Consider the following 57,671-nt stretch of genomic DNA (forward strand, 5'->3'; position numbering starts at 1 on the left):
GTACAGCACAGCAAGTTTGACGAACTTAGAATACAGGTCGTAGAAGAAGCACTTGAGCGGGGGAATATGGCTTTAACAGCCCGAAAGCACGGGATATCCCCTTACTCGTTATACAAATGGATGAAACAATATCGAGACGAGGTGGAGCCTGCAATGAATAAAAAGAAAAAGCTAGAAAACCTAAGCAATCCTCAGACGACAGAAGATTGGAAAGATAAATATGAACAGGCGACGAAGCTCATAGGTGAGAAGGAACTGGAGATCGCTGTCCTTCGTGACTTGGTTAAAAAAAAACATCCAAACCTCCAATGGAAGTGGCCAGAGAATGGATCTTAAAAGGCTACAAAGTTCGAACCATTCTCAGGATATGCTGCCTGCCTCGTTCTACGTATTACTATCAAGAGAAAACACCTAAGTCTCAGAAGGGCAACCATAAGCGCGGACGTCCTGTGCCCAAGTATTCGCTTACTTTTGAGGGCAAAAAAGTAAAGGATCATCAGATTAAGCGCTATATAGAGAAACTCCTGGAAGGTGAAGAATCGGCGTATGRTTACCGTAAAATCACCACTTGTTTACGTCGGAAGTACAAACTTCGCATCAATAAGAAAAAGGTGTACCGCCTTTGCAAAGAGATGCAGATTTTAGGCAAACGAGTGAAGCCAGCAGCCGCTCATCCTCGCCGCCTAGCGAATAATATGGTGATTACAGGGCCTAACCAGCTCTGGCAGCTGGACATCAAGTATGGGTACGTAGCTGGCTTACAGCGGCACTTTTATACCGCGAATATTATAGATGTCTATGATCGTCATCTCGTAGGTTGCCATCGAGGCAAGGCATGTGACACGAAAGATATTCTTCACACCTTACAAAAAGCATTGTTTAAGCGAGACATCCTGGGGCAGGAGCAACCCCTGACTATTCGGACCGATAATGGCCCACAATTCGTTAGCCATGCGTTTGGCGACTTCTGTGAGTCTAATGGAATTGTTCACGAACGTACGCCGAATAAAACACCAAATAAGAACGCCTACGTGGAATCCTACCACAGCATATTGGAGCGTGAGTGCTTCCGACGAAATATCTTTATGAGCTTTGAAGAAGCATTCGCTGAAGTCGATCGTTTTGTTTCGTTTTACAACGAGCGTCGCATTCATTCGAGCTTGTATGACTACTCACCCGTTGAATTTCTGGAGAAGTTAGCGAAAAACGAAGTAACTCCTTTCAAACTGGCGGTTTAATAAGAGAACACACACTTTAGTCGCCCAGTGTCCAATATTAGGGGGTTGGACCGGTAGGGAGGTACGTAGTATTCTKACAGCCGTGCTCTGAGGAGTGCGAAATTGGCAAAGGCAGGACAAAGGCAGCATCATACGCAGGAAAATCCCCCCATAGCCGGAGCCGTCAATCACCGCCGTTTCTTCAATTTCTTTGGGAAAGGTGTTCATATACGCGACTCACACGGATATCGCAATGGAAAGCTCGAGAGCCGTATAGAAAAAAATTAAAGTCGTATAGGTACGAGTTGCTGATTCTGCACATGCCTTCTTCACCCTCTCTTGATGTCTCATCGCTCCAAAAGTTCACAAACACCATCAAACTTTTTTTTAGGACAACAGATTTTTTGTTTGATTTTTCAAACGAGCCATAGTACCATGTGTGCAATAAGACTGTAAGGAAAAGTGGAGAGTGATCCCAAGGTGGAATCGATATCGCAAGAAATGCAATTTTTCACAGAGATGGCCAAAGGCATAACCGCCCAGTTCGGCGACAACTGCGAGGTTGTCGTGCATGACTGGTCGAAGCCCGTTGACAGCACGATCGTCGCGATCGAGAACGGACATGTCACAAGGCGCAAGGTTGGGGATCCCGGTACGAATCTCGGTCTGGAAATCATGCGTGGAACGTCGGAAGGCGACAACCGCAATAATTACGTAACGCAAACGAAGGACGGGCGGATTCTCCGCTCCACCTCCATGTATGTAAAAAACAATGCCGGCACGATCATCGGCGCGCTGTGCATCAATTTCGACATCACCGATCTGATGGTGGCCGAGAAAACGCTGCAATCTCTTACGGCAAGCGGCCTCCAGCCGATACGCGAATCGTTCGTAAGCAATGTGAACGATCTACTCGATACGCTCATCCAGGAAGCGCAGGAGACGGTCGGCAAACCTCCGGCAGCGATGGCCAAAGATGACAAAATCAAAATCATCCAGCTGCTCGACCAAAAAGGAGCTTTCCTCATCAAGAAGTCCGGCGAGAAGATTTGCAGCTATTTAAGCATTTCCAAGTTTACGTTGTATAGCTATTTGGAGGAATCCAAAGTCGCTGAAAACGAAGAGGGAGCGTTCGAATGAGCAAGCTGCTGGATATCCCTTTGTTCAATGGGCGCGAGGTGGAAACACCTTGCGTCATCATCAACCGTGCAATTGTTGATGCCAACGTTGCAAGAATGGCGGAGGCTGTAGCGAACCGCGGCGTAAAGCTGCGGCCGCATGCCAAAACCCATAAGTTGCCGGAAATGGCCGCGCGGCAGCTATCCGCAGGTGCCGTAGGCGTTACCGTTGCCAAAATTTCCGAGGCTGAGGTTATGGCGAGCGCCGGAATCCGTGATATATTCGTCGCTTACCCGCTAATTGCCCTCTCCAAGCTGGAGCGTGCGGCTGCGCTAAGCAAGTCCGGCGTACGCCTCGTTATCGGAGTAGACAGCCTTGAAGGTGCGCGGCGTATTTCCGAGACTGCCGTGCGGGAAGGCACTGAGCTCGAGGTAAGACTTGAGCTGGATACTGGCTTGCAGCGGACGGGAGTCGCCATAGGGAAAGCCGTGACTGCGGCCAAGCAGATTTCGGAGCTTCCAGGCGTAAAGCTAAGCGGAATCTTCACTTATCGAGGAGCTTTGCTAAACGGCTCTTCAACGCTCGATGTCCAAGGAGCCGGACACGAGGAAGGCCGATTGATGGCGGCGGCTGCCTCTGCCATTCGGACGGCCGGCATCCCTATCCAAGATGTGAGCGTCGGCTCCTCGCCGACAGCCGTATTTGCAGCAGAGATCGAAGGCGTAACGGAGGTTCGGCCCGGCACCTATATCTATCAAGACCGAATGCAGGCCGCATTCGGCGTTAGTACGCTGGAGCAATGCGCAGCAACTGTACTTGCCACTGTTGTGAGCCGTCCCGCGGACGACCTGATCGTCATCGACGGCGGTAGCAAAACCTTCGCCACTGATGTGCAGCCAGGCAATGCCCCATTGTATCTGAAGGGCTTCGGGCACATTGTCGGCGATTCGAGCGCCGTGCTGGAGCGGATGAACGAAGAGCATGGCATGATACGGATATCGCCAGAGTCCGGCTATCAGGTTGGCGACGTCATTCGAATCATTCCAAACCATATCTGCAGCACGGTTAATTTGCACAGCTTTGTTTACATCGAGGAAGCATCCGGACAGCTGCACAAAGCAACCGTAGCGGCACGCGGCATGCTCGAATAACACAAAGGAGGCGGATATGGCATGCTCGATCATTTTCTAAATGCTTTATTCTAAATGCTTTATTCTAAATGCTTTATTCTAAATGCTTTATTCTAAATGCTCTCGGCAGCACGAGCTGGGTGCGGACTTGGGAAACGTTGGCTAATATATGGAATTGGTCTGGTGATCAAATCCGTCCGAGCACATCGCCACCTATGTCGTGCACGGCATGCTGCGTATCGCGGTAACGGGCTTCGAGAATCGCCCTGCTTCGCAGTATGAATGTGAGTGCATGACGGCAAGCTATCAACCCCTGTCCGCGGTGAAGTCAACCATCTACATTTAAACTATTCAAACTATAAGGAGCTGTTTTCATTATGTCTATTATCGAGAAACGTCTAACCGAGCTTGGCATCGTCCTGCCAGAAACGACTAAACCTAAATTTTCTTATATCCCAGTTAACCAGACTGGCAATCTCATCTATACCTCGGGCTTTGATTGCCGGATTGACGGCGTGCTTATGTACGAGGGTAAAATTGGTTCCGATCTCACCATTGAACAAGGCCAGGAAGCGGCACGTCAGGTTGTCATCAACTTGCTTGCAGCAATGAAAACCCATCTTGGCGACCTCGACCGCGTCGTCAAGATCGTTAAAATTCTCGGCTTCATCAACAGCGCTCCCGGCTTCGGCGATCAGCCTTATGTACTGAACGGCGCCTCCGATCTGCTCATTGAAGTATTCGGTGAAAATGGCTGCCACGCCCGCTCTGCAATCGGAACTAGCGATCTTCCGTTCCATACGCCGGTTGAGATCGAGCTTATCGCTGAGGTTCGCTAAATAGCTGCCAGCAAGCAAAACCCCCAAGGCTCAGGCACTTGGGGGCATTTATGCTATTTCAATTAGTGGAAACACCATCATGCCGATTTACAAGTAAGCTTTTATTCCTAGCACCAAGCGCGGGAAATAATGACAAGCAGAATGAAGAGGACCAGAATAACTCCCAGACTTGAGAATGCTCCGCCAACTGCAGGACCGCAATTTGCGCCTGCAACCGGGTAAACGGGGCCACAATGTCCTGGACCTACGTTTGCACCTGCTACTCCATAGCTCATTTGTTCATCTCCTTTTTGTTAAGGTACAGTATCCTATGATTTTCGGAGGAAAACGTATAGGCGATTGAACAAAATGTGCTCTTGCTCATTTTCCATTCCCGCCCACACCCTTTCGGGATCAATTAACGCTGCCTGACGAATTCGGTTGGTCGAGGTCGATGAGGCAACACTATAACCGCCCCAAGCACTCATGCGCTTGGGGCGGTTATTTATGCTTTCAGATCGTGGAATAACGTTTTTTAGAGGATTATTGTTGCAATGAAGGTGTGTTGATTACAACCAAGAACGAGAAATTATGACAAGTAGGATAAACAGAACGAGGATAAATCCAATGTTCGAGAACCCACCGCCGCAGTTGTTGCCTACGCCTGCAACCGGGTAAGGTGCGCAGTGTCCTGGACCTACATTTGCTCCTGCTACTCCATAGCTCATTTGGCCATCTCCTTTTTGTTAACTTACACAGTATCCTATGTTTTCAGGACAAAAGCGTATGGGCTTTTGGAGGAAATGAGCAGATGCCTAATGAGCATCATTTTCGCGATAGGAGGATCGTATTCAACCATGCAAGCTCCGAAAGCGTTAGCTCGCCTTGTTCTGCTTTCTCCTTCCACTTTACGTCTTGAATCAGCTTTTGATTCGTGAAACGAGTCAACGTATCAACCAGAACTCTGTGCTCGCTGCTTGAGAGTACCAGATCCGTTTTACTGTCACTATTGCCATTTTGCATTTGTATACGCTCCGAAATCTTATTTTTAAAAGCAAACCATCCTGTCCACTTGCCGCTATCGTACATCAATCGCGGGCAAGTCTTCCCGCTCCAATCATAATGGCGGAAAAGTCGCTCCGTGCCCCAGCCGTACTGTTTAAGCAGCTTCGCGACGAGTTCAACCGCATTGCTTAACGTTTTCTCGTAATTGCCACTCTCACACAGCTCGATGCCGATTGACGTACGGTTACCGCTTGTCATCCCGCTCCCGTCACCGGCATGCCAAGCATGTTCATTAAGCGGGAGACATTCAATAGCCTCGTGCTCGTCCACAACGATATGATAGGATGCAGTCCGGGTATTGGAAAGATTGGTGAGCCACGCCCTTTCATTTTTTGCTGTGCTAGCCGGGTTTCCTGTGTTGTGGATGGTAATCGATTGGGGAAGCATGAATAAGCCTGGGCGGCGGTTAAACGAAGTGCTTTTCGGTATATGATCCATCTGGTAGTTACCGATTTCCATTCCCCCCTTCATCATCCGCTCCCCGCTGAATTGCACGTTCAACCTTAGCCTTTAATTCGCTTTCTATATGCTTGATGACCATATCTGGAATCCATTTCTCCCAGCCGGCCCGGTAGGCATTGGCCGTAAGCGACTGCCAGATATGATAAACCAAACCTAGTGTAATCGCATAAAACAAAAGCCCGGGCGTTCCTAGCATCATATCCAACAAGTTTGCTAGAAATGGAAACGCGAGTAAAAATACGGTTCGCAGAATGCCGTGACGCCCATACTCGGAGCTGTAGGTTTCGTCTCTTAACGACGCTGCGATGCCGGTGATCCAGTCCATTAAGATTGCAGCTAAAAGCAAGGTAATCGGTATAAGTCTCCCCTCCCCATAGATCAGATCAATCCATGGAGCAGCAGCAGCTCCTAATCCCGCGGCTAAAGTCTTTCCTGGCGATATTTCAAATTCAAAAATCTGCTTAAACAAAGGTAAACCTCCTTTTTTATAGATGAAAATATAAAAACCCTGCCGAGTGACAGGGTCTTTAAATAAAAGCTAATCGCTAGCTAACAATTCATCTAAGAAATGCCAAAAAACTGCTGTTTTGCATGCGCCTAATCTTTGCCGTCCTTTGTAAGAAGAGCTATCACATCTATCTTTATATTTGCTGGCACATCGTTAATAGTCTTAAGTCCTTTTCGAATAAGGTTAGCGTAAACCGTAGCCATCTAATTACCACCTCCCTGTAATGTCTCAATCGCATCAATGCGGTTTATTAGATTTGAAATTAACTCCTGTTGTTCTAAAATAAGTTCATAGGCTTCTGCAAGTCCTAGCATTGTGTAGACAACCTCCTGCTCACGTATTGCATTTTGCTGCGTTGCCTCATCATAAACTTCTGCTATCGCGATCGTACTTGATGTGCTCTCAGACTCTAGCTGCTCAATTCTTAGCTGTAAACTTGTTTTTGGAAGTAAAGCAATTCTAGCTTCCTCATCCGTGTGACCAAAGCGATCGTATACTTTTTCATCTAGGATACGTATTTGCAATGAATTGATAGCAGTTTGAATATTATTTTTATTAAGAGGGTTACCCATCTCATCGGTATCCTGTTCTATAACAGTATTACCGATTGTAAGTATATATGACATGGGGCTATCCACCACTTCATAGCTAATATTAATACTTGCAATGTACTCATCAATTACACTTTGTTCAACATCTACATAGTACCCACTATATTTTCGAATCATATACATGTCCCCCCCTCTTAGAATTGAGCGTTTACCAAACCTTGAATATAAAGATTTTTAATGGAAGCTTGATAGTCTGAACCATTCCCAACTCCAACACGAATACTACCAAATTCAGCAACTTCGACATTCATATCATGTGTGATACGAGAATACACAAAGTTATTTCCGCCACCGACAATATTTCCGATAGTCACCCACTGACTATCGATATAAGCATACACCAACAATCGACCAAGTGAGCCACCATTACCATGTAGCGCAACATCTGCCGAAATTCTATAACGTCCCTTTATTGGAGCTCTAAAAGAAATTTCATTGCCGGAAAATCGCGGTGTTCCATCACCTGAATAATAAATAGTATCTGATGCAGGATACACATAAGGTGTATGTAGAGGTGACCATACTGTCCATGTTCCTGAAACTTGCCTACGAGTCCATACTCTGTTGTTTTCTGTAGCATAAGCATTTTGCACTGTGTAGGCTTGAGTTGGGAATCTTGAAACCTGTAAGAAGAAATACCCTCCTGCTATTGGCCCATTCGTTGTAGATCCTACATGAAACCAACCGTCTTTAATAATATTATTAAAATCTATACCTTCTCCCAAATTAACCATTTCGCTGCTTATTTGCAGCCAAGGCTGCCATACGTTGTTAACCCGCGCCCTTGACCAAGTAGAACTTGTGGCTACATCTTTATATGTTTGGTTCAAATAGGAACTGTCATTAGGATGCTGCGTTACTTTTAAATATCCAGAAGAGTTAGCTATTGGGCCAGCTTGAACGTCGAATCCATAAAATTCTCCACTATTTACAACATTATTTAAATTAGGCTGGTTACCAAGACTGATTGTTTCATTACTTATTTGAGACCAGGAAGTCCATGTACCGTTATAGTTACGACGTGTATATACCCTGTTATTAATAAGGTTATATGCCTGTTGCGAAGCAAATCCAGCATCAATTGATTGAAAATGATCAATATAATATATATCAACTGATGGAATATTAGTAGCAGATGCATAGGCGTAATAGCGCCCCGTAACTGATAAGGTATTCATATTAAATCCGGCGGCAAGAACCTTGATAAACACACTCCCTGCAATCTCTTGCAGCGCCGTCTCTACATTTGTTCCCGCAATCAAATTTCCTGTATCAGCGATTGTAATCATAGATGCAGCATGCGACGAAGGATGTATATAGTTATTAGCTCCCGTCGCAATCCCATCCAGCTTGGTTTTATCCGCAGCGGATTGCAGCCCTGCTGTTGAAGTTGTGGCTGCTGCCGTATTTGCTTTGGCACTCCAAGCCGCTTTCTCCGAATCCGTAACAAAGCGGTTACTCGCGTCTTGCACAATGATGCTTGCCGGATGTGAAGATGGGTGCACATAAGCATTAGCACCCGCAGCCACCCCGGCAAGCTTTGTTTTCTCTGCCGTAGTAAAATCATTCGTTGATAACTGCTTCCCAGCTTCCTTATCCACCTTACCGGCAACTGCATTATCTAAAATATCTGCGTTAGCGTTAAAATCCATAATATCGACAACATCTGTGCCTTCCGGCTTTTTCAATCCTAAATTCCCAGTCGTTAGCATATGGTCACACTCCCTCGTAAACTCTTAGTTCGCTCCACGTCTTGCTTTTGGCTAGATTCCACGATAATTCTTTTATCTGGTTCCATACCGAATAGGTGTATTTCAAGCTATAAGCCAAATGAGCCGGTTTAATATCCTCCAGCATTTGAATAAACCCTGACATGTTTGGGGGAATACCCTTTGTTCCTACAAATACAACCTCAAACCGGCTTTCCGCAGGATATTCCACAACGTTCACTTCACCGCCTGAAAAAGCCATAGCAGTTTGAATAACTTTGACTTTCGTAGTCGTTCCAGCGCCACGTAATTTGGCGATCACGCTCTCGCGTCGACGGGCATACGGCAAAGAAGAGTCACTGGACAAGCCGATCGTTTTTTCCCATCGTGCTAATCCCCATGTTGCCGATTGAACAAAATATTGATTCAAAACATCCTCTTGCCGTTCTGAATGCTTTCCAATCTCCTCACCCAAGCATTTTTGAATTAAGAGCATCTCCAGAAACTGCTGATAATAGGAGGGCAAATAGCTCATTAAATCGATTTCGGCAGGTGCAGTGTCCTCTCCACCGACATTTTCCTCACCGTATGTTTGAACGCTATATAACATTAATCCATATGACAAAACCTACACCCCCTTCAATTGGTTCCAAGTCACGCCTGGACTCAATTTCCCGTTTGCCAAATCATAAACAAGCTTCACTGCATTCGCCGTTGCTGCTTGAACCGCACTAGTGCTGTTTATGGCATTGTTCAACTGAACAACACCTACTCCACTGGTCGAAGCCGTAGGAAGCCGGGCTATTGCTATCGTCCCCGATGTCAACTCGGAGGCAGCATGTACATGCGCTGATGGAACAAAGCTTGTCGGCTTACCGCTTACTCCCGCCCACGGCACCGAGTCGGCCGCTTCCGCTGAGTCTACTTTCCCATTATTGCTCGTGTCATAAATACTTTTGAGCATATCGCCTGTCGCCTGCTGAGCGGCGGCAAGCAGAATATTTCCGCCCGCTGTCCCGATGTACAGTTTTTGGGAGTCTGTGCAATAACCGAGCTCGCCGGTCTCTAACATACCAATGCTTGCTTCGGCACCCCGACGCAATTGAATGAGCACTTTTCTTGGCATTTATACACCTCCCTAAAACGTACCGCCATCAATAACGGCAACCCTCAAGCTATTTCCTGCAGCCGAATCATATACAATGCTCACGCTATCTACGTTAGCCTCAATGCCAGTCGCATTGACCAAAATGCCTTTGCCTGCCATTGCATTCACCGCTCCCGCAGCGACAGTTATACCGTTCCCCGCTCCAACGCTGAGAGTAACCGTATCTGCCTGTCCTCCACCTACTAGCCCACTGCCGGCAGAAATTGTCTGAAGCGCCCCGCCTGTTCTGACCCATGCCGTTCCATTCCAGCTATATACTTTTTGCTCATCGTCCACATAACAGGTCCAGCCGACCTGCGGGGTATAAAAATCCCAAGCTGTTCCGTTCCATTCCGTGATTTTATTCAAATGGGAAGCCCAAGCGCCTGCTGCGCCTGCCGAAATAATATAACGGTCATACGGTAAAGGTGCAGCTGGAGGAACAACTAAATCCTTATCCTTTACCGATGCCTGAGGCTCAATATTGTGCTTGGCGAGTTCGATTTCATTTCGAATCTTTTGCGCTGACCACAAGTCCGTTGCCGAAATACTATTATCGTTAATCAGGCGGTGCTTGGTCACATCATCCAGATGCGTTTTAATTTCAGCCGCAGTCTTCACATTTACGCCGTCGGATACTTTGTTTATGTGACCTGACGAAATATCAGCTTTGACTACCTTTGCATATAAAGCTCCATCAGTGATATCATCAAATGTCCCTGATAAATCAGTTAATTTCTGAGCATTGACTCTTTTCCAATTTGCTCCATCATCGAAATACAAGTAGCCAACATTAGTGCCGCTACTGACGTAATAAAGTCTTCCTTGCATTGCGGCAGCTGGTCTAGCCACCTCTGTGCCAGATAATGCCCGCCCTACAAAGCTATTCGCTGTTCCATCACCGATATAAACTTCCTTTGTATCCGTACAAAATCCCATTTCTCCTGGCAATAACACACCGTACGCAGCTAATTGTGCCTTTGTGCCGCGCTTCATCTGAATCGTCTGTGCCATACGGACCTCCCTTAAAATGTGCCACCATCAATGCTGCCAATCGATTTGTATCTCTCTATCTCTACCTGAATAGCCATGATGCTTTTCTGCAAATCGTTAATATCCCCTGCTTCCACCCTGTCGCCTGGCGTCTCATAAGTTACGAACACAACGTCCGCTTGCGAGAAAAGCTTCACCTGAAGCTTCCAAGGCGTTTCAATCGGAGAGGATAGAAAATAATTGGATACCTTTTCACCGTTTAAGCCTGCTTTTGTATAGATTTGAATGCTGTCTACTCGGATATCGTCATGGGCAAGCTCGCCCTCGAACACCCCGTTTATTACAGCGATTTCTTCTTCAATCACATACAGTTGTTCGTCAGCCTTCTTGTTCAGCTTCTCCTTAAAAATATCCAGCTCTGCAGGATATGGCACAACCTACACCTCCAGTTCCACTAGCCCCGCAACAGGCACCTCATCAATATCCAGACCAACATTGGCACCTCCGCCATTTAGCAGAAGCCCGTCATAATCAATAACGCCAGGAATATCAAGAAGTAGAGTTCCAAGCTTCGCGATGCTAACGTAGTTGATTTGGAAGGCCGTTTCTTCTAAATAAGCGCGCACCGCACTCGTGAATGCCTCGTTGATCTGTTGGATTGTATATCCTGTGGCAATTGTTACCTGCGCTTTAATATGAATAGGTACGCTAGAAGCAGAAATGACCGAAACCTCCGCGCCAATTGGCCTTTGTTCGTTTAAATAGGCAAGCACTGCTTGCTGAAGCACTTCGCTCGCAGGCTGCTTGTCTGCATTTACGATAACGACCTTTACCGTACCAGGTCCGTCCCAAAGCGGCATTACACGTGCTCCGCCAACGCCTGCAACCGACGTGGTCCACTTCATATAGTCGGACACATTGCCGCTTGTTCCCGGCTTTTGCACCTCCGCCAAAAATCTGGATCGCAGCTGTTCATCCAATTCTTCATCTTCGCCGGGTACCAGCACTTCTGAAAGCACCGCACGAGCAAGTGAACTGATATAATCGATCGGGAGCATATCACCGAATTGTTGATTCCCCACTGCTCCTTCAAGCTCGCTTTCGAGCACGAATGAACCGGCGCTTACTCTTTCTCTTACAATAAAATTGACCATATTCAGCGAATAGCGGCTGCCGATAGGCACGTCGATAGCCGCTCCGCCCGCTCCATAAAATTTCCCCAGCCGCTTCGCACGCGTAGCCGATTGTCTGACGATGCCGAAATCAGCGGTTCTCCTGCTCAGAAACTCTCCGCTCGAGGTATCTGCAAATGCAAGATTCATGCTTACATCGAGCTGGGCGTAAAGCTCCGACAATGCTGCTGCTGCAGGAGCAAGCGCATCATAAATAATGCTCCCCTCCCGCTTGTCTACATCCCCTGTCACCCGATCTAGCATTTGTTGCAGCAAGTGACTAAAAGTCATCTGTTCATACACGCTCTGTGACCTCCTCTCCAAAACTTCCGAATTCTGAGATAACAGTAAAACGAATGCTTGCGAAGTCCTCAATGACTTCGAACTGAAAATCAGTCACGCCGCTCACGCGTTCATCCTGCATGACAGCCTCCCGAATTCTCCGCTCCATCTCGGAGCGGACAAAAGACGGAGCCTCGCCAATCAGCCCCTGAAGCTCAGCTCCGTAATCCGAGCTATAAATAAAAAAATCATAGCGTTCCGTTTGCAAAATTTTAAACACCGCTTGTTTTACCGCATCTAGGCTGTCGGTCATGCCAACAATCCGATTGTTCATCCAATCCAACTTATAAGTCACGCTTGTCTCGACGCGCTCATTCTCCATAGCATCCGTCAGTCTTGCCCCTTGGGGAATCATGGCTTAACCACCTTGTCCAGCACCACAAATTGCTGCCCGCCTTGCACCCGGAGCATGAGCACGGTATCACCAGCTTCAAGACCGTTCCTTATCACCAGCCTCTCCGAAGAAGACAACGTCGCTTCAAACCTCGTAAGGCTTTCCGGTACAATTAAAAAATCCTCCGACAAGGTAAAACGTTGATCCACGTTTACCTCCAGAGGATTTGTTTTCGTTACTTTTCCGACCATCACAGCCATCGGATTGCCGGCGGCATGAGCCGCTGCACCTGCCTTTTTAATTGTATCCAGCAATGCCATTAAATCACCCTCAATTCCAGTTTCATCGTGTGTATATCCGCGTCGAATTTATGCGTACACTCATCTACGAGAAAATACTGATTGATATCCAGCTCTTCAATAATGATTGGTACATAGCTTCCCGCCCTCACCCGCAGATCACCAATCGCATCAATGCTGATGCTGCGGCTCTCACGGTTTTTCAAAGTCATGAGCTGGCTAAGCTGCTCTCTAATCTGTGCTTCATTCATTTTCTCATCTGCCTGCTTATATAATTGCAAACGTCCCCACTTCGCGATATTCGCACTGTCTTGTATGATGTGAATATCTCGCTTCCCTGTTACCTTATTGTCCTGATACATCTTAATTTTGTTATACGTTTCTCCGTCAATCGAACGCTTTAGCCCATAATCATATAGAAGACTATAATTACCGATGACAAAATCCACCTTCATGTCCTGGATATTCCGAACGGAAAGCTTGCCGAAATCATCTATTAGCATAAAATTTCCGCCTTTATGGATTAACGTCAAATCAAGGGCTTTGCAAATGATATCCAGCAGCTTCTGATTATCCTCAATCATCGACGGAATTTTATAAACTGTATCGGCAAGCAGCCCCGTCTTCAATTCATAATCATCTGCAATTTGCTTCACGATTTGCGAAGCGGTCACATCCTTCAAGACATAAGTATCATTCGTAAGCAAATACCGAAGCTGATCATAGGCTTTGATGGACACACTCTCGTCCCTGCCAGAATTAATCTCGAAGATGTAGCCATAAAAAACAGCCAATCCATCCTTGCGAAGCGTGATGATATCACCGTTGTTCACTTCAAACAAAGCGCTTTGGAACAAGCTGCCTTTAATAAACGCCAAATCCAGGCTCGATGCCGTCCCGATCCGTTTCGTCTTGTATGTGAGGGACGGTACTAAGCTGGTGATATTCCAAACCTTTCCATTTCGGTTATCAATCAATATTTCCAGCATCTTATCCCCCCGGCAGCTTGAGCAGCATACCAATCGGCAGCTGCCTCAGCTGCGAATCCTTGATGCCGTTCAACTTCTGAATTTCTTTCCATCGTCCCTCATTTCCTAGCTTTAGCCTAGCTACTTTAATAAGGGAATCGCCAGCGACCAATTTGTAAGTCTTCGGTGTCGTTTTGTCCGAAGGCCTGGGCTGTGCCTTGACGCTTGCTTTGTCATTTTTGACAATGACGGGCCTAGCACCATAGAAAGCATACTCCTTTAGTAAGATGCTATACTCGATATCACCAGAACCAGCGACTTCCTTCCATTCGAATTTCTCTATGCTCATAGGCAAGTTAATATCGAAGGTTTCACCCGTATAAATAAAGCGAATCGGCTGCTTTCGATCCAACCAATCCTTAATAACGGTAATATAAAAGACGGGATCCACCCACGTTTTGCTAACAATGAACGGATACGACTCTGCAGGAAAAAAACTATCAAACGAAATGCTAGTTAGCTTATGACCTTGGATTACATTGATTTCGCCTAGTCCGGATACTTCGTACGCTTTGCCGCCCGCGGCATCGCCTATCTTGATTTCCGGCGGATTGACGGGAAGCTGTACATTTTGCTGCTGATTGCCATAGCTCAGCCAGATGCTATGATCGTGATTTCGACTCGTAATCATACACTGTACGTCCTTTCCGCAGACGAGGCGATCTCTTCATTGAGGGAGCGCTCAATCCGTCCAATGATGGTATCGATATCGTAGCCGTTGTTGATATCGCCGGTTTGTACGCTGACCGTAGGCTGCAGGGATACAAAATTCTGAATACTTTTCGTCTCGGCCAGCTCCCGCATCGTCTTCAAATCCTCGCTGGAAATATCAACGGTTTCGTTGATCGATCCGACTTCCTCTACTCGGTTAATGTTTGGGGCTGCCCCGCCAAAACCGCTACCTGCTGGCTCGTCGGCATTAACAAAACCAGATTCTTTGTTTAGATCAAAGTTCATGCTATCTTTAAAACTTCCAACTCTGTCCATAAGCCCTGTTCCAAAATCACTCCCTTTGCTGAAAGCATCGCCTAAATTAGTCTGTGCCATTTTATATTTTGAGAAATCCACAACATTCTTCTCACTCTTTGGTGCAAACTGATCGATTTGGCTCGTATCAAACTTTCCAATCACGTCAAATTCGGTACCCGTTATTTTATTTACTTTTTCGAGTACCCAATTCAGACCGTCTATAAAAGTGTCAATCATATTCCCAAAGTAGCCAACAGCATTTTTAACAAGGTCATAAAATAACTTTTGAATGGCATAAACCGGATCAATAAAAATGTTAACCAGAAATTCCGCAACGGACAAAATAATGTTCCATAGTAAAGCGAAGCTATTTTGCAGTGCTGCGAAGAGTCCGGCAAACAATCCTGAAACAAAACCTACAACCTGTTCCACGGTTCCTCCGAAATATAGAAACAACCCAACTAAAGATCCAATAATTGCAATAACGAGCAAGATTGGCCATAAGAGCAGCAGCCATGCGCCAACTTGGGTTAAGACAGGCGCGACCATTGCCCATAATGCAGTGATTATCGTTGGAAGAAATACAGCGCCTGCCATCATTAGAATAGAAGCAATAAGCGGCCAATTATTTAAAAACTGGCTGAACACCCAAAGAGCTCCCTCTCCTACTTCAGCAAGCATACTAGCTACGAATGTCAGACCTTCTCCAAATAACGTGAAAAAGGCTTGGAATTTCTCACCTGCAACGAGCTCATTTAACTTCTCAAGCAGTGGCGACATCGCTGCAACCGCACCCATTCCTGCATCCGCAAAGCCAGATTTAATCATATTTTGCAAATTTGCGATCTGATTAGCTGGGCTGGCGCCGACCGTTTCTAGCGCTTCTGCCCCTAAATTCGCTTTTTCCCTCATCGCATCCAACGCATTGAGAAAGCCGTCCATATCCATTGCTTCTTCAAAGCCAACACCTTTGAACGCATCTTCGTTAATTTGGAAAGAATCCATTAAACCAGAGTAGTCGCCTTCCATGGCCGATTTTATCGCATCTGCCGCATCCTCAGAGCTTCCTCCGCTAGGACTTAAGGAAGAGAGTTCCATGGCCATATTCGTCATACGATTAAGTTGATCTGTATTCTGTACAGCAGGCATGAGGGACAAAGCCGTTTTTATCCCTTCGTTCACGTCCACGCCGTTTCTTACCGCGTTTCCTCTAATATTCTGATAGAGAGGCTCACCAACCTCAGCCCCTCCGGCTCGCGCAAAGAGTAACGCTTTAGATTGATGTTCCTCCAATGCCCCTGTTATGGCCAACGTTATCATTTGCTTAATCTTCTCGCCAGCGCCTAAAATAGCAGAATGCCACATGTCTGCTCCTTGCTGAGCCGCATTAACGAGCGCTTCGGGTACAGGTGACGCTTCTTCTGGAGCTAGCGGAGCTGCATTGTTATCTTGCAACAGCGTTCTAAGGGCAATAATTAGCTCGACCCCGTTCGCAGCGGCGCCCAAGCCATCTTCAAGATTACCCAGAAAACCTTGTCTTCCCCTTCTTCCACCCGTGTCTTCAGAATCATTTGATTCTGGGTCAGCAGGATCTGCTGGCGCGGGAGGAGCAGGAGGAGGTGTTGCAGCTTCACTAAATTTTTTAACCGATTCTGTAAAAGCATTCATCGATGTTGTTGCTTTCGTTAGCTCAACATCCAAATGGTTAGCTTCTACACTCATTTTTTCAAAAGCCTCTACCAGCTTTTTGCCTTGCTTGGTCGCTTCAATAAAGCTGTTATTTAATAAGATCATAAACCGATAAAAGGCTTCAGCAGAACCGCTCGTTCTAGCACCTTCACCATCAATAACGGCTGGGGAATTACTTGCCATCCTTCCACCCCCTACACACGGGCAAGAGCGCTCCCTTAAGAGAGCGCTGCCCGTCCTTATTTTCGTTTTGCCTTGGCACGCTGCTTCTTCTCGTTCTCGATGCGAACATCGATCATCGCATAGATTGCCGCTTTTTCACGCCGGGTCATGCCCATCAGCACATGCGGCAGAATACGAAGTTCATGGAGGGCGTAGTAAGCATAGTTCGCTTCCCCATCGCCCTCTTTAATTAGTTTTTTACTTCATCGGCCAAATCGTTCAGGCTTTGATTGAAGCCGTTAATTTCCTGGACGCGCTGAACGAGCGAGGCATATTCGCCTGGCAGCAGCATTTTGCGCAAAAGGTTCTCGGCACCTAGCACGCCATACGATTTCTGCAAATCCGCATCCTTTAGATTGGGAAACTGAATGCTGCTCACGACGAGCTTAGCGAGGTATTCATCCGTGTTCGTCTCGGGAACAAAAGCACCGTTTTTCCCCTTTACCTTGCGTGTAGAGGACTTCCGGCACTCCTCGTTCTCGGCTTCCGTCATGCTGCGCAGCTCCCAGGCTACGGCTTGTCCTTCGGCATCCTTGAACCGATCGGATACGATAAACGGCTGTGTCGATTCGACTGCCGCATTTTGCGCGAAAAATACACTTAAATCACTCATTGCTTATTGCCTCCATTTCGAATCTATAGTAAATTAACCCAGTTTAAGTGCCGTAAAGTGGTCTTGAATATCCACGCCTTCAAAGGTAAACTCGATTTCTTCCTCAAGCGCTTCGCTCTCGGTATCCAGCTTGCCGATAATGACCTTGTTCAAGTTGACCTTGTTCAGCACAACGGTTTGTTTCCCTGTAGCGGATGCTGAATCCTCATTCATGATAACAATGTCAAAATAAGCATCGACGCCTGTTTTCACATAATCAAGCATCATTTGGCGGAATTTCGAGGTTACATAATAGATGGTCATCGTGCCCGTTCCCGACCAGCCCGTTGCTTTGTGCTGCATGCCCCTGTGACCGAGCGTTTTGATTTCTGCCTTCTGCTTCTCGATGCTTGCCTCCAGCGTCTTCACGTAAAACATTTCTTCCTGCGAGTTGTTAATGACCGTGAAAGCCCGTCCTTCGCGGCCTGAAATCGTATCTCCTGCGTTCAAAAATGCCATATTACTTCACCGTCACTTTCATATATACTTTTTCTACGCTATCTACTGGTTGAATATGAACGTCAATCACAATGCTGTCGGAATCCGTACCGGCAAGCACCGACAAGTCTACCTGGGAGTCGAAATTTTGAATCGCGCCGAGCTCCTGTAAGCTGTTCAAATATTTCGTGCACTCGTTGCGGAAAAGACTGCGGCCATCCGCATTATTGTCTACTTTTCCGATATAGAAGCCCTCGAAAATCTGCTTAAAGTCATTTGCGATGCCGTCCAGCACGCGAATCACGCGGTTTTTCGAGAAGGCTTTTCCTTTTTCCAGTGTATAACCGGTAAACGTATTGATATCCTGCTCGACTATGACACGTCCGCCACTCACCGTGAACAATAGCTCGCCCGCCTGAAGCGCCGCAGCTGTTTGCGAATTCGTATAGCGAATATCCGCATCGATTGCCTCCTCATAGGCTTGATACGTCAACGATTCATTAATCGCTGCGCCAGCTGTTGCCGCCGCAACCCAGACCGTCGCTTTTTGGGCATCGATAACGGTGCCGTCAGCCAGCTTCACGCCGTTCTTGACGCTGATGACGCCTTCATGGTCGGCAGTCGTATAATTCGCCAGCACAACCTGAATTTTACGACCTTCCTCCTCGCGCAAACGGCGGGCAAAGGATGCATAGACCGCCTTTAATGCGGCATCACCAGAAACAAGCGCAATCGTATTAAAATCCTGCAGCTCAATCTGGGTCAAATAATCGGAATAGTCCTGATTCGTAACCGTGCCGTTGTCTCCGCCTGCTAGTGGAACGCCTGCAGCCAGAGTCAATGCCCCCGTACCACCGAAGTCAACAAATGCATTGCCGCTTAGTGCTGCAATGTTCACCACCGTTTGCCTATCCATCTCCGTATCGGCAGCATAAGTAATCACATCGAACAGCTCTTCGTCATCGACGTTCTGCTGCACGGCCACCTTGATATCATTGCCTCGAACGCCGCCAAATTTAGCTATAAGCGTCAGGCTGCCAGCAGCCGCTGCTGCCTTTGTTCCTTCATTCAAACGATAAAGGAGCAGCGTTTTCGCCTTTTTGAGCGCTTCACGCACCAGCAAAAGCTCAGGAGCGCTCACATCGTAGCCGAGCAAGGCGCTAAGGTCATCGCCTGCTTGGATCTCAATCACCGATTTTGATTTTCCCCAATTCAGTGTCAACGCCGCTGCCACCGTTCCGCGCTCGCCAATGCTGCCCACCTTTTGTTTCTCGCCTACCAGATTAATATAAACGCCGGGGCGCACCTTATTTTGAGATGTATAAGTTCCTCCTGCCATGTTCTACATGACCTCCTTTTTCAAATAGGCTGTTATCCGAGATAACGCTTGTTCATGGGTACAGCTGTCTTGATCGTTTAATACCGCTGTGAGCACGTCCTTCTGAGATGGCGTATACCGCCTTGCAGCCAGCAATTGCCGCTTGTTGAAGCTCGCATTCTTCCCTGCTTCCTGCCATTCCTTTTCCTTCATTCCATTCAGCCTCCGGCTTCCTTCATCAATTAAAGCGGCGAATTCATCCTATGATGCGCCTTGCCGCCTGCAGCAACTCGCTTATGCACTTACATATGAACCACCTCCTTTGCTTGGGCAAAACAAAAGGGACGATCGGAATGTTCCTCCGCTCGTCCCCGGTTATGATCTCTTGCACAATATCATAATATCACGGTTATTTGAGCGAAAACGGACATTAGCCGGACAGAAAGCGGACAACTTCGGCAAGCGCCTTTTGCTTCCATCTGCGGAACGTGCGATCAACGACTCCAAGCTCCGAAGCAACGAACTCAGTAGGCTTTCCTTCTATATAACGCAATCTCAGCAGCCGGGCATAATCAGGCTCAAATCCTTCTAGCGCCTCAAGCGCTTCGTCAATGCTGTGCAATTCCTTATCGATATCCTGAAGCTCGCTTATTTTATCGATGACGCCCATATAGCCTTCAAACCCGTTAGAACCTGATCGCGACTCTAGTACCTTCTCGATCTTTTGCTCCAGTTCGCGCAGCAGCTTCTCGTCCCCCGGGCTTGCGGCTGCCCTGCTTCTTATAACCTCGTTAAGCTGCGCACGGGTTCCTAACGGGTACTTCTTTAAATTCGCATGTGCCGCCGTTTCGATCCGCTGCTCCTGCTCGTCCAAATACATATAAGAAGGAAGCTTGCGCAGCTGCCGATGCAGCTCCTGCAGATCGTCATCCTCCGACATGCTGCTTAAGCGAATCCCAGGACCGACTGCTGTGCCTTCTAACTGTTTTTTTCTTGCCTTAAGCCTTTTATAAGAGGTTAATTGGTCAATAATCCGTTGTTCTTCCTTCATTTTTGTCCCTCCCGAGGATAAAATCATGACTAAGTATTTAAAATACCGTCAATGATAAAAAAATATCGGCCGATAGTGGTATTGACAATACTCCCGTCAAAAAATATACTTAATTTACGTATTTAAACTAGCAAATTTCCTTGTGGGATAAATAACACAAGATGTCGTCTGATAAATCTCATTGTATTAGGTATTTTAATTACCGTCAAGTATTTAAAATACCTAAATTCGTAATAGGAGGGTATTTAAAATGTCATTAGGAACTAGAATTAAACAACTTCGAACGGAACGAGGGTTAACACAGCAGGATGTGGCCACCCATCTCGAGATGGGCAGATCCAATTTGGGACATATCGAGAATGACCGTGTAACGCCAACGAGCGAGGACTTGCAGAAGCTGGCTGATATTCTCCAAACGACAACCGATTATTTGCTAGGGCGCGATGTGGCTGCAGCAGCCATACCCGAATGGGCGACGTACAAGGATAAACGCGATTTCAAGAAGCTGCTGGAAGAGGATGGGGAAATTATGTTCGACGGCGTGCCGATGAGCCCCGTTGATCGTCAACGCGTCATGGATGTATTAACCGGACTGTTCTGGGAAGCCAAGCAGATGAATAAACACAAAAAAAAGTCCGACTCGGCAGGCGATGCTCCTGATGATGCCAAAGGGTAGGTGTTGCTATGGATAAAATGATCGTAAAGCTCATTCGAAAATTCAAGACCAACGATCCCTTTACCATCGCTCAGGGGATTGGCATCCATATCCGTTATGCAGATCTCGGGGAGGGGACGAGAGGCCTTTATTTCAAAAAGCTGCGGCGGCGCTTTATCGTCATCCACGATAAGCTTCCGGAGGATTGGTGCAGGTTCGTCTGCGCCCATGAGCTTGGACATGATCGCCTTCATCCGGGCTTCAACCGCTTTTGGCTCGATGAGCAATCCTTTTTTAACGCGGGGAAGTACGAGCGTCAAGCGAACAAATTTGCGGTCCGGCTGCTGACTTCCGGTGATTCACCCGCTGCCAGCGACACGCTTGCGGAGCTGTTGATGCGCAACGGCGTGCCCGCCGAAATGGAAAAGTTCTATTTCTAACTCAAACACGACAGCCTGGAACGATAAAAGGCTCTAGCTCGGCAGCATCAGCTGCCGAACTAGAGCCCTTTCTATTAAATCGCCCAATTCCCATTTCGGAATATCGGTTCGCGAGTTCCCTCTTGCGTTACGCCGTCAATGTTCATATCCGGAGAGCCGATCATGAAATCCTCGTGCGTCAGGCTCCTATTGGCGCCATGAGCGAGCAGCTCCTCGGCACTCATATTCGTGCCGCCTTTGATATTAACCGGATAAGCTTGCCCTAATGCCAAGTGGCAGGAAGCATTCTCGTCGTATAGCGTATTGAAAAACGTTACGTTCGAATTGGAGATCGGAGAATCATGCGGCACCAACGCTACCTCTCCTAGATGTCTTGCTCCCTCATCCGTGTTCAATAAGCTCGTCAAGGCTTCATAGCCTTGCTCGGCTGAATGATCCACTACTTTGCCTTCCTTGAAGGTCAAGGAGAAGCCGTTAATGACCTGTCCGTTATAGTTAAGCGGCTTCGTGCTGCGTACCGTACCATTTACCCCGCCCCTTCTAGGCATCGTAAATACTTCCTCAGTCGGCATGTTCGGATTGAAGTATATGCCTTTCGCATTCGCTTTGGAGCCGCCCAGCCAAATATGGCCATCCGGCAGCTCGACAGTCAAGCTCGTGCCTGGCGCTTCATATTCGAGCTGTTTATAGCGCTTGGCATTGAGTACCTCGACCATTTGGAGCAGCTTCGCGTTATGTTCCTTCCAAGCCTCAATCGGGTCGTCCAAGCCGATGCGCGTCGCATCAATGATCCGGTCCCACAGCTTATCGAGAGCTTCATCCTGCGAGACATCCGGAAACACTTTTGCCGCCCATTCCGGAGTCGCATACGAGAGCAGCGACCAAGCATTCGTATGGTTCATAAGCGAGCTTCTATATCCGCTAAGCGCAGTCGACGCTGCCTTCGATGCAGCCGCTACTCTTGCCGGATCAACCTCGTTAAGCAGGTCAGGGTTAGGGGAATAAATCGTAATGAACGCCGCTCCCTGCTGAACGAAATCCTCCCACGCCTTCGCACGGAACATCGGGTACTCGGCAAGAGCCTCCTCCGGAGCCTGCTTGTATTTAATGAGAGACAGCTGCTCGTCGTTGTATTCCACATGAACGTTTTTCGCTCCTGCTTCATACGCTTTTGATGCGATGAGCCTTACCAAAGGCGCTGACGAAATCGGGGCCATGACGACCACCGTTTGACCTTGCTGAACGTTGACGCCTACTTGAACGGCAAGCGCCGCGTAATTTTCCAAATGCTGCTGTGTTGGATGCATCTATGTAATTCCTCCTTAAGTAGATGTATGAGTGTTCCCATGATGTCGCTGATGTCACTGATGTCACTGATGTCACTGATGTCACTGATGTCACTACTCTATTATAGACCTCTGCTCCCCATAGCTCAAACGCACCTTACGGAACGAAGCAAAAAACCTCCTGATCGCTCAAACCGTGAACGAAGGAGGTTTTTATCCATGCGCGAATTAGATTAATAAGGGCTCTCGATCTTCATAATATCCATAAAAGGAACCTTCGTGACGCTGCCCATGTATTCCACATGAACCTTCTTCGTCCGAGAATCGAGCGTTGTGATTACGCCCCGTACCCGCTCTTCCGCAGCCCATATCGTGAGCAGCAGCTCCGTGCCTTCCTGCTTAGCCTCTACCAATCGTTCACCCAGCTCCTCCAGCTCGAATTCATCTCTGGTCGGCCGCTTTGGTCCTTTTGCCATTTCAATTCCCTCCTGCTATGTATGGCAACTCGGATTTGCAATAAAAAAGAGTCCCTCCGCTCCGAGGAGACCCTGATTCGATCCTAATAAGTTACGCGAATACCTCTATTATAGCATGTACCCATTTAACTCTGTTAGCGGGAATAAGAGTAAATCAAGCCACCACTCAGGAATGGCCGGATTGCTCCGATTTGGTGGTGGTTAGGTCGGGCTTCGGTTTGCCCTTCCCCTTCCCTCTTATAGAAGACAAGCCCATCAGCAAAATGGGAAGCACTAGACACATCGTGATGTCATACGGCGCCCAATAATATTTAATCAGATTATTGTAGACCACGATATTGGGAGTACTGACAACGGAACCAACAAGCAGAATCATCGCAACCGGAATCGTCAGCATCTTGCTTTCCTTTAAGCGGAATAGCTGCTCGATGCTTTTGATGATCGCAAAGAAGATCAGCAGCGTTTTAAAGTAAACGGTAGTGATCCACATAAAAGTAAGGATGGCCTCCATGCGCTCCAAAAAGCTTCCCACCATAATTTTCTGCGCGAGAATAAAGGTGGGATAGTACTTCGTTTCCATCAAGCTCGAGCCTAGCACGAACACGCAAAGCAAAACCGTGATAAACAATATCAGTCCGCCGATCACCAGTCCTTTGAGCAGCGGCTTCAAAGCTGTCTTATTCCCTCTCAGATGCGGAGCTACGGCTAGGATGATAATGGTCTCCATAAAAGGAACAGCCGTGGTAAGGGGCAGCCCCCTCCATATCGGAGTGAAGCCCTCGGCTAAAATCGGCTCCATCTTCGCAACATCGGCCTGCGGCAGAAGAAAGACGACCATAAACATAAAAAACAGCATAAAAAACGGAAACAAAATCTCACCCATGCGGGCGAAAGTCTCCACCCCTAATCGGTAGGCAATGATAACGACTGTCAAAAAGAGAATGAACACGGCATTGGCAGGCGTTTCCGGCATCAGCTGCGTCGTAATGAATTGGGTCATCTCGCTCGTCAACGTTATATGCAAGTAAATGTAATAGACGATAAAGAGCAAACAAATGATGCCGCCGACAGCTTTTCCAAGCGTTTGCTGCACGAAAGCAGTCAAGCTGGCTCCCTTCATTCTTTTGATCAGCAGCCCGTAAAAGGCTCCTATTCCAAGACCGATTAAGCAGCTGATTAACATCGTTATCCATGCGTCTTGCATCGAATTAGCTGCAATGATCGTAGGGAGAATGAGTATGGAGTCACCGACGGTGCATAAGATGACCAAAATCATGAATTGCCTAGCTGATACTTGACCGTTATCCCTTCCTATGCGATCACTCATTTCTACTCCTCCTCCATGATCCTTGCTGCTGGGCGTCACGCAAACATTCCATAAACCGCTTTAAGCAGCAGAAACGGATTGGGCAGCTTTGCTTCCATGACAAGGGCGCCATACAAACCTGTGCCGAGCAGAAGCATTATCACAAATACGACCATCTCTTTTTTGAGCTTCTTCTCCTTAAGCTTCGGCAGCTCCCACCAAGCTACACATGCCGAAAAAGCCAATATGCCCATTAAAGCTGACAACGCTGATGCCTCCTGCCTGACAACGGTTATTTCATCGTCGTGTTGCCTGTCGTGCCTGTTTTGCGGATGTTTACTTCAATATCGTAGTACAGCTTGACCGCCTGAAAGCCTTCATCGCCCCAAGCTTGCTGCATCGACTTCCATTGTTCCGGGTGCTGCCTGCCAAGCGTGCTGCCGAGTCCAAATATATCTGCTTTAAGCTTCTTTGCACGTTTAACCGAAGCATCCGCATTGCCCTGTATGACCTTCTCCACCTGCTGCTCCAGCTTTTCAATGACGGCAGGATCAGTAAGATTTACGTCCTTGCAGGACCGATCTACGATATTTGCTTCCGTTTGGAAATGAATATGAGCGATAGGCACACCATCCTGAACGTTCATTTTGATGCGTGACTCGGATGACGTGATTTCAATTCCCATGTAGTTACGTTCATCACAACGCAGCTCGACCGAGGTGCTGTCCAGTTTGTTCGTTATATCGGTATACCCTTTGCTTTCCCTCTCATTTAACCAGCCGACAAGCTTATCTTTTTTGAAGGCTGCAATGCCCGTATAGCGAAAGTGGCCGAGAGGCAGGAACGTTTCCACATTTTCCTTCGATTCCGCTTTTTTCTGGCTGCCGAGAATTTGGATGCCGGTGAGGGCAAGCTCCTTGCCATCATCAGAGAGTGCATTCAAAATATCGTCCATCGTGACCGATACAGTCGGTGCCCAAGATTTCTCGGAGGTCTCAAGCGATCGCAGCATGTTTTGGGTAGGCAGCTTCTCCAGAGGCGTATAGATTTTCAAAATATCCTCAGCCTTGGTGCCTTTGGCAACAACGACATTAAAGTCCATGCGCGCTTCATTGTCCCGCAGTGTATTATCTAGAAAATTTCGTATACCCCGTCTGGCAAGACTTTCGCCGATCACGAAAATTTGCAGATGTCCGATGTATACCTTGCGCGGAGCCTCTGCGGTGACGGAGCGGGCGGCCTCGAACATCGTCTTGCCCCTCCCTTGGTAAAGCGTGCTCGGCGGCCGATCCCCGCCTCTTCGCTGTGCTGATATTTCGCTCGGATTCACAACCTGGAACGATACGAGGTATTCCCCGTCCACCCAATCGACGCCTACTCGGAGAACGATCAGCAGATCATTTAGCTCTCGCCTGCTCCAGCAGCCTGTCAGAAGGAGCAGGCACAATAAGATCATCATTGCTTTATGCAGCATCTCGCTTATGCTCCTTTCCGCCTGCCGCAATCACTTCTGCTGCCTTGTTCGGTTGCTCTTCTGCGAGCTGCTTGGCCGATTGAACGAGAGCCAGCGCGGCAGGCGGATGAGCGCATCCTCCTGCTCTGACGCGATAAAAGGGCCAAACGGCGCCATATACGGCTCGCCAAAAGATCGCAGCGAGCATAGATGCAGCAATAACGTAAACAACCCCATAATAATGCCGAATAACCCGAAGCTCGCCGCGAGTGCCATGAATGCAAAACGCAGCATACGGACAGGTATTGACATACTATATGCCGGCACCGTGAAGGTCGAGATTGCAGTGACGGATACGACGATAACCATCGCAGCGGAGACGATTCCCGCTTCTACGGCCGCTTGGCCGATTACGAGCGTGCCGACGACAGATACGGCTTGTCCGATTGCCCGCGGCATTCGAAGACCTGCCTCCCTCAAAATCTCGAAGGTGATCTCCATCGCTATCGCCTCAATGAAGGCAGGAAAGGGAACTCCTTCACGCTGAGCGGCCAAGCTGATTAATAGGGATGTGGGCAGCATATCTCTATGGAAGGTTGTGATAGCAATATATAAAGAGGGCAGCAGCAGCGAGACAAATCCGCTGACAAAGCGCAGCAAGCGAAGCAAGCTCGCGTATAGGGCCCGCTGATAATAGTCTTCCGTCGACTGCACGAAGCTGACGAATTGGGTAGGCACCACCAGAACGTTGGGTGTGCCGTCGACCAGAATAGCGACTTTCCCTTCGAGCAATTGCGCAGCAACGCTGTCGGGGAGCTCTGTGTTGTACACCGTAGGGAAAATCGAATATTTAGCGTCCTCGATATGCTCCTCGATGTAGCCGCCTTCCAAAATGCCATCTAATGCAATAGATCCAAGCCGGGTCCGAACCTCTTGAATGACGGAAGGCTTCGCAATGCCATTCAAATACATGATCGTGACATCGGTTTTCGTAATGCGGCCAATCGGCATGGTCTCCAGCCATAATCGCGGATCCTTAATCTTCCTTCGTATGAGCGATGTGTTCACGCGAAGCGTTTCGGTAAAGCTTTCCCTCGGCCCCCGAATGGACGTCTGATTGGTTGATTCCGTAACGTCTCTGCCTTTCCATTGGCGGATATCCACCCGGTATGCCCGATCGCTGCCTGCTAGAAAGATAATGGCTTCTCCCGACAACAAAGACTGATAGAGCTTGTCCAAATCAGACACAATGTGAATGGAGCCCATCGCGGCAATCAAGCCTTCGATGATATTTATTTTGCCAACAGAATCTTCGTCAATGCCCAGCTTTTCTTGAAGGGATCGATTCATCACGTCAAATATATAAGTATTAATAATCGCGGCATCCGACATGCCGTCAATATACATGATTGCGGCAGCGGGCAGCGGGCTTCCCTCGCTGCGAATTTCCCGGACAACGATATCATCGCTGCTGCCCATTTCGTGCATAATCGTTTCTATATTTCGTCCGATATCATCTAACAGCGGAGCACTCTGCTGTACCTGCTTGGATAACTGGTCTAATGGTTCCTTTGTAGGTTTGATCATGGGCTGTCGTCCCCGCTTCTGTTGTCTCTTCCCATTATGACCACCTTGCAATCGGGATAAACACAACAAAAAGCCATCAGCAGGGACAATGTCCCCGCTGATGGCTTTCCAAAACGATTATGAATGCTTAATGCCAATCGTCACGATTTCACACGGTCCTACAGACAGCTGATACGAGGCTTGCCCTTCAAGCACTTGCCCTTGCTGCTCGAGCACGTCGCTTTTATAAGCCTGTGCGATGGCTTGCGAAGCATCGCCTGCAGCTAGCTTCAGCTCAGCAGCTGAAGGCAGCATATTATACCATCTGAGCATCATATCTCCGGATGGCTCATTCACCTTTAAGGAAGAGAACGCAAGCGCGCTTCCTTCCCAGCCAAAGAGCGCGCCGGCTGATGCCAGCTTGCCTTCGTGAACGTCAGTAGCACTGACTGTCCAAGGTACTTGGAACTGGTAGGCAGCCGCAAAAGCACCTGATTCTGCACCGTTTCCGCTATGCGGAATGATGCTGATGCTGAAGCTTTGCTCACCCAGGCATTGCGCTTCCGGCGTAGGGAATACTCCCCAATCGCCTAGCTCTGCAACGGAGCGAAGCAGTGTAACCGCAATCGTATTCCGTCCGTCACGCAGCACTTCGTATTCGTTCAAGCCGAGGTTCGCAACCGTCAAGCCTGCTTGCTCGCCGCTCACATCAACGAACGCCTGCTGATGCTGCGCATTGCTCGGGTTTACCCATTCCGCGGCCGGCTCGTTGTCGCGTTTTGCAATTTCAAATATCGCATCCGCTTGATGGGCTGCAGCAGCTAGATCGGTTGGGAACAACACCCGTACACGGTGATCTTTGGCTTGGTTGTTAAAGGATGATTTCCATTCCAGGCTTTGCCCGCCGCGCGTAAGCGAAATCTCCGTACGAATCGTAAGCGGCACCGTATGTGCCGTACGCTGCGACTTCCGCTCAGGGAAATAGACAGCCTCGCGCTTCTCGATCTCGAATTGCTCATCAGCCGAAGCAGGTACCGCCCATTCATGAACGATGGCAAATGTTGCCCGGTAAGGCGTATTTTCCACAAGCTCAATGCTTGCAGGCAATCCTTTAGTCGTTAATGCCTGTTCGCCATCTGGCTGCTTGTACATATATTCATTGCCGATATCGCCTGTATTCTCATAAACGCCAAGGTCTTGATAAGCTCGGCCATTGCGTTTATCCAGCAGGCTAAACGATCCATCGCTTGCTACGTCAACCCGCAGCCATTCGTTCTCAAGCGCATGCTCGCCGGCAAACAGTGTTTGTCCCTGCTCCTGCTCTGCTTTTGCAGCCCGAACGTAAGCGTAGGACGCGAAGCCTAGCGCAGCAACCTGCTCCGCTTCGAACGTCAGCTTAACCCGGCGGCTCATGTACGGCTGACGGAATTTGTCATCTGGCAAGTCATAGCCAAATTGCAAACCTAAATCTTCAGCTGTATGCGGGATTGCCGTGCCGCTGCGATCAACAAGCGTTCTGCCTGTCACATCGACCGCGTACATGTTTTGGTTCATTTGATCCAGCGGCAAACCGTCACGGAAATAAATGCGTTCGATATCAAGCTCAACCTCGACGACACCTGTGCGGTTCCAGCCAGTCGTGTTGAATACAACTAGCGGCAATGCAGCTTCGCCATATTGATCGAATACCGACGTATCCACGTGATCCGCGATCACTTTTTTGCTGTCGTCGATGATCGATTCCGCAACATGGCGGCTTTTATCAAAGCGCGTAATCATTTCACGGTGAACCTCATCCACGCTGCAGCCGCAAATGCTGTCATGCGGGTGGTTCTGCATCAGTGTTTTCCAAGCATACGTAAACAGGTGATGCGGATATTCATGGCCCAGTGAATAAGCTAGCGTTGCCAGCGGCTCAGCGACCTTCTCCAGCATCGCTTGGCCAAGCTGGTTCATCTGCTTCAAGTACACGCGGGCAGAAGCCGTATTCACGAGCGTGGACCAGCCGTCCGTGCGCTGACTGCGAAGCTCCCCTTTGACAACCGACAGCTCGCGGGTAAGCGAAGCATTAACGGAAGCCAAATAATCATGGAAATTAGAGTGGATAAACTCCGTTTCCGGGAAAAGCTCTCTTGCCGTCGCAAGCGCAGCAGACAAATCCTGTTGAATCGGCTGGTGGTCGCAGCCGTTCATGAACAGCAATTGTCCCGTTGCCGCATATTTCTCTGCTTCCGCAAGCTTCCGCTCCCAATATTCCTTCGCGCCCGCCTCATCCGTCGGCACTTCCATGCCGTTGCAATACCAATTCGCGAACAGGACGCCCAGCACGCGTGAGCCGTCCGGACCTTCCCAGATCAGCTCGGAGAAAGAGGATTCATAGTCGGAATCCGCTACGGTGTTATTGAAGCCCGTTGGCTTCACGCCTCTTCCGAACACGGCGTTGTCAATGCCGGCTTGGCGCAAAATTTGCGGGGCTTGTCCGATATTCCCGAATGTATCAGGGAAATAGCCGACTTTGGCAATCGTACCGTAACGCCCAGCATCCTGATGGCCGATTTGCAGATTGCGTATATTCGCTTCACTGCTCGTCAGGAATGCATCCTGCAGGATATACCAAGGACCGATTGGAATCCGGCCTTCTTTGATATAGCGCTCCAAGCGTTCGCGGTTTTCCGGTCGAACCTGCAAATAATCCTCAAGAATAATCGTTTGGCCGTCCAGGTAAAAGCTTTTAAAGTCTGGATCTGTATCTAGTGTATGAAGCAGCGTATCCATCAATTTCACGAGCAGGACATGATGCTTCTCATATGGCAAATACCATTCTCGGTCCCAGTGGGTATGCGAGATGATATGGGCTGTTCTTTCATAGGTCATTGCTGAACACCTCTTCTTCTTAATGTTCGTTAGCCGGCAGCACCGACACGTTCACCTGATTCGGCCGATAGACGGACAATAGCTGCCCGCTTTTGTTCACAGCGAATAATACGGAACGTTCCTTCTCCAGCGTGAACGCGTAGCGAACGCCAGTTGCGGGATCCTGCACCTCAATTTCGACATCCAAGCTGAACTCGGATACGAAGGTAAGCAGCGCTCCTTCTTGGAAGTTCAGCTTGCGGCCATATACGCCTGGGAAGTTGCCCCCTTTAATCCAGTGCAGTTCCTCTCTGCAGCCCGAGGACTGAAGCGCATATTGATAGATCGCTGAGATCGGCTCAATGCGATCATTCAGCTCTACGGGAAGCGGGCACCAAAGTATTCGTCCCTTGCCATGCGGAAGCTCAATAAGCTGGTCGGCTTCGGCACTGCCCGAATGAAGGCGCGCTTCCTTCCATACTTCTGCAATTTTGCGGCTGCCATAAGATACCGGCAGCAGTCGATTGCCAATATGGAGCAGCTCCTCGCGGCGTACATTGACAAGCTCGCGTGTCCCAAACAGCTCCGAGTGCCGCTCGACTGGACGCCAATAGGCATCCAAGCTGGTTGGACCTGTTAGCAGCAAAGTCGCACCTGTACGTTCAATATAAGCCAGCAGCTGGTCGAATGCGGCATCGTCCATATTATGCGCGCTTGGCACAATGACCAGCTTAACCGGCGTTGCTTCCAGCTCGTCCAAATGATATTCGCTTACTCCGCGGAATGGCTTATTCAGCTCATACGCAAGCACACGAGTCGCTTTCGTCGTTGCGTCGAAAGCCAGCTTGCGATTGGAGAAATCATTCGAGTACGGGAAGACTACGACGGTGTCTTCAAGCTCGCGGCCTTGGAACAAATCTCTAATTTCCGCCATAAATGTGCCGAAATCGTAGGAAACATCGGCCTCCGGCTTTTCCGTACCGTCTGCCCGAAGCGCACCGATATGCGATTCATTCGCGTTGTCCATATAATAATTGGTATTCCAGATCCATTGCACCGCACCTGCCCCGCCTGTCGCAAAGGCATAGGCATACTTGCGCTCAAGAATGCTGCGCAGCTCCTCCTCGGAACGTTTGGCGCGGCCATCCGGCGTTTCGACGTACATAATGCCGGTTTCCTGCACGAGATTAGGCTTATCCGCGGTCTTGGCAAAGATGCTGTCCCATACCAGATGGTCATTCAGCCACCACGAATGCACGGTCGTATAATCCACAACTTCACCGTAGAAGAACGGGGATGGACGCTGCGCGCCAAGTGCTTCATCCTGTCCGACCGTCACCATGTGATCCGGACATTCCTCTTTAATCGTCTTATATAGCTCAGCTGCCCATCGATTGTGCATATCCATGGAGAACAGCACGTAATCAAGCCAGCGGGTACCCTTCTTGCCTTGATGCATATCCTGAACGTCGAAATTGATTTCCTCCGGCTCGGGCGGTACAGCCGACTCAAAGCTTGGCAGCTGGTCCGGCGTCATGTTCCACAGCTTCTGCAGCCGCTCCACTGACCCATGGCGCTCTTGCAGCCAAGCCGCGAAAGCGGCCTTCTCGAAAGGATCGCGAGCCGATCTTGGACCATCCGAGAAAATGCGCGGCGGATCGAACATCGAAGGCTCATTGATCAGATCCCAATCCACATGCTTCGACTGCTTATGGCGAGAAATAATAGAGCGGATAAACCGTTTCTGCGCTTCAACGCTCCGCGGATCAAGGTAGGGGTTCTGCCCTTCCCACGTTTCCGGCGTAAACGAGAAGAATGTAAACGTGACCTGCAGATCATGGCGCTTCGCAGTAAGCAGGAACGCGTCGATCGAGCGAAGCGCCTCCTCCGAAGCATGTCCGTCTACTTGCATGACATTCCGATAGGCCGTCCATATGCCGGTTCTGATCCAATTGATGCCCGCTTTGCGCATCTGAGCCATATCCCGATTCCATACAGAAGCGTTCGGCAGAAATAAAAACTTGCGCGCAACGTCCGAGGTCATATAAGTCATGCCGACAACCGGCATCGGGCGGCCATCCTTGATGAAATAATCGCGCTCGCAAGTGACGGGGCTGCCCTCTTCGAGCAGTTCCGAGTCAAAGCCCCAGTAGCCTTGGCGAAGCAATCGCACTTCGCCCGTGGACGATTCGGCTTTGCATTCTACGTTGTAATAGCCGCTCTCAATGGTAAGGAGTACCGGCAAACGCGTGATGATCTGGCTGCCGGACGCATCGATTTGCACCTGAGTTGTCCAGCTCTGCTCAGGCAAACGGTCATGCTGAACCTTAATCGAGAAGCTCCAGCTGGGGCTTGCAGGCGTTTGTACCGCATGGCGGCCAAGCTGCTGCACCTGAAGCGTTAGAAGCGCCCGCTCGCCAGGCTCATAGGATGCGTAATTGGGCTTCAGCCAAAGCTCGGTTACGCCGGCTTCGCAGAATGTGATCCAACGTCCAAGCTCGACAGCTCCTCCCGATTGCCAGAACAGCTCGGTAAGCGGCTGGTTGACGAAGAGCCAGCGGGCTCCCGCGAACATGCCTTTCGTGTTCTCCCAGAGCACGACTGGTGCGGCAACTTCTCTTCCTTCCGCGGATATGCCCTTCAGGAGCGGATACAGCTGCGCATCCATTGGTCCTGCGGAGCCCATTTGATGAGGCAAGTCGCTGCTTTTTGTTACATGGGGCACCATATTCCATGTGCTTGCAACCTCAAACAGCGATTCTTTGCCTTCCAGCAGAGGAATATCATGCATTGCAGACAGCGTTTGGACTTTCGCTGCGCTTACAGGCAGCATTTCATGGATGTGAAGCTCGCGGTGGTACGCTGTTTGCTCATTCTCTGCCACCCAGCTGCCGTCTTCCGCACGCATGACAGGGCGCTTGAACGGCGCCCCCCCGATACTGATCAAGCCGCCTCCGCGTTTTAGAAACGCCAATATTTCTCCCCATGCTTCCTTAGGAAAAAATGGCGCATGCAGATTGACGAAGCTTCCTCCCTCTGCTGCCTGCAGCGCTTTGGCTAAGCCCGACGCGCGAACGACGTTGCCAAGCTTAAGCAATTGCCCTTCCGTGCCTTCGCTAAGCTTTGAATCAAGCGGAAAGGAAGAATCGTAGAAAATAACCGTGTTCATGCTCATAGAAGCTCATCCTTCATCGCCTTGTAGACGAGCTGTGCGAATAGGCTGTTCGACCAAGCGAACCATTTGCGCGTGAATACAGTCGGATCGTCGGCGTGGAAGCCTTCATGCATATAGCCGGTATCGCCGTCTGTCGCTTCCAGCATCGCGATTAAGGCAAGCTTTTCTTCGCTGCTGATCGCTGTAATCCCTTGCATCGACAACGCCATATGCCAGATATAGCCTGGAGGCGTATGCGGGCTTCCGATTCCTTTTGCCGCGCTTCCTTCGTAATAGAATGGGTTGCTCTTGCTGAGCGCAAAGCTTCTCGTATTCTGGTAGATCGCATCATCGGCAGTCGTATAGCCGAGGTAAGGAATGGACATCAAGCCAGGCGTGCCTGCATCGTCCATAAGGCAATAGTTGCCGAAGCCATCCGTCTCATAGGCATAGATCGGACCGAATTCAGGATGCTGATAAATGCCGTACAGCTGAATGCCGTGGTCCACATCGTCTTCCAGCTTCTTAAGCTCCTTAACGAAGTCCATATCGCGGAATACCCATTCTGCAATATCTCTCATCTGGCGCAGCGCAACGACGGCAAACATGTTCGCCGGCACGTTGTAATGGAAATCACAGGCATCGTCGCTCGAACGGAAGCCCGACCAGATCATGCCCGTATAATTGATTGGCATGCCTAGTCCGTCATTACGGAGTGAATCGGTAGGAATGCCGTTATCCCGTACAAAACGGTAAGGCGACTGCTCGAAATGGCGCTGCTCGGTTTTCCATAGCTTAACGATGCTGCGCATCGCTGCTTTAAAGCCGGAATCAAAAATATCCGTTAGCTCGGTTTCCTTCCAGTACGCATGAGCAAGACGGATGGAGAAGCAAATCGAATCCAGCTCGAACTTGCGCTCCCATACCCATGGCGACATATCGGTCTCGTCCGTCGTGTTCCAGTGCCAATCGTTATCGATTTCGTTAAATGCATTCGCATAGGGATCGATTTGAATATAAGCCATATGGCGCTTGACCAAGCCGCCGATGATGCGCTGCAAATCCTTGTCCTCTTTCGCGAGGGGAACGTAATGAATAACCTGCTCTACGGAGTCACGCAGCCACATCGCAGGAATATCTCCCGTAATGACAAAGGTTGTACCGTCATCCATCAGCTTCGTGGTTGTTTCCAATGTATTTGGGAAGCAGTTCTTAAACAGCTGAAGCAGCTTCGGACGATGGGCAAGCTTCTCTTCTGCTTCTTTCAGCACGTCTTGTACCGCCTGCGGCAGCGTAAGCTCCGGCATCGGTATTTTGGGTAAACGGAATTGTTCCATAATGGTTATGCTCCTTTAGAGAGGGATTCGTAATTATTCCTTAACGGCGCCAACCGTCAAGCCTTGAATGAAATAACGCTGGAAGAACGGATAAGCGAACACGATCGGGCCCGTTGCGAGCACGACCATCGCCATACGCGACGTATCCTGCGGCATCGATTGCAAGACGCCCATGCTAAGCGACGCATTTTGCGAGTTTTGCATAATGAATTGCATGCTATTTTCAATCCGCATCAGCATTGACTGAAGGGGCACTAAATTCGGCGTGTTAATGTACAGCAGCGCGTTGAACCAATCGTTCCAGTAACCGAGCGTGCTGAACAAGGCAATCGTAGCGAGGCCGGGCAGCGATAAAGGCAGCACCAGCTTGAAGAAAATTCCGAACTCTCCAGCGCCGTCGATTTTTCCTGATTCGATAATCGCGTCAGGCACCATGGTCGAGAAAAACGTACGAAGTATCATAATGTAGAAGGCGTTGACCGCTAGCGGCAGAATAAGCGCCCAGATTGAATCCTTAAGTCCAAGAAGCTGCGTAACGATAATATAGGTCGGCACAAGGCCGCCGTTGAACAGCATGGTGAAGAAGGCGAAAAAAGCGAAGAAGTTGCGGTATTTAAAGCTGTGGCGCGAAATCGCATAAGCGAATAGTGCCGTAAAGACGACACCGATAACCGTGCCGATAAGCGTAACCGCAATCGTCACCCCGTAAGAGCGAAGAAGCTGGTCCCCAGCCTTGAACAAATAGGTGTACGCCTCAACGCTCCATTTTTCGGGAAACAGCTGATAGCCGTTCTTCGCTAGCGTAGACTCATCTGTAAATGAGATGACCGTAACGAACAAAAATGGAAATACGCAGAGTAGTGCAAAAATACCGGCTACAGCATGAAAAGCTATATTCCAAACCGGTGTCAGTCTATGAAAATCGCGGCCTTTCGTCGTTTGTGCGGACACAACGGTTTCCTCCCTTCGCAATGCGAGCATATCAGGCCATTTGGCCCGCATATTTAGAACAGCGCATTGTCTTTATTGAATTTGCGTACGATACCATTTGATGTAATGACAAGGACAAAGCCGATGAGCGATTGATATAGGCCCGCAGCCGTACTCATCCCGATCTCGCCTGTCGATTTAAGCCCGCGATACACATAGGTGTCGATAACGTTCGTCACGCTGTAGAGCGTTCCCGAATCACGAGGGACTTGATAGAACAGACCGAAATCCGCATAGAAAATTTTCCCGATGGCAAGCAGGGTCAATATAGTAATGAGCGGCGTCAGCATCGGGATCGTAATGTTCCGGATCTGCTGCCATTTGTTCGCGCCGTCGATCATAGCGGCCTCATAAAGCGATTTATCGATACCCATAATGGCTGCCAAATAAATAACGCTGTTATAGCCGACCGATTTCCATAAAAAGACGACGACGATAATAATCGGCCAATAGGTAGGGTCCGAGTACCAGTTCATCGGATCAATGCCGAACCAGCCCGCTACTTGGTTAACGACGCCGCGATCCAAGCTTAGGAAGCTGAATACGAAATAACCGACGATTACCCACGATAGGAAGTAAGGCAGGAACATGCCTGTCTGATAGACCTTCGCTAGCCGCTTATTCGTAATTTCCGCGAGCATAATCGCCATTGCAACGGCAATGACCAGTCCGAGCACAATGAAGAAGATGTTGTAGACGACCGTATTTCGCGTAATGATATAAGCGTCGTTCGTACTGAATAGGAACTTGAAGTTTTGCAAGCCGACCCATTTGCTTTCAATGATGCTTGCCAGGAATCCGTCACGGCTGTAGCGGTACTCCTTGAACGCGATAACCATCCCTGCCATCGGCAGGTAGGAGAAGAAGATGAACCATAATGTCGCTGGCAGTACCATGATCAGCATTGCCGCATTTTTGTTGATATTTTTGAAAAATCGCCCAAAGGCTCCCATGTGATCACCTCTCTGCTGTCAGATTAATGAGAGAAGGTATGAATCGGATGCCAAGCATCCGCCTCATACCTTCCCCCCTTGATTACTTGTTCGCGGCTCTCCACTCGTCAAGTTGACGCTGCGCTTCAGCCATAATTTTATCTAGGCCGGCTGCTTTGAATTTCTCGTTTGCACGAGCAAGGTAGGTTTCTGGATCAACGGTACCTGTCATAAGAGCTGCCCAATATTCTTCTTTTACGTTGTTCACGGAAGCGATCTCCGTCGTTACCTTCGAAGTATCGAAGTTGAAGCCTAGAAGAGGCGCTTCTACACCTGCATCGTTAAACTTTTTGAACTCTTCCCATTTGTTCGTTGGGTCAGTCGTGTTCAAGTATGTCAGCATAACGTTACCTAGCGAGAAGGTAGGCATATCGTAGTTTTTCGACTCATCCAGGTTTTCCATTACGTTGTCGCCAGCTTTTTTGTAGTGAACGTCTTCGATTCCGGAATCAACCATGTTGCGAAGTACAGGATCTGTATTCAGCAGGTTAAGGAATTCCATCGCTTTCTCCGGATATTTGGAGTTAGCCGAGATCGCTTGCATAGAGCCCATTACAGACCAGTTGTAGATAAGCGCGTCACTTGCAGGTGTAGATACGACAGGATAGCCGTAGCTTGCCGACCAAAGGTTGTCAGCGAAAGGCTGTGATGTCGCGCGGTCCGCGAACCATTTGCCAGTCGTTTGCACGTCTGTCATCGAATCCATTGTTGCAGCTTCAGTCGGAATGTAGCCTGCTTTATAATATTTGTGCATCGTGTTCAGGATTTGCTTCATTTCCGGCGTGTCCAGCACGTTTACGATTTTGTAATCGGTTGTGTCCAGCGATACTGCCATTGGAAGCTTCTCGATAACATAGTCGTAAGGCACGTAAGGCATTTGGTTTTTGTCAACGGCGAACGGATAAACGTCCGGCTCGTTTTCTTTAATTGTTTTGAGCAGCGGCTCTAGACTTTCAAGCGTATACACCTTCGAAGTGTCCAGCTTGTATTTGTCGACGAACTGCTTGTTGAAGCGCCATACCTCTTGGGCAGGAAGCTCTTTATTAGCCGGGATGCCGTAGTTGTGGCCATCGATTTTGGAGCCTTCAAGGAATGCAGGATCAAGCGTGTCAATGATGCCTTGTCCATGCTCCTTCAGCAAATCGTCGACTTGCATGAAAGCGCCTTTTCTTGCGCTTTGCACGTAATCGAATGCCCATGAAGATGTAAACATAATGTCAACCGCTTCACCGGAAGCCGTCATAACCTGAAGCTTCTGGGAATAATCGCCCCAGTCGATCATGTTCATCTTGATCGTAACGCCGATTTTCTCAGCCGTATATTTGCTTACTTCAGCCATAACCTTGTCAACGTCTTTCTGCGGCGTACCGATTGTGTACCAGATCAGCTCAACCGGCTTCTCAGCAGTGCCTTCCGAGCCCTCGTTTTTGCCGCCTCCGCAGGCGCTAAGCACGATCGACATGACCAGCAGCAGCGAAAGTGCCATTGTAAAGCTTTTTGTCTTTCTACCCATTTTGTAAATCCTCCCCGTATTGTGTTTCGAAGCAGAATCATGATGTATAAGCATACGCTTACTTTATTGCCAGCCCTCTTCACGTCCTGTGATAAAAGGCCTAATCTAAAAATAACGGATGTAACGATTTTCAAATAGGCAACAAACTAAAGGTATGCTGTACAAATTAAAGAAAAAAGGACAGCTCCGCCTTTCATTAGAGCAGTCCTTTATAATCGGTCGGTGAAATTCCTACGTATTTCTTAAACTGCTTGTAGAAATAACCGGTCTCCCAGTAGCCAACCTGCAAGGCAATTTCTTGTACCTTTAATTGCGTTTCCTTCAGCATTTCCTTCGCTTTGCCAATCCGGTATTTATTAATGTACTCGGTAAAGGTCTCATTCGTTTCCTTCTGGAACAGATGCCCGAGATAGACGGGATGTATGTTGTACTGCTGGCTCAATGATTTCAATGACAGCGCCTGAGCGTAATTTTCATGCACGTAACCGAGCAGCAGCTGTATGATGGGGCTTTTCACGTCACGCATTAATGAATCGACGGTTAATGTCGCTGCTTCTTTCACGACGGCAGCCAAGCCTTCTATCGTCTCGGCCTGCATCACTTGCGCGAAGCCTGCCTTGTAGAGCTCCGGCTGATCCGCTTGCTTGATTTCTTTGAGCTCCATCTTGAAGCGAATCATCATCTCGATCGCCATGCTCTGAATATAGGCCGGCGTTACGCCTTCCAACAGCTGGTAGCGCTCGAACTCCACGTCGATTGCCGCATGAAGCTGCTCAAGCTCCTTCGCTTTGATCAGCTTGGAGAAGTCGGTCCAATCCAGCGGCTGAGCCGTCGTATTCTCGATGCCGCCCCGCTGTGAAAGCTCCTCGTAATCGACGATTGCCGGCTCATCCAGCAGCAAGAAGTACTCCTGCGCCTTTTTGGCATGGGCATAGCTTTGCGGCGCTCCATCTCCCATTTCCTGCACGCTTCCGAGCGAAATGCGCAGCGGATTGGGCTCCAGCCGCTTTTGCATGCTTTCCAGCACGTCCATCGCTTTCTTTTTGCCCGCTTCTGGCTCGTCAATCAGGAACACGATAACGAGGTCACCGTCAATGTCGACGAAAGGCAGCATCGTCTTATCCAGCACCGCAAGCCGCTGGGCAGCTTCATAGGAAGGCTCGAACTGGCTTTCTGTCCGAAGCACCGCGGTGACAAGATAGGGAGCATCAAGCCTGATGTCCAGCATATCCGTACGCTCGTTCAGCTCGTTCGGCGCTATCCGCCCCGTTAACCACCGATATAAAATATTATCCCTCAAAATCCGAATATCATAATCGCTGAATAAACGATCCGGCCGAATCGTATTCAGCTTATCGATCGTATTAGCCAGCGTCTCCTGAAGCTCGTCGATGTTAATCGGCTTAAGCAAATAATTTTCCACGCCAAGCTTCAAACCGGACTTGATATAATCGAAATCATTAAATCCGCTTAAAATAATGACTTTAAGATCCGGGCGGAACAGCCGCGCCTCGCGAATCAAGGTCAAGCCGTCCATGATCGGCATGGAAATGTCCGTGAGCAAGATGTCCGGCGCGGATTCCTTGAGCGCTTCGAGTGCATCCTGCCCATTCTCCGCCGAGCCGACGATCTCCAAGCCAAACGCCGACCAATCGATAATATCGTACAAGCCCTCAATAATGAACGGCTCGTCATCTACTACAAATACCCTATACATGCTGCATGTCCTCCGTGTTTGGAAATTCAAGCGTCACGATCGTGCCAACGCCAGGCGTACTCGTAATTTCAAGACCGTAATCCGCGCCGTAAAGCAGCTTCAGCCGTTCATGGACACTTCGCAGGCCGAAGGATTCACCGGTCTCCTCTACAGCATCAAGCGACTGGCGAATCGCGTCCAGCCTGCCTGCTTCTATCCCGCTGCCATTGTCGTCTGCCTGAATGCGAATCCGCCCTTCAACCTGAGAGACGCTAATGCGAATATGGTTATCCGGCCTGCGCGGCTCTAGCCCATGAACGACGTAATTCTCGATGATTGGCTGCAGTGCCATTCGCATAATCCGCCTGTTTTCCAGCCCATGCTCGCAAGCAATGTCATAGGACAGCTTGTCCTTGTAACGAATGCGGAATAACTCCAGATAGAGGCGCGAGGTTTCAAGCTCGTCCTTCAGCGTATTTTCGCCTTTCGGCTGCACGAAGCTTTTGAACAATACCGACAAGCTGTAGATCATCTCCCCGACATCCTTCGCGCCCTGCGAAACCGCCCGCATGCGAATAACCTCAAGCGTATTGTACAGAAAATGAGGATTGACCCTCGCCTGCAGCGCGGCAAGCTCCGTATGCTTTTGCTTGATTTCGGCCTTATAGACGCTATCGATATGACGGGACAGCTCATCAAGCATGTCGTTGAAGCTGCGCGAGATTTGACCGAGCTCGTCCTCCTTCTCGTCTTGGATGCGCGCGGACAAATCACCGTTCTCCACCTTGCGCATGAACCGAATGATCTTATTGGTGCGCTTGGCGAAATTAATAACAACGAGCACAGGGACAAGCAGCACCATGACGATGCAGATTGCGCTAATCAAAATAATCGTGCGCTTCAGCCCCGCATACGCAGCTGCCACCTCTGCTTTGGGCGCAACGCCCACGACAAGATAGCCTGCTTGGTTTTGTGTCAGCGTCGTTACATAAGACTCCTGCTCAAGCATCGCCGTATTGTATAAGGAGTCGATTTGATCCGTATAGGGATATCTCACGCCGTAATACGTATCCGAGGAGTCGAACAGCACCTCTCCGGCCGGACCGAGCACAACGATATAGCCCTTTAACTGCTCCTTATAGCTGTCCAGCGCGTTCTTAATCYGGTCTGAGTTGAAATAGACAAGCAGCTGTCCCAGATTTTTTAGCGTATTCTTATCCGTGACTGGCACTCGCATCGCATACAGCTTCGGATCCTGCTGGTCGATTGCATTGCGGACCCAGGCGTTCGGAACCGATACCATTGTATTCTCAAGTGCCATCGCATCAGGAATATACGAATGGGCGGCATTGGTGGAGACCAGCTTCGTCACATGCCCCTGTTTGTAGGCAAACAGGAACTGCCTCTCTGAGCTGTAGAGCATCAAGTTCTCAATATCGGGATCGCCATCCAGCTTGTTCTCGAAATAATCGAGCCCCTTAGGCAAATCAATGTTCGTATCGTCAGCATATTGATCCAGTTGGTAATTCATGTAATCCTCAAAGGGATGCTGCAGGAAATAAGCGAGATGGAGCGATAAGGATTCATTGCGGTAGACGTCCAGCATCGTGGACTGCACCGATTCATATTTGCGGGTCATGTAGCTGTTCACGCTCTCCATTGCCTTTTTCTGATTTTCGAGCTCATTGCGCACGATCGATTCCGACATGACATTGAACATAAAATAAGAAAAGGTAACGATGGTCACCGTCGTGATGAGTGCAAACAGCAATATCATCTTCATGAAGAGATTATTTTTGACATAGTTGTCGTACAAGCTTTTTGCTTTCAAAATAAGCTCCTTTCACGTGTCTGGCCCAAAGGCATGCAAGAACAACACGATATACGCTACAACGTTTAATAATACTTCACTATGTTTTGCGGACACAAGTGCCAGGCTCCTTGCGGGTTGGTTGAATGACGAAGCAGCATGGGCATATAATGTGGAGGTGAGGCAAATCGAAGGATTGGAGATGAAAGTATGACACTTGGCCAAATGATTCGAAATATTTCCATCGGTCTTATTATAGGTATTGTTGCAATTGGACTGCTTCCGTTTCTGGTCATTTTCAGCTGGGCTGAAATGCAGAGCCTAATCGAATTCGAAACCTCGCCGTTATTTATGATGATTGGCCGCTTTATTGGTCGCAAGACTTCAAAGGATGAACCGGTCACGCCGGATAAGCAGGAAGCGAATCACTGACGGAGAGCTTTCCGTCTTGCCGTTCGGAATGAACGGGATAAAGGGAGGCGTTCAGCCAGCCTCGGCTGCCTCCCTTGTCTTTCTTTCTCGCATAAACATGCCTTGTATAGTAAAATGAGCAGATGGAACACTATACGATTATGAGGTGCTCGAATGTCCATTAGTTTCACGACTTCCATAATAAGCCGTCTGAAAAGAGAAATCGCCGATCTCCAAAAGCAAAGCGCCAATGATAAGAGCAAGAGGGACAAGGCGCTTGCCAAAATAAAGCAATTGCAAAAAAGCAGCAAGCTCAGCTCCTCGCCGAGCGATCTTAGCAGCAAGCTGACACAAATAACGAAGCTTACCGAGGAAGCGGCTCGCATAGACGCTTCTCAAGCTGCGGCAGCCAAGCAGCTAACGGCAAAAAATGCCGAGCTCCGGCAGCAGCTTGCCAAGGAACAGCAGAAGGAATCAAAAGAGTAGCATGTAATGAAACGACCTATCGTCAGCTCTTAAGAGTCTGCGATAGGTCGTTTTCCGTTCATTCAAGAAGCTATGCTTTACACCTTGAGTCCTTTATATATCGCGTCAAGCAGCCGATGCGTCTCATCGCAGCTGTATTCCCAGAACATGACGCCGGCTAGTTCTTTGGCTTTCACATATTCGCATTTATGCTGCAGCGACTGCTCATCCTCATAGGAGATGAAGCTCGTTCCGTTGAACAGGTAAGGCGCCTTTGCTTCGTCATCCCAGTATCGTACATAGCCGTTCTTATCGATGTATTCCGCTGCAAGAGCCGTGAAGTCGGGGCCATATCCGCCGGTTCCGCCTGCCATTTGATGAAGCCCATTGGCATGATTGGGTACGCCCTGCCACTTCCGAGAATAAAATGCTGCGCCAATGACGAGCTTCTCCTTCGGCACGCCCGCCCGAATAAACAGGTTAACAGAGGCTTCTACGCTGATTCGGAACAAATCGCCTGTAGGCGTAAACAGATTCGTATGATGACCCGTAAGAATTTGGAATCCGCCGCGCATGTCATAGGTCATGAGTTGAACAAAATCCAAGTACGAATGAACCTGATCCATCTCCGTCCCGTCTACATAATATTGATCAGCGCCAGCAGCAATCGTGAGCAGGTAATGCCGCCCGTCATTCGCCCCTTTATGGTCCAGCGCTTCACGCATTGCCTTGAGCAAGAGGGTGAAATTTGTTTTGTCAGCTGGGCTGGACGCAATGCCCGCCTCGCCGTAGCAAGGATATTCCCAGTCGAGGTCAATACCGTCGAACGGAAACTCCGTCAGTACCCGGATCGCCGAGTCAGCCATGCGCGCTCTTCCCTCCACCGTCGCCGCCGCCTCAGAGAATCCGCCGGCGCTCCAACCGCCGACGGACAACAGCAGGGTAAGATCGGAAAACTCCTGCTTTATTATGCTGAGCGCATTCTTATGCTTCAAATGCTCTGTTGTAATCTCGTCGCCGCGCAAATGACCGAAAGCCACATTCAGATGGGTAAGCTTCATCAGGTCTTCCCGCGTCATATCTGGCAGCTTCGAATCGGCAACATAGCCAGCCACGATGTATTTCCGTTTTGTCATCATGTATCACTCCGTTTCGAACGTATGGGGGACAGGCTTGTTAACGCACGCAATGCTTCTTTCCCGATTCCGATTTTGTAGCCGGATGCCGTATATCGGATTTGAGCCTGGCTATCCAGCACGAAGAGATGCGGAAAACCTGCTTCGCTTGCCGGCGGCTGGCTTATGAAATCCGGCAATGACGCGTAAGAGGAGGCCCGAACGAATTGTACGCATGACGGCAGGCTCTTATAGCTGTCAGGATCGAATGACGCGGTCCATTCTGAATTGCCGACGATGAGAATAATTGGCGCTCCAAGCTCTTCCAATGGCTCGATTAACTCGCCGATTTCACGGATCAGATGCTTGGTTGGCTCCCGTTCCGGCTCCAGCCACGCTACAATGGCACCATTCGTGCCAATGAACTCTCTTAGCGGTTTATCTATGGTACCTTCAAGCAGTCTGAACGCCTCGCTTTGGTTCATCGTCCCTAATAGGGGCATCTCGAGTTTCGCCTCGCGGAAAGTAAGCGGAATAACCGTCTCCTCTCCGGCTTGGACCGAGAAATACGTGAATCTCGCGTGCACGGTTCCATCCTTCAGACGAATGCCTGACGTCAATCGGTACGCGCCTTCTTCCACCTCGAATGCTTCTTCGTACACATCCGTTTTCCCGTGAGGATAGACCAGTGTTTTATATTTGCCGTTCTCCAGCCTCGCGATTGTGAAATTCTCAGAATAAGCGGCTGCAGGCATATCGTCGTTCGGCTCACTGTTTCGAATAAGCTGCAGGCTGCCGTTAGCCTTTATGCTCGAAGAGTCTTCATTAGCTAATGGGGCATCCTGCCAGCTGCCGTTTGCCATATATTGCGGCTTTTGCTCGCTTGGGTGAAGGCGCGCCGGTATGCCTAAGCTGCGGCAGATCGCCACGAACAGTATCGCAATCGAAACGCGGTCCCCGAGCTTAAGCTCGAAGGTGCCAACCGGATTCCCTTTGCCCTTGAGATTCGGGAGGTCCTCCCATATCCCCCAGCCCGCTTCTAGGCTGCGGGCAAGCTCTGCAGGATTTTCACGGAATAGCCGGATTTCCTCTTCTGTGAAGCAATCTTGAAAGAACCGCCGATATGGCACGATCATTTCATACAGTACGCGCGGACAAAGCACATAGCTGACGAAAATGTCTTCCGAAAGCTCTCCGCGCTGCGTTAATGAGCCGATCAAATGATCGTCAAGCGTAGGGCCGAACGTATCGACAAGATCTTTTTCATTCAAGCTCTCCAGCAAGCGAAGCGGCCATTCCCCGTAATCAGCGGCTTGCTTCCGCAGAAAGGCGGCGATCACCCGGCTATTGCCCCGCGCTTTGCGAAGCACCTCCCATACCCGCTCGGAGGGTAGCCCTTCCTCCTCGGCCAGCTCCCGCGCTTGCTCTTCGTTTAGAAATGATCGCTCGTAACTGCCTCTAAGTCTCGTTCCTTCATCAAGACGGAGATTATGGCGCTGAATGGCATCGTCAGGAAGCGGGTCGGCTGACTCGCCGCCGCGTTCTGGAGGAGGAACCATGTCAAGATCAACGCTTCCGATCTGCTGCATTGTTTCATTTATAACCAGTTCAATTCGGTTGCCGTCCGATACCGCTATCTTCTTCTCGCCCCAGCTTCCGTCCTTTACGGCACGAATCATTAATTCGCCAAAACCCGTCTTGAATGAAGCCTCGCCCTGCTCGTTCGTCCGGAGCACCGCAATCGGGTAAAATTCGGCCATATTGTACAGCTCGAAATAGACATATGCGTCTCTAACCGGCAGGCCCTGCCCGTCTGTGACATGGACGTTTATCGTCCGCGTCGGTGCATACCCCTCCAGCAAATTAATTTCCGTAAACCATTCATCGCTTAGCGTAATGTCTTCGGGCCCTGGATAATCGGCGAAAATTCGCGTATTAATAAGCATCGCGCGCCGAGCAGGCGGGCTGAACCACCCTTGGTCCAGCCGTGCTTCCGGCTCGCAAGCGCCGATGTAATGCCAGCTTCCGTCTGCCCAGGCTTCAACCCAGGCGTGATTATCGTCACAATGTGCCCAGCGAGGCGTGTAAACCTGGCGGGCAGGAATGCCAATGCTGCGGAGTGCAGCAACCGCAAGCGTAGATTCTTCCCCGCAGCGGCCCCGCGCATTGCGAATCATCGTCAGCGGAGAGACCGTTCGCAAGTCGCTTCCGATATAGTTCGCCTTCTCATGGCACCAATAGTTCGTCTCCAGAATCGCTTCCGCCATGGACAAACTCGCCGTGCGATCCGCCAATGCGCTATATAGAATCCCGCGGGAATCCTCTATATTCTCCGTATTCACGCGGTAAGGCAGCACAAAGTGCAGGAAGAGATGATCGGGAACACGATCTCCCCATGGCACCTTCCTCCGAATCGCCAACGTTCGGCGCACATGACTGAGAAACAAAGCACCGTCATAGTCGGCCAAGTCGTTGACAGGCATATAGGCGAACAAATATTTGAGCGCCCATGCTTCCTCCTCAGTCAGCTTCATCTGAAAAATGTTGAACAGCTCATTCGCCCTTGCCGCGGCAAGCTGCTGCTTCTCCTGAAACTTTCGTTCAATCCGCTCCAGTTGATCTTGATCCAATGAAAAAACAGTGGTCTGCTGTGTCATATGTATTTACTCCTCCCATAGCTTTCCATCTTCTCTAATACAGAAGCGGGACTTCCCATCTATTGACGGCGCGGAGATCTGAAACAGGGAGCTTGTCGTCTCAATAGAGGGCACAATACTCCAATTCTCATCCTCGCTTATTAACGCGTAGAGATGCTCTGTAAATGTGCCATGACTGGCGTAATAATTGCGTTCACGGTAATAAAGCTTGCGCAGCTCCCACTTGATTCGTTCATCCTGCGGCAGCACAAACGAATTTGGCCCATCTTCACCTGCGAATACGACGTACCCCCATAGCTCTGGATAATGCATATTTACGAGCCCCATAGGAGACCAAACCCAATTATCCTCTGGGAAAGGCTTACCCGAATCCGGATTGATCACTTTCTTGTATTGTCCATCCTGCTCCTCTGCCTGCCATTCGACGCGCGAGAAATTCACGCGCCAGAATTGCCCTTCAGCCGGAGGCTTCGAATCCTTCGCGCATTCGCGCAGGCTGCTCCAAGGCATTGCCACCTCGATGCTCCACATGCGATTCGCCGCACCCGGTCGGTTCAATTCCCCGTCAATATGGACCGCCGTCAGAAGCCCGCTTATATCCCAGCCGTTCACAGGTGGCCCGCCATCGCGGTAAGGCTTTATGAGCAGCAGGTCCCACACGGTGTTCAGCGCGTTGATTTCAAACTCATAATAATGATGGGAGTCGCCATCCGGATCAATGAATATTTCAAAGTCATTGTCGTAGAATATGACCGAATCGCGATCCGTCAGCGTCGCCCATATTTGGTCTTCGATTAGTTCTGCTCCGAAATAAAAATAGTCATCGTCCCATAGCATTTTTACACGTGTCTGCTTCGCTGGCCGCGGACGGATATCTCCCTCGATATCAACGAAATCCTCCGTCCACTCTGCCGCTGTCCAGAACGGCTTATCCAAGCGGCCGTCAAGAGCAAGCTTCTCCGTCGCTCTCCGGCAAATATAATGCTTGGGAGCATATTCAATATTCGGCTCAGGCACTTGTCCTGCATGCATGCTATCTCCTCCGATTCTTCTGCTAATTAAGCTAGTTATGGGTGACAACCGCTCCTGATCCGCCGTACATTTCCAGCTCACCGTCCAGCTCCAGCTTGAGCACAGTCACCTGCTTATGGGTATCGTCAGCCGTCAATTGAATCCATGTAGTTCCGGGGATATTAAACCACGGAACCCCGCCATGCACCTCATGCGTCAGCTCTTTGCCTGAATGGAGCACCGTAATTTTTTCAATCTTGTTGCAAAGCCCCTTCAGGCATATATTCTCCTTCGGATCATCGTATATGAAGAGATATAGCGTCCTTCTATCCTTAGCGATCGTACTTCCGCCCAAATAATAACGGGTCATAATGCCTTCTTCCGTTCCGAATACCGCTTCCTCATGCGTTCGAATCCACTCGCCTAATCCGAGCAAAATATCCTCTTGCCGCTGATCGATCGTCCCATCTTCCTTGGGACCGATGTCGAGCAGCATATTGCCGCCCAAGGTGATGCAGTCGCAGAACATGCGGATAATCTGATTCAACGATTTATAATTGTGGTCATCCGGGACGTAGCCCCATGAGCCGTTAATCGTTGTACAGAACTCCCATGGCCCTTCCGGCCGTGTGATCGGAATGCCCTGCTCCGGCGTTTTGTAATCTCCATGCCCCTGAAGCCGTGAGTTAATGATAATTTCGGGGTTGAACGATTGGAGATAATGCTTGAATTCGGGCAAATGCCACTGCTCGGCGCTGCGTTCCCAATCCCCGTCGAACCAGAGCAGGTCCACCTTCCCGTAGTTCGTTAGAATTTCCCGCAGCTGGTCGTTGTTGAACTGCAGAAACTTCTGCCATTTCTCCTCATCCTGAACGCCGTCAACGGGGCTTGAATAGGGGTTCACTTGACTCAAGTCCTCCGGCGGTTTTCCTCCTTCGAATACGCTTGGATAGTCGGCATGCGACCAGTCGATCAACGAATAATACATGCCCAGCCGGATGCCTCTTTTCGTAACGGCCTCCGCATATTCTTGAATCAGATCCCGCTTCGCCGGCGTCTTCTTCACAACGTTCAAGTCGCTGTATGCTGTATCCCACAGTGCTACGCCATCATGATGTTTCGTCGTAAGCACGGCGTACCGAGCCCCGGACTGCGCAATAAGATCGGCCCATTTCTCCGCATCGAAGCTGGAAGCCGTAAATCCGTCCAGCTGTTTCATATAATCCTCGTATTTCATTTTCCCATTGTAGAAGGACCATGACTCTGCGACCCCATCGACCGCATAAATGCCGTAATGAATAAAAATGCCAAGCTTCGCTTCCTTAAACCACTCTTGCATTGCTCACAGCTCCTTTTCCTTATACGATCTTGCAGCTCTATGTCCAAATTGTAAATTTGTTGATATAGTAAGAAGCAATGAATTGGCTTAGTAGATAACAGGAGGCAGAATCGATGAACCGAAACTACTTCAAATCCAAACTGTTTATGAAATATATTTGGTCCTACTTATTCATATTACTCATCCCTTTAATTCTAATGACCGTCTTTATCTATCAAAATGCAGTCACGAATCTACGCTCCGAAATCGAACAATCCCGTCTCGGCCAATTAACGCAAACCAAAGTAATCATAGACGGTAGAATGAAAGAGCTCGGAGAGATTGCATCCCGCATCTCCTATGATAAGAGGCTGACGCCATTCCGGGTTCACGACTCCTACTACAGCGGCGAAGCGATCGAGGCGCTGGACCAATACAAAGCGACTAGCTCGATCATTGGCGAATTGTTCTTGTATTTCCACAAGGATGAGAAAATTTATTCGGCCAAAGGATTATCCGACTTCGATGTATTCGCCAGCAGCTTCAGCTTCAACAGTTGGGGCAATGAAGCGGTTGTGCAGGACCTGAACGACGTTAGATTCCCGACGATGCGTCCAGCCGATACGGTCATTCGCAACGCCAACATGAAGGAGTCCATGCTCGCCTATCTCGTTCCGATTACGCCATACAGTCCGAATCCCCATGGGACGATCATGTATCTGATCAAGGAATCCGAGCTCACAAGCTTAATCGATTCCGTTCTCGGCAATTATCAGGGCCTTACCTATATTCTAGATAACAAAGGCCAAATACTGGTCGACAACCGGCAGGGAGAAGCTCTAACGAATACAGAGGCGAAGTCGCTTTTCGGTCTTTCGTCCGGCATCCACGACAAAATTCTTAACGGCAAGCCGCACTCGATCGTATCCGTGACGTCCGAGAACAACGGCTGGACGTATGTGACCGTCATGCCCAGCTCGCAATTTTTCAGCAGTGTCGTACATGTTCGCAGCTTCATCGTTCTCTTATTCATCATTGTCGTGCTTGTCGGCGCCGCCATCGCGCTCGTACTGGCCCGTATGCAATACCAGCCGATATCTACGCTTGTCGAGTTCGCCAATTCTAAATCCAAGCCCAAGCTAGAAATGGACAAATCGGCAGGCAGCGGAAACGAGCTTGACCGGATCCGAACGGCGCTGCAGGAGTACAGCTCCCGCATCGATCTGCAAGAGCCGTATGCGCGCAACCACTTCCTGTCCATGCTCCTCAAATACGGCAATGCGCAAAGCCTGGCGCCTGAGCTGCAGGAAGCCTTTGATCTTCATTTCGACCGCGGCAGCCACTTTGTCATGGTCATCGGCTGGAGCGAAATGGAGGATGAACGTCAGGAGCGTCAAGAGCTGATCGAGCTGCTAGCCCAGATCGAATTTCCGGAGCTGGCTGCGCATGCCTACGGCGTAGAGCTTCCGCAGCTGGATCAAATCGCACTCATCATCAGCTTCAACCATAGTCAAACGGAGCAGCCTTTCACAGCCGTTCGTCACATTGTCGAAGCTGTACGATGCAGCATGCTGGAGATGTTTGACGTTACGCCTACCATTGCGGTCGGTACCTGCTATGCTAGCCCGAACCAATTGAACCAATCCTTTATCGAAGCTTGCTCCGCGTTCGAGCTGCGGGCAGCTAACGGCCACGGTACCGTTACGTATTTCGAGAACCTGCTTCATACGCCGGACCACACGTTCTGGATACCGAACAATACGCTTCTGAAGCTTTCTCAAAGCCTGAAGCTGGGAAGCTACGATGTAGCGGCGCAGATCATCAGCCCGTCTATCCGCAGCCTGCAAACATCCGAGCTGTCCGCATTGCTGAAGCGGTGCATTTGCTTTGATGTTCTCAATACGATGCTCAAAACCGCGTCTGAGCTTGGCATTCCGCATTTGACTCCCGACATGGCGCCGAATATGATCTACAGCCACTCGCTGGACGAGCTGGAGAACGGCCTGCTTCAGCTTGCCTCCCGCATTTGCAAGCAGGTAGAGCGAATCAACAAGAAGGAAGAGCAGTCGCAGATCGATAAGATCGTTTCCTACATTGACGACCGATACACGGATCATACGCTTAGTCTCGAGTCGATTGCCTTCGAGTTCGGGATATCGCCGTCCCATGTCAGTCGGTCGTTCAAAGAAAAGATGGGCCTTAACTTCATCCCATACATTTGGCAAAAAAGAATGGATGAAGTGATGCGCCATTTGAAAACATCCAACGCTCCGCTGAAAGAAATCATTGTGCAGGTCGGTTACCTGGACACGCCAAACTTTATTAGGAAATTTAAGAAGGAAACGGGCTATACCCCCGGCCAATACCGCAAGCTGTATGGAGAGAACAGCCAGACCCTTCCTGCATCCGAGCTCGAAGACGATGAATAGGCGATAGACAAACACCCGGTCACGGATAAGCATGACCGGGTGCTTCTCGTTTCCTGTTTCATGCACGGATTGGCTTTTGGCTTATGTCCTATCTGTCATATGCGCTTTGATAAAGCTCAGCAATCCGGTCTCCGCCCATTTTTTTAATTTGAGCCAAGTAAGTATCCCAATTCGCCAGCGATTCCTGTCCTGTTACGAACTTCGCTTCCATCTGCTTCACATACGTGTTCAAATCCGATAACAAAGCAGATGCTTCGGTTTGCTCTTCATTCGTCAAATAAACGTTAGGGTATGGCGATTTGGCAATTGGCGTCAGCTTCTCTGCATTTTGTTTATCGATCCATAAATCGAACTCGCTGCGAAGTCCCAAAGCAAGCTCGCCCGAATTCATTCCTGGCGTCAGAATGCCGTAGTTCGGCGTAATCTTACCACGGTACTCTTCACGGTCGCCGCCGCCTGGAACCGGAAGCCATTCCTTCTCGTGCGTTGCTTTGTCCTTATATTTCCAAAGCAAATCCTCTGGGCCTTGGTTGAACAATGTCGCGCCTTCATAGCTGTACAAATAATCTACCCAGCGCATCGTCGCCTCTGGAGCGGGATTGCTGCTCGTGATCGCGAAGGTGCCGTTCGCCGATATGCCTGGATGCTTGCCGTAAACCGGAGACCCCGCGATCTCGCTTTGTACAGGCGCCATTAACGGGTTATCCTCGCTTGGCTCGCCGCCTAGCGTAAAGTAAGGGAAATAGTCATTGAACACGGCAACCTGATTGTTTTTGCCTTTTGCTTTCTTCTGCTCGTCCGTTTGCGAGAACGTCTCATGGTCAAGCAGCTCTTCTTTCCACAGACGGTTCAAGAAAGTTAAGTAGCCCTTATAGCCTTCTTCCTGCGGCGTATAATGTACCTTGCCATCCTTATCCGCATAGACGACCTCATCATAGATCCCCCAGAAGCCGAGGAAATACATCCGCAGATCATCCAGCTTAACCGAGGTAAGCGGAATTTCATCCTTTTTCCCGTTCCCGTTCGCATCTTCGTCCTTCACGCGCTTCAGGTAGGCATAGAGCTCTTCCGTCGTCTTAGGCTCCGCTGCTCCGAGCGTTTTCAAGAACTTGCCGTTGTACCACATCGGTCCGCGGTACCATACGGCCGCTAGATCGATATTCGGCAGCGCGTAGATATGCCCGTCCGGCGTAGTAAACGACTTGCGGATATCGGGATGGTCGTCAAAAATCTTTTTGATATTCGGCGCGAAGCCTCCATCAATATATTTCTCAAGAGGAATCAGGACGCCTTGGGAGCCGTATGTGACTTGCTCTGCCGGCTTAAGATCAGCTGCATAGAACATGTCTGGCAAATCGCCGCTGGCAAAAACCAGGTTTTTCTTGGTCGCGAAGCTGTCCAGAGGTGCATTCTGATACTCCAGCTTAATGCCTGTCAGCTTCTCCATCTCTTGCAGCACGGGCATTTGGGTCCAGTCAGCAACGCCGACGTCCTGAGACATCATCTTGAGCGTAATCGGCTCGCTAACAATCGGGAAACCTTCCTTGCTGACTCCTTCTGCCTCGCTGGATGTCGATGTTTCGCTGCCGGCATTGCTGCCATTGGTTGACCCTTCATTGTTCGGCGAGCCGCAAGCAGTCAATACGGAGATGAGCAGCGTGACGCACAATAATAGCGATGATGCCTTATGTACCTTTTTCATCCAAAATCCCTCTCCCTTATCTAATCATTTATGAGCAAAATCAGCCCTTTACGGAGCCAATCATGACACCTTGCACAAAGTAACGCTGAAGAAACGGATACACAGCGATGATCGGTGCCGTCGCTACGATAATGACGGAGTATTTGACCAAAGCGGCGATCTCGGCTTTGCTGTTAAGCGCCGAGGCAGTTGACGCGTCTATCGCGCCCCCGCCCTGCGCAGACATCTCCTGCAGGACAAGAATTTGGCGGAGGACAAGCTGCAGCGGGTATTTGGCGGCATCGTTCAAGTAGATCAATGCCGAGAAATAGCTGTTCCAGTTGCCAACACCATAGAACAAAGCCATTACCGCAATAATCGGCATCGACAACGGCAGAATAATTTTCATAAACAGCCTTATATTGCTGCATCCGTCGATTTGCGCAGCTTCCTGCAGCTCCTTCGGAATCGAAGACTGGAAGAACGTACGGGCTACGATGATGTTCCATATGGAGGCAGCCGACGGAATGACGATCGCCCAGATCGTATCGACCATTCCGAGCTCCTTAATAAGCAGATAGCTTGGTACAAGGCCGCCGCCGAAGAACATGGTGACCATAAACATGCCCATAAAGAAGTTGCGTCCTGCAAAATCTTTGCGGCTAAGCGCATAGGCAGCCGGCAGCGTCACAAACAGATTAATGGCCGTTCCCACTACCGTGTACAGAATCGTATTTCCATAGCCTCTCCAAATGCTCGCGTTTTGGAATACGCGCTCATACCCTTCGAATGTAATGCCTTTGGGCAATAGCCACATTTCGCCTGAGCCGACCAGCTTGGGATCGCTTATTGAAGCGCTGATCATATAAATGACAGGGTAAGCTACAATAATAAACGCCACGAGCACGTAAATATAGTTGAATGCGAGAAACAGTTTATCTTTGCCGGTTTCTTTCACAGCTGAAATCATCAGCCGCACCTCCTTCTTCTACCACAAGCTGTTTTCATTGGTACGTCTTACGATCTGATTCGCGACCACAAGAATAATGGCATTAATAACAGAATTGAATAAGCCGATTGCCGTGGAGAAGCTGTACTGCGCATCCACAAGTCCCGATCGATAAACGAATGTCGAGATCACGTCGGAGGCTTCCATGTTCAATGAATTTTGCAGCAATAGAATCTTTTCAAACCCTACTCCTAGCAGGCTTCCCATATTGAGGATCAATAAAATGGTCATCGTAGGGACAATCGTCGGAATATTGATATGGATGACCCGTTGGAACCGAGAGGCGCCGTCGATAATCGCTGCTTCATGCAACCCTGGATCAACGCCTGACAGCGCTGCCAAATAAATGATCGTTCCCCAGCCCGCGCTTTGCCAAACGCCCGAGAGCACATACATCGTCTTGAACCATTTCGGGTCCGTCAAGAAATCGGGTGAGTCGAAGCCGAGCCATTCGATTACATTCGTAACCATCCCTGTCGAGGGAGACAGAAACGTAATGATCATGCCCGCCATCACAACGACCGAAATAAAATGCGGCGCGTATGTCACTGTCTGAGCGAGTTTTTTAAAGGAGCCGCCCTTCAACTCATTGAATGCGAGTGCCAGAATAATCGGTATCGGAAATCCGACAGCAAGTTCATATAGGCTAATGCTCAATGTGTTCCATAACAAGTCCCAGAAGTAATAGGAATTAAAAAACCGGATAAAATGATCGAACCCCACTCCTGGACTTCCCATAATCCCCTTTGTCGGGATAAAGTTTTTGAATGCGATTTGTATGCCGTACATCGGCCCGTAAGAGAAAATGAGGAAGTAGAAAAATGCGGGTGCAATGAAGAGATACAGCTGCCAGTTCTGAAGCGCTTTTCTCCATCCTCTATTCTTCGCCTTCCCGGGTTCCAATTGCATACTGCCTGTTGCGATCCTTTTCGCCTGCTGCACAGGGTTCACTCCTTTCGGTTTCGTTATGGCTGCGTGAGCTTCGTGATCCTCGTTCGGATATCCCCCGTTGCTCTCGCTTACCTTTACAACGATAGCCTACAAATTAAAAAATCGTAAATATGTCATTCTTAGTAACGCATGAAATCGAGCACTATAATGAGAAAGCGGTTACTGCGCCGCAAGTTTGATTATTCAGATAACTTTAGTAATGTGTCATTTTTGTCCCGAAAACCCTTTGTTTATCGCGTCGCGCAAGTTTTACCAATCGTTTCGGGCAGGTGAAATAAGTTTAATTTTGAATAAGGCTGGTAAAATCAAGAATGACATGTATGCGCTTTCAGTCATTTTCGTCCTTTATCGCGTTTACAGCTTGGCAGGATGCCTCTATTCGTTGCAGAAATAAAAAAGCCACGCCGCGTTCAATGAACGCCTGCGTGGCCTTTGGTGCTATCGCTGCTCATTACAACCTGAAATTATCTAAATTAATCCCGATGCTTTCAAAATGCGCTGTGCTAGCATGGCGACTTCCGCCCGCGAAATCAAATCTTTCGGCGCAACCAGCTTGCTGGTTTTACCGGATACGATTCCGGACTGCAAGCAAGCGATGATGCTCTCTTTTGCCCAGCCTGAAATGTTATCGCTATCCTCGAACTGGCTAAGTACTTGCTCCGCATCATTTTCTTGAAGCTCCGCTTGAAGGCCTGTTAGCTTCATCATTTTTGCGATAATCGTCATTGCCTGTTCGCGGGTGATCTTATCGGTCGGCTTGAAGGTATGTTCCCCGAATCCGCTGATCAGATCATTGGCATACGCGGTTTGAACATAGCTGCTGTACCAATCCGATGCCTTTACATCCGTGAATGCACTTGAACCCGGCTCTGGCTTAAGTCCGAGTGCGCGAACGATAATAGCCGCAAACTCTGCACGTGTAATCGCTTGATCAGGCTTGAATGCATTGGCGCTGACACCGTTGATGATTTTGCGCGAGCCCATATCGTTCACAGCATCCATCGCCCAATGATTCGCAACATCCGGATACGTGATTGGGTTCCATATGACGGCATAGGTGCTGTTCGTTAAGCTGTTTATAGCTGCATAAGTTTTGCCCTCAAGAATGACAATCTTTGTAGGTACATGGCGAATGGTTCCATCCGCCTCGACAACAACGCCCGTCGTTATTTTTTTCGCGTCTACGCCAGCAGGAATTGCCGCCATTCTTTCCACGTATTCCTTGAACTGATTCCATTCCATAGACGAATTTCCGCTCCTCGCCTTGATGCTGAAATCAAGCGGAGGCAATACGATCGTGTATCCGCCTTTAATCGCTGCTTCATCAGCCATTTTTACGATTTGTGCAGACGACTTCGACATTTCGATTTCCAGCTTTATATTCGCAAGGCTTGCGTCTTGGCCAAGCTGTTTGGCGAGCTCGCTGACTGAAATACGGTTCGCTGGGAGCGTATAGGCTCCAAAATCCGTCTGAAGCAAAAGAACGACTTCCATCTGCTCCAGCATTTGAATGGTTTGTCCCGTAAGCTCTGCAATAAATACGTCAGCAGCCGTGTTTAATTGGATCGTAATCACTTGGCCTTTTCCGGCAATCATTTGTTCCAGTTTAGCCGGATCGAGCGCAACTTTTTTGACGGTTTGATCACCGCGTGTCGAGCTGGTCATGATTCCAATTGTCATTGGTTTCCCGTTTATCAGAATCGGAACATCCGAATTCACCGAAGGCGAAGTTAGGGGAATTATCGTAAACTCGGCAACCGCATGCAAATCTGCCGTCACTTCCAGGTCTGTTCTACGCGCTGTCGTTATGCCGTCACTCCAGCCTGTAAAGGTATAACCCGGGTCTGGCGCTGCCGCTACCTCTGTTCCATCAGAGCCATGATTCACCTTTTGAGTGGTCATGCCCGAAAGGCTTCCACCGCTGCTCGTTGTATATTCCAGCGTATATTCATTGATAGCGAAGCTTGCGCTAACCTGAATATGATTGCTAACGCTGCTATCCGTACGAGCAGCGTCTAAGACTCCGTCACTCCAGCTAACAAAATGGTAGCCTGCAGCTGGGACAGCAGTAACCGTTGCTCCGCTTGCTCCATGATTGACCGTTTGCGAGGTGGAACCCTCCAAGCTGCCATTCATACCGGCCGTATAATTCAACGTATATTCACGGATGGCAAAGTGTGCAATCAAGCTCTTATTGCTGGTAATGTTCATATCTGTTCGGCTTGCAGCCGTTTCGCCATCACTCCAGTCTACAAAGTCGTAGCCTGTATCTGGAATTGCCGTTACTTCTGTTCCGTCTGCACCGTGGTTCACTTGCTGCACAGTCACGCCGTCTAGCGTACCTCCTGCATCTGAGGTATATGTCAGTGTAAACGTATCGATTGAGAAATTCGCAGTTACACTTTTGTTTGCCTCCACCTGCAGGTCGATTCGGCTAGCTTCCTGCACACCGTCACTCCAGCTTACAAAGTGATAGCCTGCAGCCGGTGATGCCGTTACCGTCGTTCCGTCATCTCCGTGCTTCACCGTTTGCGTGGTCAAACCGGATAAGCTGCCATTCTGGCCTGCTGAATAAGTCAGCGTGTATTCATTAATCGCAAAGCTTGCGCTCACGTTTATATTTCCCGTAATGGGGCTGTCTGTTCTGCTTGCAGTCGTTGCGCCATCGCTCCAGCCCACGAAGTGATAACCCTCGTCGGGCTTAGCCGTTACCATGGTTCCGCTTGAGCCGTGGTTAATGTTTTGTGATGACGTGCCTTCCAAGCTTCCGCCCGCATTCGCAGCATATTGCAGCGTATATTCAT

General features: G+C 49.3%; 54 protein-coding genes (1 of these 54 running past the window's edge). 10 read left to right on the plus strand and 44 right to left on the minus strand.

Annotated elements, in window-relative coordinates:
• From AB4Z29_RS13325 to AB4Z29_RS13345, 5 genes are all read left to right on the plus strand, one after another.
• Nucleotides 1-336 (plus strand): helix-turn-helix domain-containing protein (locus AB4Z29_RS13325; RefSeq protein ID WP_441943542.1); only part of this gene is annotated, 336 nt, incomplete at its 5' end.
• Complete coding sequence (locus tag AB4Z29_RS13330; RefSeq protein WP_441943543.1) at nt 309-1,238, plus strand: IS3 family transposase; 930 nt, start codon at nt 309-311, stop codon at nt 1,236-1,238. The genes AB4Z29_RS13325 and AB4Z29_RS13330, both read left to right, overlap by 28 nt.
• 459 nt (nt 1,239-1,697) lie before the next feature.
• A complete protein-coding gene (locus AB4Z29_RS13335) occupies nt 1,698-2,357 on the plus strand; it encodes a helix-turn-helix transcriptional regulator (RefSeq protein ID WP_441943544.1) in 660 nt (219 codons plus the stop codon).
• Nucleotides 2,354-3,487, plus strand: a complete 1,134-nt coding sequence (locus AB4Z29_RS13340; protein WP_441943545.1) for an alanine racemase — start codon at nt 2,354-2,356, stop codon at nt 3,485-3,487. Before AB4Z29_RS13335 ends, AB4Z29_RS13340 begins: the two co-directional genes overlap by 4 nt.
• A 356-nt stretch (nt 3,488-3,843) precedes the next feature.
• Nucleotides 3,844-4,305 (plus strand): RidA family protein, encoded by a 462-nt coding sequence (locus tag AB4Z29_RS13345; RefSeq protein WP_441943546.1) that lies wholly within the window; start codon nt 3,844-3,846, stop codon nt 4,303-4,305.
• A gap of 107 nt (nt 4,306-4,412) precedes the next feature.
• Here AB4Z29_RS13345 and AB4Z29_RS13350 read toward each other — a convergent pair whose 3' ends face one another.
• The 22 genes from AB4Z29_RS13350 to AB4Z29_RS13455 form a co-directional block, all read right to left on the minus strand.
• Nucleotides 4,413-4,580, minus strand: coding sequence for a hypothetical protein (locus AB4Z29_RS13350; RefSeq protein ID WP_376769666.1), 168 nt, complete (start codon nt 4,578-4,580; stop codon nt 4,413-4,415).
• Nucleotides 4,581-4,853: 273 nt separating this feature from the next.
• Nucleotides 4,854-5,012, minus strand: a complete 159-nt coding sequence (locus tag AB4Z29_RS13355; protein ID WP_183562566.1) for a hypothetical protein — start codon at nt 5,010-5,012, stop codon at nt 4,854-4,856.
• Between the two features lie 97 nt (nt 5,013-5,109).
• Entirely contained in the window at nt 5,110-5,808 is a 699-nt protein-coding gene (locus tag AB4Z29_RS13360; RefSeq protein WP_441943547.1) for a peptidoglycan recognition protein family protein, read from the minus strand.
• Nucleotides 5,795-6,280 (minus strand): phage holin family protein, encoded by a 486-nt coding sequence (locus AB4Z29_RS13365; protein ID WP_441943548.1) that lies wholly within the window; start codon nt 6,278-6,280, stop codon nt 5,795-5,797. The genes AB4Z29_RS13360 and AB4Z29_RS13365 overlap by 14 nt, the downstream gene beginning before the upstream one ends.
• Nucleotides 6,281-6,408: 128 nt before the next feature.
• Nucleotides 6,409-6,522, minus strand: coding sequence for a CD1375 family protein (locus tag AB4Z29_RS13370; RefSeq protein WP_441943549.1), 114 nt, complete (start codon nt 6,520-6,522; stop codon nt 6,409-6,411).
• A complete protein-coding gene (locus tag AB4Z29_RS13375) occupies nt 6,523-7,053 on the minus strand; it encodes a hypothetical protein (RefSeq protein WP_441943550.1) in 531 nt (176 codons plus the stop codon). It abuts the gene before it with no gap.
• Nucleotides 7,054-7,064: 11 nt separating this feature from the next.
• Nucleotides 7,065-8,642: a pyocin knob domain-containing protein gene (locus tag AB4Z29_RS13380; RefSeq protein WP_441943551.1), complete on the minus strand. Its 1,578-nt coding sequence runs from the start codon at nt 8,640-8,642 to the stop codon at nt 7,065-7,067.
• Between the two features lie 4 nt (nt 8,643-8,646).
• Complete coding sequence (locus AB4Z29_RS13385) at nt 8,647-9,264, minus strand: putative phage tail protein (RefSeq protein WP_441943552.1); 618 nt, start codon at nt 9,262-9,264, stop codon at nt 8,647-8,649.
• Nucleotides 9,265-9,267: 3 nt separating this feature from the next.
• Entirely contained in the window at nt 9,268-9,765 is a 498-nt protein-coding gene (locus AB4Z29_RS13390; protein ID WP_441943553.1) for a tail fiber protein, read from the minus strand.
• Nucleotides 9,766-9,777: 12 nt separating this feature from the next.
• Nucleotides 9,778-10,800 (minus strand): DUF2793 domain-containing protein, encoded by a 1,023-nt coding sequence (locus AB4Z29_RS13395; RefSeq protein ID WP_441943554.1) that lies wholly within the window; start codon nt 10,798-10,800, stop codon nt 9,778-9,780.
• Nucleotides 10,801-10,811: 11 nt separating this feature from the next.
• Nucleotides 10,812-11,213, minus strand: a complete 402-nt coding sequence (locus tag AB4Z29_RS13400) for a phosphoglucomutase (RefSeq protein WP_441943555.1) — start codon at nt 11,211-11,213, stop codon at nt 10,812-10,814.
• Nucleotides 11,214-11,216: 3 nt separating this feature from the next.
• The gene (locus AB4Z29_RS13405; RefSeq protein WP_441943556.1) at nt 11,217-12,254 is read right to left on the minus strand and encodes a baseplate J/gp47 family protein; all 1,038 of its coding nucleotides are present in this window, start codon (nt 12,252-12,254) and stop codon (nt 11,217-11,219) included.
• Complete coding sequence (locus tag AB4Z29_RS13410) at nt 12,247-12,648, minus strand: DUF2634 domain-containing protein (RefSeq protein ID WP_441943557.1); 402 nt, start codon at nt 12,646-12,648, stop codon at nt 12,247-12,249. Before AB4Z29_RS13410 ends, AB4Z29_RS13405 begins: the two co-directional genes overlap by 8 nt.
• A complete protein-coding gene (locus tag AB4Z29_RS13415; protein ID WP_441943558.1) occupies nt 12,645-12,947 on the minus strand; it encodes a DUF2577 domain-containing protein in 303 nt (100 codons plus the stop codon). Before AB4Z29_RS13415 ends, AB4Z29_RS13410 begins: the two co-directional genes overlap by 4 nt.
• Nucleotides 12,947-13,915, minus strand: a complete 969-nt coding sequence (locus AB4Z29_RS13420) for an XkdQ/YqbQ family protein (RefSeq protein WP_441943559.1) — start codon at nt 13,913-13,915, stop codon at nt 12,947-12,949. Before AB4Z29_RS13420 ends, AB4Z29_RS13415 begins: the two co-directional genes overlap by 1 nt.
• Before the next feature lies 1 nt (nt 13,916).
• Nucleotides 13,917-14,585, minus strand: a complete 669-nt coding sequence (locus tag AB4Z29_RS13425; RefSeq protein ID WP_441943560.1) for a LysM peptidoglycan-binding domain-containing protein — start codon at nt 14,583-14,585, stop codon at nt 13,917-13,919.
• Nucleotides 14,582-16,795 (minus strand): hypothetical protein, encoded by a 2,214-nt coding sequence (locus AB4Z29_RS13430; protein WP_441943561.1) that lies wholly within the window; start codon nt 16,793-16,795, stop codon nt 14,582-14,584. Before AB4Z29_RS13430 ends, AB4Z29_RS13425 begins: the two co-directional genes overlap by 4 nt.
• 229 nt (nt 16,796-17,024) lie before the next feature.
• Nucleotides 17,025-17,447, minus strand: coding sequence for a phage tail assembly chaperone (locus AB4Z29_RS13435; RefSeq protein WP_441943562.1), 423 nt, complete (start codon nt 17,445-17,447; stop codon nt 17,025-17,027).
• A 33-nt stretch (nt 17,448-17,480) separates the two neighbouring features.
• A complete protein-coding gene (locus AB4Z29_RS13440) occupies nt 17,481-17,945 on the minus strand; it encodes a phage tail tube protein (protein WP_441943563.1) in 465 nt (154 codons plus the stop codon).
• 1 nt (nt 17,946) lies between these two features.
• The gene (locus AB4Z29_RS13445; RefSeq protein WP_441943564.1) at nt 17,947-19,263 is read right to left on the minus strand and encodes a phage tail sheath family protein; all 1,317 of its coding nucleotides are present in this window, start codon (nt 19,261-19,263) and stop codon (nt 17,947-17,949) included.
• Between the two features lie 3 nt (nt 19,264-19,266).
• On the minus strand, nt 19,267-19,455 hold the full coding sequence (locus AB4Z29_RS13450) for a hypothetical protein (protein WP_441943565.1): 189 nt from the start codon (nt 19,453-19,455) through the stop codon (nt 19,267-19,269).
• Between the two features lie 217 nt (nt 19,456-19,672).
• Nucleotides 19,673-20,293 (minus strand): ECF-type sigma factor, encoded by a 621-nt coding sequence (locus tag AB4Z29_RS13455; protein ID WP_441943566.1) that lies wholly within the window; start codon nt 20,291-20,293, stop codon nt 19,673-19,675.
• 250 nt (nt 20,294-20,543) lie between these two features.
• Here AB4Z29_RS13455 and AB4Z29_RS13460 point away from each other — a divergent pair, with 250 nt between their 5' ends.
• A complete protein-coding gene (locus AB4Z29_RS13460) occupies nt 20,544-20,969 on the plus strand; it encodes a helix-turn-helix domain-containing protein (RefSeq protein ID WP_441943567.1) in 426 nt (141 codons plus the stop codon).
• A gap of 8 nt (nt 20,970-20,977) precedes the next feature.
• The gene (locus AB4Z29_RS13465; protein WP_183562556.1) at nt 20,978-21,388 is read left to right on the plus strand and encodes an ImmA/IrrE family metallo-endopeptidase; all 411 of its coding nucleotides are present in this window, start codon (nt 20,978-20,980) and stop codon (nt 21,386-21,388) included.
• A 74-nt stretch (nt 21,389-21,462) separates the two neighbouring features.
• Here AB4Z29_RS13465 and AB4Z29_RS13470 read toward each other — a convergent pair whose 3' ends face one another.
• The 14 genes from AB4Z29_RS13470 to AB4Z29_RS13535 form a co-directional block, all read right to left on the minus strand.
• Entirely contained in the window at nt 21,463-22,695 is a 1,233-nt protein-coding gene (locus AB4Z29_RS13470) for an aminopeptidase (RefSeq protein ID WP_441943568.1), read from the minus strand.
• 212 nt (nt 22,696-22,907) lie between these two features.
• The gene (locus tag AB4Z29_RS13475) at nt 22,908-23,150 is read right to left on the minus strand and encodes a YolD-like family protein (protein ID WP_183562552.1); all 243 of its coding nucleotides are present in this window, start codon (nt 23,148-23,150) and stop codon (nt 22,908-22,910) included.
• Between the two features lie 166 nt (nt 23,151-23,316).
• Nucleotides 23,317-24,477, minus strand: coding sequence for a GerAB/ArcD/ProY family transporter (locus AB4Z29_RS13480; protein WP_441943569.1), 1,161 nt, complete (start codon nt 24,475-24,477; stop codon nt 23,317-23,319).
• 35 nt (nt 24,478-24,512) lie between these two features.
• Entirely contained in the window at nt 24,513-24,722 is a 210-nt protein-coding gene (locus AB4Z29_RS13485; protein WP_441943570.1) for a hypothetical protein, read from the minus strand.
• A 26-nt stretch (nt 24,723-24,748) separates the two neighbouring features.
• Nucleotides 24,749-25,930 (minus strand): Ger(x)C family spore germination protein, encoded by a 1,182-nt coding sequence (locus AB4Z29_RS13490; RefSeq protein WP_441943571.1) that lies wholly within the window; start codon nt 25,928-25,930, stop codon nt 24,749-24,751.
• A gap of 30 nt (nt 25,931-25,960) precedes the next feature.
• Nucleotides 25,961-27,496: a spore germination protein gene (locus tag AB4Z29_RS13495; RefSeq protein WP_441943572.1), complete on the minus strand. Its 1,536-nt coding sequence runs from the start codon at nt 27,494-27,496 to the stop codon at nt 25,961-25,963.
• Between the two features lie 117 nt (nt 27,497-27,613).
• Nucleotides 27,614-30,349: an alpha-mannosidase gene (locus tag AB4Z29_RS13500; protein ID WP_441943573.1), complete on the minus strand. Its 2,736-nt coding sequence runs from the start codon at nt 30,347-30,349 to the stop codon at nt 27,614-27,616.
• A 19-nt stretch (nt 30,350-30,368) separates the two neighbouring features.
• On the minus strand, nt 30,369-33,503 hold the full coding sequence (locus AB4Z29_RS13505; RefSeq protein ID WP_441943574.1) for a beta-galactosidase: 3,135 nt from the start codon (nt 33,501-33,503) through the stop codon (nt 30,369-30,371).
• Nucleotides 33,500-34,819, minus strand: coding sequence for a glycoside hydrolase family 125 protein (locus AB4Z29_RS13510; RefSeq protein ID WP_441943575.1), 1,320 nt, complete (start codon nt 34,817-34,819; stop codon nt 33,500-33,502). The genes AB4Z29_RS13505 and AB4Z29_RS13510 overlap by 4 nt, the downstream gene beginning before the upstream one ends.
• A gap of 33 nt (nt 34,820-34,852) precedes the next feature.
• Entirely contained in the window at nt 34,853-35,770 is a 918-nt protein-coding gene (locus AB4Z29_RS13515; RefSeq protein WP_415839987.1) for a carbohydrate ABC transporter permease, read from the minus strand.
• Between the two features lie 53 nt (nt 35,771-35,823).
• Entirely contained in the window at nt 35,824-36,762 is a 939-nt protein-coding gene (locus tag AB4Z29_RS13520) for an ABC transporter permease (protein ID WP_183562534.1), read from the minus strand.
• Between the two features lie 82 nt (nt 36,763-36,844).
• A complete protein-coding gene (locus AB4Z29_RS13525) occupies nt 36,845-38,314 on the minus strand; it encodes an ABC transporter substrate-binding protein (RefSeq protein ID WP_441943576.1) in 1,470 nt (489 codons plus the stop codon).
• Nucleotides 38,315-38,510: 196 nt separating this feature from the next.
• Nucleotides 38,511-40,031, minus strand: a complete 1,521-nt coding sequence (locus tag AB4Z29_RS13530) for a response regulator (RefSeq protein WP_441943577.1) — start codon at nt 40,029-40,031, stop codon at nt 38,511-38,513.
• The gene (locus AB4Z29_RS13535; protein WP_441943578.1) at nt 40,024-41,841 is read right to left on the minus strand and encodes a sensor histidine kinase; all 1,818 of its coding nucleotides are present in this window, start codon (nt 41,839-41,841) and stop codon (nt 40,024-40,026) included. Before AB4Z29_RS13535 ends, AB4Z29_RS13530 begins: the two co-directional genes overlap by 8 nt.
• Before the next feature lie 189 nt (nt 41,842-42,030).
• On the opposite strand from AB4Z29_RS13535, the gene AB4Z29_RS13540 reads away from it, so the two are divergent.
• Complete coding sequence (locus AB4Z29_RS13540; RefSeq protein WP_441943579.1) at nt 42,031-42,252, plus strand: hypothetical protein; 222 nt, start codon at nt 42,031-42,033, stop codon at nt 42,250-42,252.
• 153 nt (nt 42,253-42,405) lie between these two features.
• Nucleotides 42,406-42,717 (plus strand): hypothetical protein, encoded by a 312-nt coding sequence (locus AB4Z29_RS13545; protein WP_441943580.1) that lies wholly within the window; start codon nt 42,406-42,408, stop codon nt 42,715-42,717.
• A gap of 77 nt (nt 42,718-42,794) precedes the next feature.
• On the opposite strand, the gene AB4Z29_RS13550 is transcribed toward AB4Z29_RS13545, so the two are convergent.
• The 4 genes from AB4Z29_RS13550 to AB4Z29_RS13565 are packed head-to-tail and all read right to left on the minus strand — an operon-like array spanning nt 42,795 to nt 48,818.
• Nucleotides 42,795-43,832, minus strand: a complete 1,038-nt coding sequence (locus AB4Z29_RS13550) for a glycoside hydrolase family 18 protein (protein WP_441943734.1) — start codon at nt 43,830-43,832, stop codon at nt 42,795-42,797.
• Nucleotides 43,832-46,468 (minus strand): transglutaminase domain-containing protein, encoded by a 2,637-nt coding sequence (locus tag AB4Z29_RS13555; protein ID WP_441943581.1) that lies wholly within the window; start codon nt 46,466-46,468, stop codon nt 43,832-43,834. Before AB4Z29_RS13555 ends, AB4Z29_RS13550 begins: the two co-directional genes overlap by 1 nt.
• A 6-nt stretch (nt 46,469-46,474) precedes the next feature.
• The gene (locus tag AB4Z29_RS13560; protein ID WP_441943582.1) at nt 46,475-47,500 is read right to left on the minus strand and encodes a carbohydrate-binding family 9-like protein; all 1,026 of its coding nucleotides are present in this window, start codon (nt 47,498-47,500) and stop codon (nt 46,475-46,477) included.
• A 31-nt stretch (nt 47,501-47,531) separates the two neighbouring features.
• Complete coding sequence (locus tag AB4Z29_RS13565) at nt 47,532-48,818, minus strand: alpha-L-fucosidase (RefSeq protein ID WP_441943583.1); 1,287 nt, start codon at nt 48,816-48,818, stop codon at nt 47,532-47,534.
• A gap of 113 nt (nt 48,819-48,931) precedes the next feature.
• On the opposite strand from AB4Z29_RS13565, the gene AB4Z29_RS13570 reads away from it, so the two are divergent.
• The gene (locus AB4Z29_RS13570) at nt 48,932-51,226 is read left to right on the plus strand and encodes a helix-turn-helix domain-containing protein (RefSeq protein WP_441943584.1); all 2,295 of its coding nucleotides are present in this window, start codon (nt 48,932-48,934) and stop codon (nt 51,224-51,226) included.
• An 88-nt stretch (nt 51,227-51,314) separates the two neighbouring features.
• Here AB4Z29_RS13570 and AB4Z29_RS13575 read toward each other — a convergent pair whose 3' ends face one another.
• The 4 genes from AB4Z29_RS13575 to AB4Z29_RS13590 form a co-directional block, all read right to left on the minus strand.
• Nucleotides 51,315-52,928: an extracellular solute-binding protein gene (locus AB4Z29_RS13575; RefSeq protein WP_441943585.1), complete on the minus strand. Its 1,614-nt coding sequence runs from the start codon at nt 52,926-52,928 to the stop codon at nt 51,315-51,317.
• A 40-nt stretch (nt 52,929-52,968) separates the two neighbouring features.
• Nucleotides 52,969-53,877, minus strand: a complete 909-nt coding sequence (locus AB4Z29_RS13580) for a carbohydrate ABC transporter permease (RefSeq protein ID WP_441943586.1) — start codon at nt 53,875-53,877, stop codon at nt 52,969-52,971.
• Nucleotides 53,878-53,895: 18 nt separating this feature from the next.
• Nucleotides 53,896-54,825, minus strand: a complete 930-nt coding sequence (locus AB4Z29_RS13585) for an ABC transporter permease (protein WP_441943735.1) — start codon at nt 54,823-54,825, stop codon at nt 53,896-53,898.
• A 510-nt stretch (nt 54,826-55,335) separates the two neighbouring features.
• Nucleotides 55,336-57,671, minus strand: partial view of an InlB B-repeat-containing protein gene (locus tag AB4Z29_RS13590; protein ID WP_441943587.1) — the 3' portion only. The gene runs 2,326 nt beyond the window's last position; only the last 2,336 of its 4,662 coding nucleotides appear in the window; its start codon lies beyond the right edge, outside the window; the stop codon is at nt 55,336-55,338.

The organism is Paenibacillus sp. 2TAB23 (assembly GCF_052115165.1).
In the GTDB taxonomy this organism is placed as follows: domain Bacteria; phylum Bacillota; class Bacilli; order Paenibacillales; family Paenibacillaceae; genus Pristimantibacillus.

Coding starts and splice junctions, on each gene's coding strand:
- AB4Z29_RS13520 (WP_183562534.1), bottom strand. CDS start 36,762: ATGGGAGCCTTTGGGCGATTTTTCAAAAATATCAACAAAAATGCGGCA.
- AB4Z29_RS13390 (WP_441943553.1), bottom strand. CDS start 9,765: ATGCCAAGAAAAGTGCTCATTCAATTGCGTCGGGGTGCCGAAGCAAGC.
- AB4Z29_RS13360 (WP_441943547.1), bottom strand. CDS start 5,808: ATGGAAATCGGTAACTACCAGATGGATCATATACCGAAAAGCACTTCG.
- AB4Z29_RS13450 (WP_441943565.1), bottom strand. CDS start 19,455: ATGAAGGAAAAGGAATGGCAGGAAGCAGGGAAGAATGCGAGCTTCAAC.
- AB4Z29_RS13370 (WP_441943549.1), bottom strand. CDS start 6,522: ATGGCTACGGTTTACGCTAACCTTATTCGAAAAGGACTTAAGACTATT.
- AB4Z29_RS13475 (WP_183562552.1), bottom strand. CDS start 23,150: ATGGCAAAAGGACCAAAGCGGCCGACCAGAGATGAATTCGAGCTGGAG.
- AB4Z29_RS13585 (WP_441943735.1), bottom strand. CDS start 54,825: ATGCAATTGGAACCCGGGAAGGCGAAGAATAGAGGATGGAGAAAAGCG.
- AB4Z29_RS13340 (WP_441943545.1), top strand. CDS start 2,354: ATGAGCAAGCTGCTGGATATCCCTTTGTTCAATGGGCGCGAGGTGGAA.
- AB4Z29_RS13480 (WP_441943569.1), bottom strand. CDS start 24,477: ATGAGTGATCGCATAGGAAGGGATAACGGTCAAGTATCAGCTAGGCAA.
- AB4Z29_RS13540 (WP_441943579.1), top strand. CDS start 42,031: ATGACACTTGGCCAAATGATTCGAAATATTTCCATCGGTCTTATTATA.
- AB4Z29_RS13490 (WP_441943571.1), bottom strand. CDS start 25,930: ATGCTGCATAAAGCAATGATGATCTTATTGTGCCTGCTCCTTCTGACA.
- AB4Z29_RS13425 (WP_441943560.1), bottom strand. CDS start 14,585: ATGATTACGAGTCGAAATCACGATCATAGCATCTGGCTGAGCTATGGC.
- AB4Z29_RS13495 (WP_441943572.1), bottom strand. CDS start 27,496: ATGATCAAACCTACAAAGGAACCATTAGACCAGTTATCCAAGCAGGTA.
- AB4Z29_RS13355 (WP_183562566.1), bottom strand. CDS start 5,012: ATGAGCTATGGAGTAGCAGGAGCAAATGTAGGTCCAGGACACTGCGCA.
- AB4Z29_RS13435 (WP_441943562.1), bottom strand. CDS start 17,447: ATGAGTGATTTAAGTGTATTTTTCGCGCAAAATGCGGCAGTCGAATCG.
- AB4Z29_RS13345 (WP_441943546.1), top strand. CDS start 3,844: ATGTCTATTATCGAGAAACGTCTAACCGAGCTTGGCATCGTCCTGCCA.
- AB4Z29_RS13555 (WP_441943581.1), bottom strand. CDS start 46,468: ATGACACAGCAGACCACTGTTTTTTCATTGGATCAAGATCAACTGGAG.
- AB4Z29_RS13510 (WP_441943575.1), bottom strand. CDS start 34,819: ATGGAACAATTCCGTTTACCCAAAATACCGATGCCGGAGCTTACGCTG.
- AB4Z29_RS13465 (WP_183562556.1), top strand. CDS start 20,978: ATGGATAAAATGATCGTAAAGCTCATTCGAAAATTCAAGACCAACGAT.
- AB4Z29_RS13415 (WP_441943558.1), bottom strand. CDS start 12,947: ATGGCATTGCTGGATACAATTAAAAAGGCAGGTGCAGCGGCTCATGCC.
- AB4Z29_RS13410 (WP_441943557.1), bottom strand. CDS start 12,648: ATGATTCCCCAAGGGGCAAGACTGACGGATGCTATGGAGAATGAGCGC.
- AB4Z29_RS13570 (WP_441943584.1), top strand. CDS start 48,932: ATGAACCGAAACTACTTCAAATCCAAACTGTTTATGAAATATATTTGG.
- AB4Z29_RS13455 (WP_441943566.1), bottom strand. CDS start 20,293: ATGAAGGAAGAACAACGGATTATTGACCAATTAACCTCTTATAAAAGG.
- AB4Z29_RS13560 (WP_441943582.1), bottom strand. CDS start 47,500: ATGCATGCAGGACAAGTGCCTGAGCCGAATATTGAATATGCTCCCAAG.
- AB4Z29_RS13575 (WP_441943585.1), bottom strand. CDS start 52,928: ATGAAAAAGGTACATAAGGCATCATCGCTATTATTGTGCGTCACGCTG.
- AB4Z29_RS13375 (WP_441943550.1), bottom strand. CDS start 7,053: ATGTATATGATTCGAAAATATAGTGGGTACTATGTAGATGTTGAACAA.
- AB4Z29_RS13530 (WP_441943577.1), bottom strand. CDS start 40,031: ATGTATAGGGTATTTGTAGTAGATGACGAGCCGTTCATTATTGAGGGC.
- AB4Z29_RS13550 (WP_441943734.1), bottom strand. CDS start 43,832: ATGACAAAACGGAAATACATCGTGGCTGGCTATGTTGCCGATTCGAAG.
- AB4Z29_RS13395 (WP_441943554.1), bottom strand. CDS start 10,800: ATGGCACAGACGATTCAGATGAAGCGCGGCACAAAGGCACAATTAGCT.
- AB4Z29_RS13440 (WP_441943563.1), bottom strand. CDS start 17,945: ATGGCATTTTTGAACGCAGGAGATACGATTTCAGGCCGCGAAGGACGG.
- AB4Z29_RS13545 (WP_441943580.1), top strand. CDS start 42,406: ATGTCCATTAGTTTCACGACTTCCATAATAAGCCGTCTGAAAAGAGAA.
- AB4Z29_RS13420 (WP_441943559.1), bottom strand. CDS start 13,915: ATGCTGGAAATATTGATTGATAACCGAAATGGAAAGGTTTGGAATATC.
- AB4Z29_RS13525 (WP_441943576.1), bottom strand. CDS start 38,314: ATGGGTAGAAAGACAAAAAGCTTTACAATGGCACTTTCGCTGCTGCTG.
- AB4Z29_RS13505 (WP_441943574.1), bottom strand. CDS start 33,503: ATGAGCATGAACACGGTTATTTTCTACGATTCTTCCTTTCCGCTTGAT.
- AB4Z29_RS13580 (WP_441943586.1), bottom strand. CDS start 53,877: ATGATTTCAGCTGTGAAAGAAACCGGCAAAGATAAACTGTTTCTCGCA.
- AB4Z29_RS13430 (WP_441943561.1), bottom strand. CDS start 16,795: ATGGCAAGTAATTCCCCAGCCGTTATTGATGGTGAAGGTGCTAGAACG.
- AB4Z29_RS13380 (WP_441943551.1), bottom strand. CDS start 8,642: ATGCTAACGACTGGGAATTTAGGATTGAAAAAGCCGGAAGGCACAGAT.
- AB4Z29_RS13500 (WP_441943573.1), bottom strand. CDS start 30,349: ATGACCTATGAAAGAACAGCCCATATCATCTCGCATACCCACTGGGAC.
- AB4Z29_RS13445 (WP_441943564.1), bottom strand. CDS start 19,263: ATGGCAGGAGGAACTTATACATCTCAAAATAAGGTGCGCCCCGGCGTT.
- AB4Z29_RS13350 (WP_376769666.1), bottom strand. CDS start 4,580: ATGAGCTATGGAGTAGCAGGTGCAAACGTAGGTCCAGGACATTGTGGC.
- AB4Z29_RS13460 (WP_441943567.1), top strand. CDS start 20,544: ATGTCATTAGGAACTAGAATTAAACAACTTCGAACGGAACGAGGGTTA.
- AB4Z29_RS13470 (WP_441943568.1), bottom strand. CDS start 22,695: ATGCATCCAACACAGCAGCATTTGGAAAATTACGCGGCGCTTGCCGTT.
- AB4Z29_RS13565 (WP_441943583.1), bottom strand. CDS start 48,818: ATGCAAGAGTGGTTTAAGGAAGCGAAGCTTGGCATTTTTATTCATTAC.